This window comes from Haemophilus haemolyticus, assembly GCF_001008205.1.
In the GTDB taxonomy this organism is placed as follows: domain Bacteria; phylum Pseudomonadota; class Gammaproteobacteria; order Enterobacterales; family Pasteurellaceae; genus Haemophilus; species Haemophilus haemolyticus_Q.
In genome coordinates, this window is record NZ_LCTK01000017.1 from 1 (window position 1) to 57499 (window position 57499).

At 38.2% G+C, this 57499-nt stretch carries 47 protein-coding genes, 1 tRNA gene and 1 pseudogene; 28 read left to right on the top strand and 21 right to left on the bottom strand.

Annotated elements, in window-relative coordinates; all coding sequences use genetic code 11:
* Positions 1-291, bottom strand: a pseudogene (locus AAX18_RS03915) (TonB-dependent receptor); the annotation flags it as partial.
* A gap of 296 nt (positions 292-587) precedes the next feature.
* On the opposite strand from AAX18_RS03915, the gene cmk reads away from it, so the two are divergent.
* The 7 genes from cmk to yciH all read left to right on the top strand — a co-directional run bounded on the left by cmk (position 588) and on the right by yciH (position 6020).
* Positions 588-1265: a (d)CMP kinase gene (cmk, locus tag AAX18_RS03920; RefSeq protein WP_046953028.1), complete on the top strand. Its 678-nt coding sequence runs from the start codon at positions 588-590 to the stop codon at positions 1263-1265.
* Between the two features lie 96 nt (positions 1266-1361).
* Entirely contained in the window at positions 1362-3011 is a 1650-nt protein-coding gene (gene rpsA / locus AAX18_RS03925; RefSeq protein ID WP_005630739.1) for a 30S ribosomal protein S1, read from the top strand.
* 121 nt (positions 3012-3132) lie between these two features.
* A complete protein-coding gene (locus tag AAX18_RS03930) occupies positions 3133-3414 on the top strand; it encodes an integration host factor subunit beta (protein ID WP_005629286.1) in 282 nt (93 codons plus the stop codon).
* Between the two features lie 80 nt (positions 3415-3494).
* Complete coding sequence (locus tag AAX18_RS03935; RefSeq protein WP_005628856.1) at positions 3495-3788, top strand: LapA family protein; 294 nt, start codon at positions 3495-3497, stop codon at positions 3786-3788.
* The gene (lapB, locus tag AAX18_RS03940) at positions 3788-4978 is read left to right on the top strand and encodes a lipopolysaccharide assembly protein LapB (RefSeq protein WP_046953029.1); all 1191 of its coding nucleotides are present in this window, start codon (positions 3788-3790) and stop codon (positions 4976-4978) included. The genes AAX18_RS03935 and lapB overlap by 1 nt, the downstream gene beginning before the upstream one ends.
* Positions 4979-5001: 23 nt before the next feature.
* Positions 5002-5694 carry an orotidine-5'-phosphate decarboxylase gene (pyrF, locus tag AAX18_RS03945; protein ID WP_046953030.1) on the top strand — a complete coding sequence of 231 codons (693 nt, stop codon included), beginning with the start codon at positions 5002-5004 and terminating at the stop codon, positions 5692-5694.
* A gap of 5 nt (positions 5695-5699) precedes the next feature.
* Positions 5700-6020 (top strand): stress response translation initiation inhibitor YciH, encoded by a 321-nt coding sequence (gene yciH / locus AAX18_RS03950; protein WP_046953031.1) that lies wholly within the window; start codon positions 5700-5702, stop codon positions 6018-6020.
* Positions 6021-6048: 28 nt separating this feature from the next.
* Here the strand turns inward: yciH and hda are convergent, their stop codons facing one another.
* From hda to aceE, 8 genes are all read right to left on the bottom strand, one after another.
* Positions 6049-6744 (bottom strand): DnaA regulatory inactivator Hda, encoded by a 696-nt coding sequence (hda, locus tag AAX18_RS03955; protein ID WP_046953032.1) that lies wholly within the window; start codon positions 6742-6744, stop codon positions 6049-6051.
* A gap of 70 nt (positions 6745-6814) precedes the next feature.
* Positions 6815-8059, bottom strand: a complete 1245-nt coding sequence (locus AAX18_RS03960; RefSeq protein ID WP_046953033.1) for a nucleobase:cation symporter-2 family protein — start codon at positions 8057-8059, stop codon at positions 6815-6817.
* A gap of 110 nt (positions 8060-8169) precedes the next feature.
* Complete coding sequence (gene upp / locus AAX18_RS03965) at positions 8170-8796, bottom strand: uracil phosphoribosyltransferase (protein WP_005634809.1); 627 nt, start codon at positions 8794-8796, stop codon at positions 8170-8172.
* Between the two features lie 123 nt (positions 8797-8919).
* Positions 8920-10986 carry a DNA polymerase III subunit gamma/tau gene (gene dnaX / locus AAX18_RS03970; RefSeq protein WP_046953034.1) on the bottom strand — a complete coding sequence of 689 codons (2067 nt, stop codon included), beginning with the start codon at positions 10984-10986 and terminating at the stop codon, positions 8920-8922.
* A gap of 11 nt (positions 10987-10997) precedes the next feature.
* Positions 10998-11540 (bottom strand): adenine phosphoribosyltransferase, encoded by a 543-nt coding sequence (gene apt, locus AAX18_RS03975; RefSeq protein ID WP_046953035.1) that lies wholly within the window; start codon positions 11538-11540, stop codon positions 10998-11000.
* 158 nt (positions 11541-11698) lie between these two features.
* A complete protein-coding gene (gene lpdA / locus AAX18_RS03980) occupies positions 11699-13123 on the bottom strand; it encodes a dihydrolipoyl dehydrogenase (RefSeq protein ID WP_046953036.1) in 1425 nt (474 codons plus the stop codon).
* Positions 13124-13223: 100 nt separating this feature from the next.
* Positions 13224-15116, bottom strand: a complete 1893-nt coding sequence (gene aceF / locus AAX18_RS03985) for a pyruvate dehydrogenase complex dihydrolipoyllysine-residue acetyltransferase (RefSeq protein WP_046953037.1) — start codon at positions 15114-15116, stop codon at positions 13224-13226.
* 63 nt (positions 15117-15179) lie between these two features.
* Positions 15180-17840 carry a pyruvate dehydrogenase (acetyl-transferring), homodimeric type gene (aceE, locus tag AAX18_RS03990; RefSeq protein WP_046953038.1) on the bottom strand — a complete coding sequence of 887 codons (2661 nt, stop codon included), beginning with the start codon at positions 17838-17840 and terminating at the stop codon, positions 15180-15182.
* 303 nt (positions 17841-18143) lie between these two features.
* On the opposite strand from aceE, the gene mgsA reads away from it, so the two are divergent.
* The 5 genes from mgsA to AAX18_RS04015 all read left to right on the top strand — a co-directional run bounded on the left by mgsA (position 18144) and on the right by AAX18_RS04015 (position 22214).
* A complete protein-coding gene (gene mgsA / locus AAX18_RS03995; protein ID WP_046953039.1) occupies positions 18144-18602 on the top strand; it encodes a methylglyoxal synthase in 459 nt (152 codons plus the stop codon).
* 280 nt (positions 18603-18882) lie between these two features.
* The gene (locus tag AAX18_RS04000) at positions 18883-19680 is read left to right on the top strand and encodes a hypothetical protein (RefSeq protein WP_046953040.1); all 798 of its coding nucleotides are present in this window, start codon (positions 18883-18885) and stop codon (positions 19678-19680) included.
* A gap of 19 nt (positions 19681-19699) precedes the next feature.
* Positions 19700-20149 carry a hypothetical protein gene (locus AAX18_RS04005; protein WP_046953041.1) on the top strand — a complete coding sequence of 150 codons (450 nt, stop codon included), beginning with the start codon at positions 19700-19702 and terminating at the stop codon, positions 20147-20149.
* 60 nt (positions 20150-20209) lie between these two features.
* Positions 20210-20629 (top strand): hypothetical protein, encoded by a 420-nt coding sequence (locus tag AAX18_RS04010; protein ID WP_046953042.1) that lies wholly within the window; start codon positions 20210-20212, stop codon positions 20627-20629.
* A 109-nt stretch (positions 20630-20738) separates the two neighbouring features.
* A complete protein-coding gene (locus AAX18_RS04015) occupies positions 20739-22214 on the top strand; it encodes a surface lipoprotein assembly modifier (protein WP_046953043.1) in 1476 nt (491 codons plus the stop codon).
* Positions 22215-22255: 41 nt separating this feature from the next.
* On the opposite strand, the gene AAX18_RS04020 is transcribed toward AAX18_RS04015, so the two are convergent.
* Positions 22256-23698 carry a YdgA family protein gene (locus tag AAX18_RS04020; RefSeq protein WP_046953044.1) on the bottom strand — a complete coding sequence of 481 codons (1443 nt, stop codon included), beginning with the start codon at positions 23696-23698 and terminating at the stop codon, positions 22256-22258.
* A 317-nt stretch (positions 23699-24015) separates the two neighbouring features.
* Between AAX18_RS04020 and dnaK the strand changes: the two genes are divergently transcribed.
* The 3 genes from dnaK to dnaJ all read left to right on the top strand — a co-directional run bounded on the left by dnaK (position 24016) and on the right by dnaJ (position 27691).
* The gene (dnaK, locus tag AAX18_RS04025; RefSeq protein WP_046953045.1) at positions 24016-25923 is read left to right on the top strand and encodes a molecular chaperone DnaK; all 1908 of its coding nucleotides are present in this window, start codon (positions 24016-24018) and stop codon (positions 25921-25923) included.
* A gap of 72 nt (positions 25924-25995) precedes the next feature.
* Entirely contained in the window at positions 25996-26445 is a 450-nt protein-coding gene (locus tag AAX18_RS04030) for a hypothetical protein (protein ID WP_052748875.1), read from the top strand.
* A gap of 97 nt (positions 26446-26542) precedes the next feature.
* Entirely contained in the window at positions 26543-27691 is a 1149-nt protein-coding gene (gene dnaJ, locus AAX18_RS04035) for a molecular chaperone DnaJ (protein ID WP_046953047.1), read from the top strand.
* A gap of 78 nt (positions 27692-27769) precedes the next feature.
* Here dnaJ and proA read toward each other — a convergent pair whose 3' ends face one another.
* Together proA and AAX18_RS04045 are read right to left on the bottom strand one after the other, a co-directional pair.
* Positions 27770-29023 (bottom strand): glutamate-5-semialdehyde dehydrogenase, encoded by a 1254-nt coding sequence (gene proA / locus AAX18_RS04040; RefSeq protein WP_046953048.1) that lies wholly within the window; start codon positions 29021-29023, stop codon positions 27770-27772.
* Between the two features lie 20 nt (positions 29024-29043).
* Entirely contained in the window at positions 29044-29706 is a 663-nt protein-coding gene (locus AAX18_RS04045; protein WP_005646565.1) for a trimeric intracellular cation channel family protein, read from the bottom strand.
* Positions 29707-29803: 97 nt separating this feature from the next.
* On the opposite strand from AAX18_RS04045, the gene AAX18_RS04050 reads away from it, so the two are divergent.
* The gene (locus AAX18_RS04050; protein ID WP_046953049.1) at positions 29804-30604 is read left to right on the top strand and encodes a hypothetical protein; all 801 of its coding nucleotides are present in this window, start codon (positions 29804-29806) and stop codon (positions 30602-30604) included.
* 32 nt (positions 30605-30636) lie between these two features.
* Here AAX18_RS04050 and AAX18_RS04055 read toward each other — a convergent pair whose 3' ends face one another.
* From AAX18_RS04055 to AAX18_RS04065, 3 genes are all read right to left on the bottom strand, one after another.
* On the bottom strand, positions 30637-31833 hold the full coding sequence (locus AAX18_RS04055) for a Bcr/CflA family multidrug efflux MFS transporter (RefSeq protein WP_046953050.1): 1197 nt from the start codon (positions 31831-31833) through the stop codon (positions 30637-30639).
* A gap of 1 nt (position 31834) precedes the next feature.
* Entirely contained in the window at positions 31835-32533 is a 699-nt protein-coding gene (gene rsuA, locus AAX18_RS04060; protein ID WP_046953051.1) for a 16S rRNA pseudouridine(516) synthase RsuA, read from the bottom strand.
* Between the two features lie 90 nt (positions 32534-32623).
* Entirely contained in the window at positions 32624-33244 is a 621-nt protein-coding gene (locus AAX18_RS04065; RefSeq protein WP_046953052.1) for a DUF1919 domain-containing protein, read from the bottom strand.
* Between the two features lie 196 nt (positions 33245-33440).
* On the opposite strand from AAX18_RS04065, the gene AAX18_RS04070 reads away from it, so the two are divergent.
* Both AAX18_RS04070 and AAX18_RS04075 read left to right on the top strand, forming a co-directional pair.
* On the top strand, positions 33441-35711 hold the full coding sequence (locus tag AAX18_RS04070) for an NADP-dependent malic enzyme (protein WP_046953053.1): 2271 nt from the start codon (positions 33441-33443) through the stop codon (positions 35709-35711).
* A gap of 282 nt (positions 35712-35993) precedes the next feature.
* Positions 35994-37919 (top strand): LTA synthase family protein, encoded by a 1926-nt coding sequence (locus tag AAX18_RS04075; RefSeq protein ID WP_046953054.1) that lies wholly within the window; start codon positions 35994-35996, stop codon positions 37917-37919.
* A 29-nt stretch (positions 37920-37948) separates the two neighbouring features.
* On the opposite strand, the gene uvrB is transcribed toward AAX18_RS04075, so the two are convergent.
* Positions 37949-39988, bottom strand: a complete 2040-nt coding sequence (uvrB, locus tag AAX18_RS04080) for an excinuclease ABC subunit UvrB (protein WP_046953055.1) — start codon at positions 39986-39988, stop codon at positions 37949-37951.
* A 428-nt stretch (positions 39989-40416) separates the two neighbouring features.
* Positions 40417-42498 carry a YadA-like family protein gene (locus tag AAX18_RS04085; RefSeq protein ID WP_080948105.1) on the bottom strand — a complete coding sequence of 694 codons (2082 nt, stop codon included), beginning with the start codon at positions 42496-42498 and terminating at the stop codon, positions 40417-40419.
* A 228-nt stretch (positions 42499-42726) separates the two neighbouring features.
* Between AAX18_RS04085 and AAX18_RS04090 the strand changes: the two genes are divergently transcribed.
* Positions 42727-42802: transfer RNA gene (locus tag AAX18_RS04090), tRNA-Asn, on the top strand.
* 102 nt (positions 42803-42904) lie between these two features.
* Here AAX18_RS04090 and zevB read toward each other — a convergent pair.
* Both zevB and zevA read right to left on the bottom strand, forming a co-directional pair.
* Positions 42905-43873, bottom strand: a complete 969-nt coding sequence (gene zevB / locus AAX18_RS04095) for a zinc transporter permease subunit ZevB (RefSeq protein ID WP_046953057.1) — start codon at positions 43871-43873, stop codon at positions 42905-42907.
* Positions 43874-43875: 2 nt separating this feature from the next.
* The gene (gene zevA / locus AAX18_RS04100) at positions 43876-44496 is read right to left on the bottom strand and encodes a zinc transporter binding subunit ZevA (RefSeq protein WP_046953058.1); all 621 of its coding nucleotides are present in this window, start codon (positions 44494-44496) and stop codon (positions 43876-43878) included.
* 350 nt (positions 44497-44846) lie between these two features.
* Between zevA and AAX18_RS04105 the strand changes: the two genes are divergently transcribed.
* The 7 genes from AAX18_RS04105 (at position 44847) to mfd (ending at position 53111) form a co-directional block, all read left to right on the top strand.
* Positions 44847-45122 carry a type II toxin-antitoxin system RelB/DinJ family antitoxin gene (locus AAX18_RS04105; protein ID WP_005634755.1) on the top strand — a complete coding sequence of 92 codons (276 nt, stop codon included), beginning with the start codon at positions 44847-44849 and terminating at the stop codon, positions 45120-45122.
* Positions 45119-45382, top strand: a complete 264-nt coding sequence (locus AAX18_RS04110; protein ID WP_005634750.1) for a type II toxin-antitoxin system YafQ family toxin — start codon at positions 45119-45121, stop codon at positions 45380-45382. The genes AAX18_RS04105 and AAX18_RS04110 overlap by 4 nt, the downstream gene beginning before the upstream one ends.
* A gap of 94 nt (positions 45383-45476) precedes the next feature.
* Positions 45477-47147, top strand: coding sequence for an energy-dependent translational throttle protein EttA (gene ettA, locus AAX18_RS04115; RefSeq protein WP_046953059.1), 1671 nt, complete (start codon positions 45477-45479; stop codon positions 47145-47147).
* Between the two features lie 61 nt (positions 47148-47208).
* Positions 47209-47550 (top strand): SirB2 family protein, encoded by a 342-nt coding sequence (locus AAX18_RS04120; protein ID WP_046953060.1) that lies wholly within the window; start codon positions 47209-47211, stop codon positions 47548-47550.
* Positions 47551-47554: 4 nt separating this feature from the next.
* On the top strand, positions 47555-49399 hold the full coding sequence (locus AAX18_RS04125; protein WP_046953061.1) for a tRNA(Met) cytidine acetyltransferase TmcA: 1845 nt from the start codon (positions 47555-47557) through the stop codon (positions 49397-49399).
* Positions 49396-49569, top strand: coding sequence for a DUF5363 family protein (locus AAX18_RS08930; protein WP_162790460.1), 174 nt, complete (start codon positions 49396-49398; stop codon positions 49567-49569). Before AAX18_RS04125 ends, AAX18_RS08930 begins: the two co-directional genes overlap by 4 nt.
* A 101-nt stretch (positions 49570-49670) precedes the next feature.
* A complete protein-coding gene (gene mfd, locus AAX18_RS04130; RefSeq protein WP_046953062.1) occupies positions 49671-53111 on the top strand; it encodes a transcription-repair coupling factor in 3441 nt (1146 codons plus the stop codon).
* Between the two features lie 53 nt (positions 53112-53164).
* Here mfd and AAX18_RS04135 read toward each other — a convergent pair whose 3' ends face one another.
* Complete coding sequence (locus tag AAX18_RS04135) at positions 53165-54556, bottom strand: DegQ family serine endoprotease (RefSeq protein ID WP_046953063.1); 1392 nt, start codon at positions 54554-54556, stop codon at positions 53165-53167.
* A 202-nt stretch (positions 54557-54758) separates the two neighbouring features.
* Between AAX18_RS04135 and accD the strand changes: the two genes are divergently transcribed.
* The gene (accD, locus tag AAX18_RS04140; protein ID WP_005628114.1) at positions 54759-55649 is read left to right on the top strand and encodes an acetyl-CoA carboxylase, carboxyltransferase subunit beta; all 891 of its coding nucleotides are present in this window, start codon (positions 54759-54761) and stop codon (positions 55647-55649) included.
* 1 nt (position 55650) lies between these two features.
* The gene (gene folC / locus AAX18_RS04145) at positions 55651-56955 is read left to right on the top strand and encodes a bifunctional tetrahydrofolate synthase/dihydrofolate synthase (RefSeq protein ID WP_046953064.1); all 1305 of its coding nucleotides are present in this window, start codon (positions 55651-55653) and stop codon (positions 56953-56955) included.
* A gap of 80 nt (positions 56956-57035) precedes the next feature.
* Here folC and AAX18_RS04150 read toward each other — a convergent pair.
* Positions 57036-57499, bottom strand: a 464-nt coding sequence (locus tag AAX18_RS04150) for a YadA C-terminal domain-containing protein (RefSeq protein WP_046953065.1), incomplete at its 5' end; no start/stop codon positions are given.

Consider the following 57499-nt stretch of genomic DNA (forward strand, 5'->3'; position numbering starts at 1 on the left):
CCCATTTTCGCCACGAATATTAACAGAAACTACGCCAGAGCCTTTATCTTGTTGAGTAAAGGCTCCCGGAATGCTACGAATCACTTGATCGATAGTTTGTGTATCTTTAAATATATGTTCTCTTGTACTTTTAGCTTTTGCTTCTATAAAAGGTTTTTTATCGTTAGCGACATTTTTTTCTACTACATCAATTTGATCTAATGTTTCTTCAGCTTTTGCATCAACGATAGAAATACTTAGGGTATTGATTAAGCAGAGTGTGATTAAATTTAATTTAATAACTTTCTTCATTACATATCCTTATTGTTTTTTTTGAAAAAGATTCGCATTATCTTATTATGTTTTGTCAAACTCAATGGTTTTTTATTAAAATTAATATAAAACCGCGAAAAAAATGAAAAAAATTAATTTTAAAAGATAGGGGATAAGTGGGTTAGCTCCTTAACTAAAAAAGCTTATAGGTGCGCGTTTGTTATTTTTTTACTCTTTGTTAATGGATCTTGAGTTAAGTTTGAAAGGTGGCAATAGCGAAATAGAGTGTTTATCTTTATAATACGTCAACTTTTGATAAGTAAAGGATAAGTTATATGGGAACGATTATTACTGTTGATGGCCCTAGTGGTGCTGGGAAAGGTACGCTTTGTTACGCTTTGGCAGAAAAGCTAGGTTATGCGTTGTTGGATAGTGGAGCAATTTATCGCGTTACAGCATTAGCTGCATTACAACGTAAAACTGATTTAACAAATGAATCGGTGCTAGCAGAGTTAGCTCGTCATTTAGATATTCAATTTATTCCTCAAAATGGCGAGGTGAATATTTTGCTTGCTGGCATGAGTGTAAGCGATCTAATTCGCACTCAAGAAGTCGCTGATGCCGCATCTAAAGTAGCTGTGTTTCCAGAAGTGCGGTCAGCTTTACTACAACTTCAGCAAGATTTTGCGAAAAATGATGGATTAATTGCTGATGGTAGAGATATGGGGACTGTGGTATTCCCAAATGCTCAAGTGAAGTTATTTTTAGATGCGAGTGCTGAAGAGCGTGCAAAAAGACGCTATAAACAGTTGCAAAATAAAGGAATAAATGGTAACTTTGAGCAGATTTTAGCCGAGATAAAAGAGCGTGATTTTCGTGATAGAAATCGAGAGGTTGCGCCTCTAAAACCGGCTGATGATGCTTTATTATTGGATAGCACAACGTTGAGTATTGATGAAGTTATTGATCAGGCGTTAGCTTATATTCAAGAAAAGGTGTCAGTTTCTATTTAACTGTTTGTTCAAGGAAGAATAAGCATTTATCCTCAACCCCGCATTTTATGGATTTTAATGTGGATGTTATTAACTTAAATTAAGAAGATTATTTATATGTCAGAATCTTTTGCTCAACTTTTTGAAGAATCATTAAAAGGCCTTGAAACTCGTCAAGGTTCAATCGTTAGCGGTACTGTAGTAGCTATCCAAAAAGGCTTTGTGCTTGTTGATGCAGGTTTAAAATCTGAGTCTGCAATCCCAGTTGCTGAATTCTTAAATGCACAAGGCGAACTTGAAATCCAAGTTGGCGATACTGTAAATGTTGCATTAGATGCAGTTGAAGATGGTTTCGGTGAAACTAAACTTTCTCGTGAGAAAGCTGTTCGTCACGAATCTTGGATTGAATTAGAAAAAGCTTACGAAGAAAAAGCAACTGTTATCGGTTTAATCAACGGCAAAGTGAAAGGCGGCTTCACAGTTGAGTTAAACGGTGTTCGTGCATTCTTACCAGGTTCTTTAGTTGATACTCGTCCAGCGCGTGAAGCAGATCACTTACTTGGTAAAGAATTAGAATTCAAAGTAATCAAATTAGATCAAAAACGTAATAACGTTGTTGTTTCTCGTCGTGCAGTGATTGAATCTGAAAACAGCCAAGAACGTGAACAAGTATTAGAAAATCTTGTTGAAGGTTCAGAAGTTAAAGGTATCGTTAAAAACTTAACTGAGTACGGTGCATTCGTTGATCTTGGTGGTGTTGACGGTTTATTACATATCACCGATATGGCTTGGAAACGTGTTAAACATCCAAGCGAAATCGTGAATGTTGGCGATGAAGTTACTGTTAAAGTATTAAAATTTGATAAAGATCGTACTCGTGTATCTTTAGGCTTAAAACAATTAGGCCAAGACCCATGGGCTGCAATTGCTGAAAATCACCCTGTAAACAGCAAATTAACTGGTAAAGTAACTAACTTAACAGACTATGGTTGTTTCGTTGAGATCTTAGATGGCGTTGAAGGTTTAGTTCACGTTTCAGAAATGGATTGGACTAACAAAAATATCCACCCATCTAAAGTTGTTAGCTTAGGCGATACTGTAGAAGTAATGGTATTAGAAATTGATGAAGAACGTCGTCGTATTTCTTTAGGTTTAAAACAATGTAAAGCTAACCCATGGACTCAATTTGCTGAAACTCATAATAAAGGCGATAAAGTAACTGGTAAAATCAAGTCTATCACTGATTTCGGTATCTTCATCGGTCTTGAAGGTGGCATCGATGGTTTAGTTCACTTATCTGATATTTCTTGGAATGTATCAGGTGAAGAAGCAGTTCGTAACTACAAAAAAGGTGACGAAGTTTCTGCAGTAGTATTAGCTGTTGATGCAGTGAAAGAGCGTATCTCTTTAGGTATCAAACAACTTGAAGAAGATCCATTCAATAACTTCGTAGCAATCAATAAAAAAGGCGCTGTAGTATCTGCAACAGTAGTTGAAGCAGATGCAAAAGGTGCTAAAGTTGAATTAGCGGGCGGCGTTGAAGGTTATATCCGCGCAGCTGATTTAACAAATGAAGTTGCTGCAGGTGATGTAGTTGAAGCTAAATACACTGGTGTAGATCGTAAATCTCGTATCGTTCACTTATCAGTGAAAGCAAAAGATCAAGCTGAAGAAGCTGCTGCAGTTGCAAATGTGAATAACAAACAAGAAGAAGTAGCTATTCCAAACGCAATGGCTGAAGCATTTAAAGCAGCTAAAGGTGAATAATTAATTCACGTCATAAGGCTGGGCTCATGTCCAGCCTTATTTTTAGGGCTTATTGCTAATATATTGAAATAATGTATTAGCAATAAATCTTAATTTGAATAATATTAAGGGAGAGAAGACGATGACTAAGTCAGAACTTATAGAAAAATTATTAGCGAAACATCCGACTTTACCCGTAAAAGAAATCGAAAATATGGTAAAAGATATTTTGGAGTTTATTTCTCAATCTCTTGAAAATGGCGATCGTGTTGAGTTGAGAGGATTTGGAAGTTTTTCACTGCATTATCGTAATCCTCGTTTAGGGCGTAATCCAAAAACGGGTGATTCTGTTAAATTAGAAGCTAAATCTGTACCGCACTTTAAAGCTGGTAAAGAATTAAAAGAGCGTGTAGATATTTATTAATAAAATTAAAATGCTCGAATATGCCTTTCAAACTACAACGTTTGCCATTATTTAGAAAAGACATATTTTAAGGAAATGTTATGATTAAATATATTTTAGGTATTGTGATTTTTATTGCTATCGTGTTAGTTGCAATTACCATTGGAGCAAATAACGATCAAGTTATTACATTTAATTATATTGTGGCGGAAAGCCAGCTCCAACTATCAACTCTTGTTGCTATTTTATTTGGATTAGGTTTAATTCTTGGCTGGTTAATCACCGCTTTTTTCTATCTTAAGTTAAAACTTAAAAATATGGCATTAGCTCGTCAAGTTAAGCGCCAAACTTTACAAATCAACGAGTTGACTACTGTGCGCGATAAGGTCGCCTGATGCTAGAATTACTCTTTCTACTATTGCCTATCGCTGCAGCCTATGGTTGGTACATGGGGCAGCGTAGTGCAAAGAAAGATCAAGATGACATTAGTAATAAACTATCCCGAGATTATGTTACGGGGGTAAACTTCTTACTTTCCAATCAAACCGATAAAGCTGTAGATTTGTTCTTGGACATGCTCCAGAAGCAAGAAACCGAAAATGAAATCGAAAGCCACTCCCAATTTGAAGCTGAGCTTACACTTGGCAATCTATTCCGCTCTAGAGGCGAAGTTGATCGTGCATTGCGTATTCACCAAGCTTTAGACCTTAGTTCTAATTATACATTTGAGCAAAGATTACTCGCAAAGCAACAGCTTGCTAGAGATTTTATGGTGGTTGGTTTTTTTGACCGAGCTGAAAATCTTTATATTTTACTAGTGGATGAACCTGAATTTGCAGAAAATGCTTTACAGCAACTTTTAGTAATTTATCAAAAAACTAAAGAATGGAAAAAAGCAGTTAATATTGCTGAAAAACTCGCTAAAATAAAACCACAAGAGAATAATATTGAACTTGCGCAATGTTATTGTGAATATTCACAAAGTTTAGAGCCTGAAAGTGCGGTTGAAAAACGCAGTGTTTTACAAAAAGCTTTGGCGGTTTCTCCTACTTGTGTTCGCGCTTCTTTATTACTCGCAAATTTAGAAATGCTTGAAGAACAATATCAACAAGCTGCAAAAATACTAGAAAATGTTTTGGAGCAAAATCCAGATTATACAGGTGAAATTCTGTCACCTCTAAAACATTGTTATGAAGAATTAAATCAGTTAGATAACTTTGAGTTATTCTTAATTCGTGCTGGCCAAATTATTAATAATGATGAAGTAGAGCTAGCTTTGGTTAAATTAATTGAAGAAAAAGATGGAAAGTCTGCTGCTCAAGCTAAGCTTTATCAGCAACTCACGAAAAAGCCAAGTACTTTAATTTTCCATCGTTTTATGCAGTATCAAATTGATGATGCAGAAGAAGGGCGGGGAAAAGAAAGCCTAATTTTATTACATAAAATGGTTGGTGAAAGAATTAAGCAAACATCGGCTTATCGTTGTACAAATTGTGGTTATCAAATCCATAAGCTATTATGGAATTGCCCATCTTGCCGTCAATGGGAAAGTATTAAACCAGTTTCAAGTCAAGAACATAATTAATTGATACTCAGCGAGGTAACATTATGACAAGCAAAATTATTGTGGCATTGGATTATGAGAAAGAAGCAGAGGCTCTTGCTTTAGTTGATCAAATTGATCCGAGTTTGTGTCGATTAAAAGTGGGTAAAGAAATGTTTACTACACTTGGTATTAATTTTGTAAAACAATTACATCAACGTAATTTCGATGTTTTCTTAGATCTTAAATATCATGATATTCCAAATACTGTAGCAAGAGCGGTCCGTTCTGCAGCTGATTTGGGTGTATGGATGGTAGATTTGCACGCAAGCGGTGGGCTACGAATGATGGAAGAAGCTAAGAGAATTCTTGAACCCTATGGGAAAGATGCGCCATTGCTTATTGCTGTGACGGTATTAACCAGTATGGAAGATTTGGATTTATTACAAATTGGGATTAATGCATCGCCAATGGAACAAGTTTTACGCTTAGCTCATTTAACTCAACGTGCAGGTTTGGATGGTGTGGTTTGCTCTCCGCAAGAGGTTGAAATTTTACGTAACGCTTGTGGAGAAGACTTTAAATTAGTGACTCCAGGGATTCGTCCAATTGGAGCTGATTTTGGTGATCAAAGACGTGTGATGACGCCTACTGCTGCGATTCGTGCTGGTTCTGATTATTTAGTGATAGGGCGTCCTATTACTAAAGCTGATAATCCAGCAGAGGTTCTTCGTTCTATTAATGCATCTATTGGGTAATTATAATGTCAGATTCTGTTTTAGTGTATTCAACAGATGTGGGGCGAATTAAAGGGGAAAAGGTTTCTGTAGTTCGCCCAAAAGGAGACGGTGTTGTACGTATCCAAAAACAAACGAGTGGTAGAAAAGGTGCAGGCGTATCGGTTATAACTGGTTTAGATTTATCTGATGAGGAATTGAAAAAATTAGCGGCTGAATTAAAAAAACGTTGTGGATGTGGTGGTTCAGTTAAAAATGGAATAATTGAGATTCAAGGTGAAAAGCGTGATTTGCTCAAGCAATTGTTAGAGCAAAAAGGGTTTACCGTTAAATTATCAGGTGGATGATTAAAAAGGCGCATTAGCGCCTTTTTTGTTAGAGATTCAAAATTTCTTTGACGAAAGGAATCGTAAGATTTCGTTGTGCTTGTAATGAGGCTTTATCTAGTAGATCAAGTGCTTCAAATAATGTATGCATGTCTCGAGCTAGTCGTGTAAGTAAAAAATTAGCCGTCTCATCGGGTAATTGAATTCCTCGTTGATAAGCATTATGCTGCAGTACACTAATTTTTTGCTCGTCAGTTAGGGAATTTAATTGATAAATTTCACCCCAAGTCAAGCGAGAGTTCAAATCAGGCAATTTTACAGAAAGTGCGGAAGGCGATTTATCTGAACTAATAAGCAAAAGCGTTTTTCCGCTCGCTTTAATTCGATTGAATAGATCAAAAATAGCTAATTCCCATTCATCATTGCCGATCACGGTTTGTATATCATCTAGACACACTAATTCTTGCAGTTCTAGATTTTCAAGAACTGCGGTAGAAAAATATTGAGATTTGCTGAGCGGTACATAAATAGCAGTACGTTGATGGATTAAATATTCGTTACTGAATGCTCTAAGCAGATGAGTTTTTCCAGAACCTTTATTTCCCCAAATATAGAAAAACTGTTGTTTTAATTCAGATGAATTTTTGCGTAAAGAATCGAGCAATAAAAGATTATTATCGCCGTAAAAGTTTTCTAATGTGGCATCATCAATTTGATGAATAGGTAAGGGAAGCTGCTTATTCAAATATTTATGTATTACAGATTATAAGTAAGAAAAAGGGCTAAATTAGTATTTAACCCTTTTAAAAGGAATCTTATTCTACTTCATTTTTTGCTTTCGGTAAAACAAGGTTTAAGATGATAGCAACAATCGCGCACAAGCTGATACCTTTTAGTGATACGTTACCCACATCTACAAACATATTGCCGATACCAAATGTCATGACGACAGAAATAATACACAGATTACGTGCTTCGGTAACATCAACTTTGCCACGAATTAAGGTGCTCATGCCCACGACTGCGATTGAACCGAAAACAAGCATCATAATCCCACCCATTACAATAGTTGGAATCGTTGATAGGAATGCGCCTACTTTTCCACAGAATGAAATGGCAATAGCCCAAACTGCAGCCCAAGTCATAATATTAGGGTTGAAATTTCGGGTTAACATTACGGCACCAGTTACTTCCGCATAGGTTGTATTTGGTGGTCCACCCACTAAAGATGCAGCTGCTGTTGCTAAGCCATCACCTAATAAAGTGCGGTGTAATCCTGGTTTTTTTAAAAAGTCTTTACCTGTCACAGAGCTGATTGCCATGATGCCTCCCACGTGTTCTACTGCAGGTGCAATGGCAATGGGTAACATATAAAGAATAGCTTCTAGGTTAAATTCAGGCGCAGTTAATTTTGGTAAGCTGAACCAAGGCGCATCGATCACTGGTTGGAAATTAATTAAACCTAGGAATAAACATAAAATATAGCCCGCAGTAATACCAAACATAATCGGGATGAGTTTCATCAATCCTTTGGCAAATACAGCTACAGACAAAGTAGTAAGAAGAGTTACCATTGAAACTAATACCGCGTCGTTATAAGCATAAGCACTATTTTTGCCTAGTGACATATCAACTGCCACAGGAGCAAGTCCCATACCAATAATAATAATTACTGGACCAACGACAATCGGTGGGAAAATGCGTTGTAATGCTTTTGTTCCACGTAATTTTACTAACATGCTTAGTGCTAGATATACAAGACCAGCAGATGCTAAACCACCCATAGTGGTCGCAATGCCCCAAGTTTGAACACCATATTGAATTGGCGCGATAAAGGCAAAAGATGAGGCTAAGAAAATAGGAACTTGTTTGCCTGTGCAAAGTTGGAAGAGTAGGGTGCCAACGCCGGCAGTTAATAATGCGGTATTGGAATCAAGTCCTGTAATTAATGGTACAAGAACGAGCGCACCAAATGCGACGAAGAGCATCTGTAGTCCAACGAATGATTGTTTTAATGTACTTTGTTTTTCCGAAGGGAACGAAGAAGTTTGATTTGTCATTTAGTTTCAACTCTCTGTTTGAATTAACTTAAAGTGCGGTCAGTTTTTCTTGTGTTTCACGCACACAAAAAGACGGCAAGAAAATGCCGTCTATCTTTTATTTTTTGGGATTATTTGGTCCCAAAAATTTTATCACCCGCGTCACCTAGACCCGGAATAATGTAACCATGTTCATTTAGATGGCTATCAATAGAAGCGCAGTAAAGTTCAATGTCAGGATGTGCAGCTTCAAGCGCCTTAATACCTTCTGGCGCAGCGACCAACACTAATACTTTGATGTGTTTACAACCTTTTGCTTTTAAAAGATCAAGGGTTGCAATCATAGAACCGCCTGTTGCAAGCATCGGATCGACCACAATTGCGAGACGCTCTTCTAAATCGCTAGCTAATTTTTGGAAGTAAGGGACTGGTTCAAGGGTTTCTTCATTACGGTAGATTCCCACTACGCTGATACGTGCGCTTGGTACATGTTCAAGTACACCATCCATCATACCTAAACCTGCACGTAAAATTGGAACAACCGTTACTTTTTTACCTTTAATTCGATCGATTTCTACTGGGCCATTCCAACCGTTGATCGTTACTTTTTCAGTTTCTAAATCAGACGTTGCTTCATAGGTTAATAGGCTACCGATTTCTGTTGCCAGTTCACGGAATTTTTTTGTATCAATCTCAGCTTCACGCATCACACCTAGTTTGTGTTTTACAAGTGGGTGTTTTACTTCAACCAGTTTCATTTTCACTCTCCTTTTGACTCTTAAAAAACAAATTGACGAATTTTAGATTAAAAAAATACAAAATGGTAGAGGTTTATAAAAATATTCTGACTTGAAACGGGAGTTTTCAATATAATATTGTCTTTAAACTGGTCGAATACTCTCTATATCTAATTTTGCGTCAAACTCATTAAGTAGAATTTGTAATTTACTATCTTTTTGCAACTCATTTTGAGCTTTTTCCCGCAATGCTTGATAAATATTGCGGCGATATTCAATTGGAGTCGTGACATTGCTATCATCAATATTAATTGTTAATCGAATATCTTTACTTTGCAATTTGCTTAAAGCTTCAACCAAATTTTTTATGCTTCTGTCTTGGCGTAAATGAGATTTTTCTGAATGTAGTCCAAGATTGATTTCATCATCAGTTTTGCTTTGTAAGAAACAATTTAACGCTAATTCTTTGCTAAATCCTGTTACACCAGAACGCTCAACTATATCTGCCCATTCATCTTGTTGTTGAGTTTGGGTAATGATTTTTAAGCGTAGTTCAGGCGTAATATCTTTCAAAATCGCCTGTTTTATATCGGAAGGACGAACGCCTGTATCGGCTTTAGCAAGTTCTGGATTGCTCCATTCCCAACGATAGGTGTCAGCACTCAAGATTTCTTGCTCATCTTGGGCAATTTCTACATTATCATCACTTGAATTTTCTTCAGTGCTATTTTCTTGTGGAGTCTGTGCGGCATTTGATGGTGATGTAGGCTTTTCTATGTGCTTGGGCTTCGGCTCAGTCATTTCTCGCACAGGAAGTGCGGTCATTTTTTTATGGGATTTTTCTTCGTCCAGCTCTTGGATGTGATGTAAAGTTTCACTTACCGCAGCTAATGATTCAGCTTTGTGTTCTTGACGTTCTTGGTTTTCCAGTTGTGTTAAATGTTCAAGCGCATCTAGAGCCGAAAGACTTGCCAAATTTGGAATGCTCGTTTTATTTGGTTTTGCTTGAGAATAAGCTGATTTTATACTTTGCGACAGTACCGGCACATCTACATAATTACCTGTATTTTCAACCGCACTTGGAGTTGATGGCGGTCGAGTAATACTGGTGTTAGCCTTTGGTACTGCCGTAAGGAACTTTGGGTGGAATGCCAATGCCCTCAATAATGTCATTTCTGTGCCAATACGACGGTTTGGCGCATTTGATAAGTCTTTTCTACCAGAAACAATGACCTGATAAAAAAACTGAACATCTTCTGGAGAGATATGTTTGGCTAAAAATGAAAAATGTTCGTTGTCATCTGAAGATTTTTGTGGAAGAAGTTGCATGAGTGCAATTTGATGTAATTTTTCTGCACATTCGCCAAGTAATTTGTCCCAATCGCCTGCCGCATCTGCAACTCTTTGCAGTGTTCGCATTAAGAGTTCACCATTACCTTGGTGTAAGGCGTATAAAATATCAACAGAATAGTTATCATCAAGCAACCCTAACATATTACTTACAACACTATTTGTAATTTGTCGGTCTCCCATTGCAATGGCTTGATCCGTTAAACTTAAGCTATCACGAATACTTCCTTGCGCCGCTTTTGCAAGTTTAACTAATGCAGGATCTTCAAAATGAATATTTTCTTGCGTCAAAATATGGGCAAGATGCTGGGAGATTTGGGTTTCATCTAATGCTTTGAGATGAAATTGTAAACAGCGAGAAAGAATGGTTACAGGTAATTTTTGTGGATCAGTTGTCGCAAGTAAGAATTTTACATATTCGGGTGGTTCTTCCAAAGTCTTGAGCAACGCATTAAATGAATGACGGGATAGCATGTGGACTTCATCAATTAAATAAACCTTAAATCTGCCCACAACAGGTTTATATTGCACGTTATCCAATAATTCACGCGTGTCTTCAACTTTTGTGCGGGATGCCGCATCAATTTCAATTAAATCAATGAAATTACCTTGTTCAATAGCTTTACAATTTTCACATTCACCACAAGGTGTAGCTGTTACACCATGTACACAATTTAATCCTTTTGCAAATAATCTGGCAATAGAGGTTTTCCCTACTCCACGCGTGCCTGAAAAGAGGTAAGCGTGATGTAGTCTATTATCTTTTAATCCATTTGCTAATGCCGTGATAATGTGTTCTTGCCCAACGACATCAGCAAATGTTTTTGGTCGCCACTTTCTGGCTAAGACTTGATAGCTCATCGAATCCTTAATTAATGACCTTCAAAATTGACGAGTGTATAGCAATCAATGCCCAAATTATTTAAGCGTTTTTCGCCACCCAATTCAGGTAAATTAATGACAAATGCAGCGTGTTTTACCACTCCACCTAAACGTTGCACTAATTTTACTGTAGCTTCAACTGTGCCACCTGTTGCTAATAAATCATCAATGATTAAAACATTGTCACCTTCTGAAATTGCATCAACGTGCATTTCCAAAGTATCTTGACCATATTCTAGTTGATAAGATTGAGAAATGGTTTCGCGTGGTAATTTTTTAGGTTTACGTACTAATTCGAAAGGTAAACCTAGTGCTAAGGCAACAGGTGCTCCAAAAATAAAACCACGAGATTCAGTTCCAAGTACTTTGGTAATTTCTTTATCATGATATTGTTCCACAATAAGATCTACTGTTGCTTTAAAAGCTGCTGGAACTTCTAAAAGGGTAGTAATGTCGCGGAAGATAATGCCTTCTTTTGGATAGTTAGGAATTGATTTGATAGAAGATTTAATTAAATCAAGTTGTGTAGTCATAAATAATGCTCAAAAGTGCGGTAAAAAAGAAACGTTTTTAGGACGGTATCTTATCAATAAAAAAGTAAAAAGATAGGAAAATAAAAATCCCCTATTGGGGATTTTTATTTAGGTTTAAATTTATAATTTTAGCTGAATTAAAACTTCTTAAATAGAAATTATTTTTTCTTCGATTTTGCATTTGGAAGGTCAGTGATTGAGCCTTCAAATACTTCCGCGGCTAAACCAACAGACTCGTGTAAAGTTGGGTGGGCGTGGATAGTTAATGCGATATCTTCTGCGTCGCAACCCATCTCAATGGCTAGACCGATTTCACCTAATAATTCACCACCGTTAGAACCTACGATTGCACCTCCAAGTACCCGATGAGTGTCTTTATCAAAGATTAACTTTGTCATACCTTCTGAACATTCAGATGCAATCGCGCGGCCTGATGCTGCCCAAGGGAATTTAGCGACTTCGTAGTTTAAACCTTCTTGTTTACATTCTTTCTCAGTTTTACCTACCCAAGCCACTTCTGGTTCGGTATAAGCGATGGATGGAATAACTTTAGGATCGAAGTAGTGTTTTTGTCCCGCAATGACTTCTGCAGCAACGTGGCCTTCATGAACACCTTTGTGTGCTAACATTGGTTGGCCAACAATATCGCCGATTGCAAAGATATGTGGCACATTGGTGCGCATTTGTTTATCAACATGAATGAAACCACGATCATCCACTTCAACGCCTGCTTTACCTGCATCAATCAATTTGCCATTTGGTACACGACCGATAGCGACAAGCACTGCATCATAACGTTTGGTGTCATTGCATGCTTTGCCTTCCATTGAAACGTAGATACCATCATCTTTTGCTTTAACAGCAGTCACTTTGGTTTCAAGCATTAATTTGAATTTTTTCTCGATTTGTTTGGTGTAAATTGCAACAACATCTTTATCCGCTGCAGGGATAACTTGGTCGAACATTTCCACAACTTCAATTTCTGAACCTAATGCGTGGTAAACCGTACCCATTTCTAAACCGATGATACCGCCACCCATAATGAGAAGTTTTTTAGGTACTTCTTTTAATTTTAGCGCATCAGTTGAGTTCCAAATACGTGGATCTTCATGTGGAATAAATGGTAATTCAATTGGGCGAGAGCCTGCTGCAATAATAGCATTATCAAATTTGATTGTAGTTGGATGCCCATCACGGTCACGCGCGACTAAAGTATTAGGATCAGTGAATGCTGCTAAGCCTTCAACAACAGTGACTTTACGCGCTTTTGCCATACCCGCTAAACCACCAGTTAATTTAGCGACAACTGCTTCTTTACCTGCACGAACTTCATCTAAATCAATTTTTGGCTCACCAAAGTAAACACCATTTTTACTTGCGTGTTTTGCCTCTTCAATCACTTTTGCTACATGCAACAATGCTTTAGACGGGATACAACCTACATTTAAACAAACCCCTCCAAGAGTTGAATAACGTTCAACTAATACAGTTTCTAAGCCTAAATCCGCACAACGGAACGCAGCTGAATAACCCGCTGGGCCTGCACCAAGCACGACGACTTGGGTTTTAATTTCTTTACTCATTTTTACCTCGTAAAAACGTTCAAAATATTGACCGCACTTTTGGCGATCGTAATGGATTTGCTAAAACGCCCTTTCTTCTAATTAGAAGAAAGGGGCGTTATTACATAATCAAACGGCGTAAATCTGCTAATACAGCACCGATATAGCTGATGAATCGAGCACCATCCGCACCATCAATAACACGGTGGTCGAATGATAACGACATCGGAAGAATTAAGCGCGGCGCAAATTCTTTACCATTCCATACTGGTTCCATTGATGATTTAGATACACCAAGGATGGCAACTTCTGGCGCGTTTACGATAGGTGCAAAGTGAGTTGTACCAATTCCACCAAGACTTGAAATAGTGAAACAGCCACCTTGCATATCAGATGCAGTCAATTTGCCTTCACGTGCTTTTTTCGATACTTCCATTAATTCACGCGAAAGTTCGATAATGCCTTTTTTGTTCACGTTCTTGAATACAGGCACGACTAAGCCATTTGGCGTATCTACTGCGACACCGATGTTAATATATTTTTTCAGGATTAAGCGTTGTGCATCTTCAGTAATTGAGCTATTGAAACGTGGATACGCTTCTAATGCTTTTGCCACAGCTTTCATAATGAACACAACTGGCGTGATTTTTACGCCGAGTTTTTGTTTTTCTGCTAACGCATTTTGTTCTTTACGGAATGCTTCTAAATCCGTGATATCTGCTTTATCGAAGTGAGTAACGTGTGGAATCATTACCCAGTTACGATGTAAGTTTGCACCTGAAATTTTGTTGATACGACTTAATTCAACTTCTTCAATTTCTCCAAATTTACTGAAATCAACTTTTGGCCATGGTAATAAGCCTAAGCCAGCGCCATTTGCTACACCATTGCCAGCAGCTTGTGCTGTTGCACCGCTTTCATAAGCTTTAACGGCGGTCTTCACATAAGCTTCGATATCTTCTTTAACGATACGCCCTTTACGGCCTGTACCTTTTACTTTATCTAAGTTTACGCCAAATTCACGTGCTAAACGACGAATAACTGGAGTAGCATGCGCATAGCCAGCGCTTGCCACCACTTGTTCTTGGCTTAAGCCAGATACATTGCCAGATTGAGCAGAAGGTTGTGCAGCCGGCGCAGGCGATGCAACTTGTGGTGCTGGAGCAGATGTTGCCACAGCTGGCGCCGCACCCGCTACTTCAAAGCGCATAATTAGTGAACCAGTCGATACTTTATCACCTGATTTCACGAGAATTTCTTTTACTACACCGCCGAATGGAGCTGGAACTTCCATTGACGCTTTATCACCTTCAACGGTAATTAATGATTGATCTTCTGAAACAGTATCACCAACAGCAACCATAATTTCAGTCACATTGACTTCATCGCCACCAATATCTGGCACATTCACATCTTTAATTGCAGATGTTGTGGCAGCTACAGGCGCAGTTGTTTGAGCTGGTGCAGCCGCAGCAACTGGAGCAGATGATGCAGTTTCAAATTTCATGATGAGTTTACCGGTTGAAACTTTATCACCGACATTAATTAAAATTTCTTTTACTACACCTGCGATTGGTGCCGGTACTTCCATTGAAGCTTTATCACCTTCAACATTGATGATTGATTGATCAACTTCAACACTATCACCCACTTTAACCATAATTTCAGTAACGTTTACTTCATCAGAACCGATGTCTGGTACGTTTACTTCAATAACAGCTGACGCAGTTGGCGCAGTAGCGGCTACTGGTGCAGCAGGGGCCTCAGCCGCTGGCGCAGCGCCTGCAGCTTCTAAAACGAGCATTGGGGTGCCCGTTGTGACTTTATCCCCGACTTTGACTAAAACTTCTTTTACAACACCCGCTTCTGGTGCTGGTACTTCCATTGAAGCTTTATCGCCTTCAACGTTAATGATAGATTGATCAACAGAAATGGTATCGCCTACGTTTACCATGACTTCTGTTACTGTAACTTCATCACTACCAATATCAGGAATTTGAATTTGTTTTGACATTTTTTTGTTCCTTTTAAAGTGCGGTCATAAAACACGATATTTTTTGACCGCAGTTTTCATCAATTACGCGTAAAGCGGATTGATACGATCTACATTCAAACCGAATTTTGCAATCGCATCTGCAACAACTTGATTAGATACTGTACCTTCTTTCGCTAATTGAGAAAGTGCAGCAACCACAACATAACGTGCATCAACTTCGAAGTGTTCACGTAAATTTGCACGGCTATCTGAACGACCGAAACCATCTGTACCTAACACATGATAATGACGACTTGGTACGAATGCACGGATTTGATCTGCGTATGCTTTAACATAGTCAGTTGAAGCAACGGTTGGTAAATCAGCTAATACTTGAGCAACGTATGGTACGCGTTGTGTCTCTGTTGGGTGTAATAAATTCCAACGTGCCGCATCTTGACCTTCACGGGCTAATTCATTGAATGATGGTGCAGAGAATACATCTGAGGTGACACCATAATCTTTTGCAAGAATTTGCGCCGCTTCACGAACATGACGCATGATGGCACCAGAACCTAACAATTGAACGTGGCCTTTGCCTTTTTTACCTTCCACTGTTTCAAATTTGTATAAACCTTTGCGGATGCCTTCTTCTGCACCAGCAGGCATTGCAGGTTGATCCATGACTTCATTTAATGTTGTCATGTAATAGAATACATCTTCTTGTTTTTCGCCGTACATACGGTTAATACCGTCTTGCATAATTACAGCAACTTCAAATGCAAATGATGGATCGTAAGTGATACAGTTAGGAATGATACCCGCTTGAATATGGCTATGACCATCTTCGTGTTGTAAGCCTTCACCGTTTAGGGTTGTACGACCTGAAGTACCCCCCACCATGAAACCACGAGCTAATTGGTCACCAGCAGCCCACATCATATCGCCCACACGTTGGAAACCAAACATTGAGTAATAGATGAAGAATGGAATCATTGGTTGATTATTAACGGAGTATGAATTCGCTGCGGCCAACCAAGATGCGGTTGCACCTAATTCATTGATACCTTCTTGTAGAACTTGACCATCTTTTGCTTCGCGGTAGTAAGCAACTAAGTCACGATCTGAAGGTACATAGTTTTGACCATGTGGGTTATAAATACCAACTTGACGGAATAAACCTTCCATACCAAAAGTACGTGCTTCATCAGCAATCATTGGAACGATGGTTTTACCAATGTTTTTATCTTTTAATAAGATGTTTAATGCACGAGTAAACGCCATTGTAGTTGAAATACCACGTGGTTGTTCTTCTAATAATGCTTTAAACTCTTCTAATGCAGGGACTTTATATTCAACATCAAATTTAGTACGACGAGCAGGAACATAACCGTTTAATGCTTTACGGTGGCCATGTAAATATTCGTATTCAGGGGTACCTTCAGAAAATTTAATGTATTCTAATTTTTCTACTTGCTCATCAGTCAATGGTAAATCGAAGTAGTCACGGAAACCTTTAAGGCTTTCGTAAGACATTTTTTTAGATTGGTGAGCGGTGTTTTTACTTTCCGCTTCAGGAATTTTATAACCTTTAACTTGATGCGCTAAAATCACAACTGGTTTCGTTGCATTTTGTGCTTTTGCATAGGCTGCATATAATTTTTCGCTATCGTGTGCACCACGGCGTAATGCCCAAATTTCATCATCCGTCATATCAGCAACTAATGCGGCGGTTTCTGGATAACGACCGAAGAAGTGTTCACGCACATAAGCACCATCTTTAGATTTAAAGGTTAAATAATCCCCATCAACCACTTCCATCATTAACTGAGTTAATTTACCAGAAGTATCTTTCGCGAATAATTTATCCCAATCGCTGCCCCATAAAACTTTAATGACTTCCCAGCCCGCACCAGTAAATAGGCCTTCTAATTCTTGAACGATTTTACCGTTACCATTAACCGGACCGTCTAAACGTTGTAAGTTACAGCTGATAGTGAAGATTAAGTTATCTAATTTTTCACGAGCCGCAAAAGTTAATGCACCTTTAGACTCAATTTCATCCATTTCACCATCGCCTAAGAATGCATAGACTTTTTGATCTTTGGTATCTTTTAAGCCACGGTTATCTAAGTATTTTAAGAAACGCGCTTGGTAGATGGCATTAACAGGGCCTAAACCCATAGAAACGGTTGAGAATTGCCAGAATTCAGGCATTAATTTAGGGTGTGGATATGAAGATAAACCATCGTTAAAGGCTTCTTGACGGAAGTTATCCATTTGTTCTTCAGTTAAACGACCTTCTAAGAATGCACGCGCATACATACCTGGAGCAGCATGGCCTTGGAAGAAAATTAAGTCACCACCGTTTTTCTCGGTTGCTGCTTTGAAGAAGTGGTTATAGCAAACTTCATACATGGTTGCAGCAGATTGGAAAGTTGAGATATGGCCACCTAAGTCAAGATCTTTCTTCTGACTACGCAATACCATAGCAATAGCATTCCAACGCACAGCAGAACGAATACGACGCTCAATAGCATGATCACCTGGGTAAGCAGGTTGTTCAGAAGCAGGGATAGTATTGACATAATCGGTCGTTACACCTGTCGGTAATGAAACACCGTTGGTGCGTGCTTGGCCGATAACTTGCTCAATAATATATTGTGCACGCTCTACGCCTTCTTCACGAATCAAAGAATCTAATGATTGTAACCAATCTTGAGTTTCGATTGGATCAACGTCATTTTTTAAAATCTCAGACATAGGTTTTCCTTATCTGTTAATTAAGTGAACATTAGTTTAGTCAGAACTAAACACGAATATCAGAAATGCTTGCCTTTTTACAAACATTTAACAAATCTTGCAAATTTTAGAAGATTTTTTGAGATAAAGATAGTAAATTTTCATCAAATATCCCTGTTGAGTACTGTGTTAATCAGTAATCTTTTGAAAGTGCGGTAATTTTTTCTCGCCTTTTGTAAAGCCTATTAAAATCATAAGTAAAACATTGCATTCTGTAGGGCTTTGCTTTAAAGTTTTCAAACTTATTTCAAAAAGGAATCAATCATGCATATAACGACGCGAACGCTCACTCAACACAAACGTATTGCACTTGTGGCTCATGACAGCTGCAAAAAAAATTTACTGAATTGGACGCAAAAACACAAAGAGGCACTTAAGCCTCATATACTTTATGCAACAGGTACGACAGGGCATATTTTAGAACGAGAAACAGGTTTAAGCATTCAATCTTTATTAAGTGGTCCGATGGGCGGCGACCAACAACTTGGCGGATTAATCGCAGAAAAGAAAATCGACATGATGATCTTCTTTTGGGATCCAATGAATGCCGCACCACATGATCCAGATGTGAAAGCCCTCATGCGTATTGCAACAGTGTGGAATATTCCTGTTGCCATTAATCAAAGCTCCGCAGATTTCATGTTAACTTCAATTTTATTTGAACAAGATGTGGAAATTGAAGTACCAGATTATGAAGGGTATTTAGAAGAGCGGTTAAAATAACATTCATATTTTTTCCCCTGATAAACGTACTTTCTAGTGTTCAGGGGGATTTTTCTCTCCTTATTTTTCTTTTTCTCCTATCTATTTTGTCAATCCGCCTAAATTATCAGAAAGAAATAAAAATTTTTTATTTTTTTAATCATTTTAGCTTGCGTTTTTTTTTTTAGAATAAGAAAGTTTTTATTGGTGTTTTTTATAAATGCATTTTTTCATCTATAAAATCTCTTGTTTTCAATAAGAACATTCCTCTATTTTTTTATAATTCCAAAAGGAAAAAATTATGAAACCAACCTTTAAAACAACCGCACTTGCGATTTTAGTTTCATTGGGGGCAGTGGCTTGTTCTTCTACTTCCTCCGGAGATCATCCCTTATCCAAGCAAAGTATCCAAGATAACAATAAATCTGAAGCAGAACAAAAACGTTTAGAAGAAGAAGCAAAGATCAAAGCTGAAGAAGCCCGAAAGGCAAAAGATTTGGAAGAAGAGGCGAAGATCAAAGCTGAAGAAGCCCAAAAAGCAAAAGATTTGGAAGAAAAAGCCTGCTTAGAACGTGAAGCCAAAGAAAGAGCGGAAGAAGCAAAACGCCTGGAAGAAGCGCGTATTCAAGCAGAGCTGAATAAAATACCAAAAACAACGGGGAATATGCTAAATAATCACTTGTTTGTGACGGATGCCCGTTGGGAAGATCCATTATGGAATAGAGATTATGGAAATGGAATAGATGTAATACCAAAAGAGGCTGAGAAAGGTACAGATATAGATATAAAAGAAGCGATAAAAGATGATATTCAAAAAGGAGGGAAATATTCTGGGCTACATAAAGGATCTTATAAAAGTACGACAGGCTTAGATTACCCTAAAGTTATTGAGCTTGATGATAAGTCTTTTGAGCATGGCAGTGATAAGTTAATTATTAAGAAAGCCGATTATAACAACAAGGATGTAAATTATCTCTTTATTAATAATCCTTACTCTAGTTATGGTGCATTATTTATTGATCGACACAGTTCAAACGTATTTACCGAATCCTTTACTGATCAGGATTCTAATTTTAAAGCTGGTTACTATATATATTAAAGATGGTGTTGAGTACAATATGGAATCATTACAAGGAAAAACATTTGCATATAAAGGAAATATTATTGCTGTAGCAAAAAGGGCCATTCCAAATACAGCTGTAACAGTGAATGATGAGCCAGCAGTGGATGGTGATATTGCATTTAAAATTAAATTTAAAGAAAAAGCGGATTCTAATGAATTATCTGATCTTGTTATTAACAGTAAACTTCTCGGAAATGACATAAAGTTAAAATGGTTAAAATCTTGTTCTGAACCTTCTGATTATTGTGGTGTTTATTCTCCGAATAACCTTATTGATAATTCTATAGTCTTAGATCTAAATATTGTAGATAAAGATGCCAATGATGTTGTAGGATTTATTTATACTAGCTTTTATAGAGAGAAGAAGAATGGCCTCTATTCTGACAAATTACCTGAAAATGGTTTGTTGGAATATCAAGGTGTATTTGGTGCAACTAAGCAATAATAGTTGCGTTTGATTCAAATTGCCTATCGTGTGATGGGTATTTTATGGAAATAAAATTTTATGCAAAAAATTATTAAATTATTAAAAGATACTGATTTTTTGGCGGTCTGTCTTATGACTTTTGTTATAATTTGTGCTTGCATCTTCTTATATTTTAAATTTGATTCACTTGCAGAAGAAATAATAGTTCAATTAATATGGATTTTATCTGTAATATCAATAGCTATAATAACAATATGGATTGCTATAATACTTAATAAAAAAGGTAAAAGTTTTAATGTACCGAATTCATCACTTGTAATAAGATTATGTATGTTGTCATCAATTTGTTTTTTAATTGATATTTCCGATGAACTTGTTGAGCTAGCCAGATCAATTGATTCACAATATATCTATTATATAATTTTTGTTAAAAACTTAATGGTTGTATTATCAGTCTTTATATCATTAAGAGGTGGTGAAATATTCAAAATAAAATAGATAATAATGTATTTGATTATATATTAATGTAAAGTGGGCTTTAATAAGCCCACTTTATCTAAAACATTATATGAAGCAATATCTATGTGAACTCCCAAAAGTTATCATTATGAAAAAACTACTCCTTATTCTACTTTTTCCTATTTCTTCTTTAGCCCAAACACCTACAGCAAATATCACACCGAATATTAACGAACCTCAGTTCAAAACCGAACTTGAACCACAAATTAATGTCGCCAAACTTGAAAAACGCGAACAAAATTTACCGCACTTGGGCACAGAACAAGCTGAACAAATTCAAATTACTCTTGAGCAACTTAAACAAAATCCCGCTTTAACCCACGAATTATTAACTCGTGCCATTTATGCCCGCAATCCAGAAATGATTAAAAAATTGCTGGAAATTTACCGTACTTTTCCAAATCGTGACCCAATTATGGAGCGTTTTGCGGAAGGAAAATTGGCTGCACTAACAGAAAACTATACTTTAGCTATTGAGCATTACCGTGAAATATTGGCAAAAAATCCCAATTTAAACCCTGTGAGAATTGAACTGGCTATCGCTTTATTTAATCAAAAACAAGATGGGGCTGCTAAAGACCAATTTGAAAAAGCGCAAACCGCAGAGGATTTACCGCCTCAAGTTAAGCGTTTAATGGATGCTTATTTAGAGGCTTTAAAAGAACGTGACAGCTGGAATGTGGATTTTTCTTTTAATTATGTGCGTGATACCAATGTCAATAATGTCGGCGAGGGTAAAACGGTCGTATTAAATAATGGTGGCACCTTAACGCGTTCCGAATCGATGATGCCACAAACAGCCCACGGCTTGGCGTATTCACTTGATATTTCCAGAGATTTTAATTTATGGGGTTCTCATTATCTCACGGTGGGCAATGAGTTCGGTGGCAAGAGCTACTGGGATAATCATGAATTTGATGATATTTCCAACCGCACTTTTATTGGCTATGCACATAAAACCGCAAAGCAAAACTTTCGTATCAAACCTTTTTATGAAAAACGTTGGTATGGCAGCGAAAGTTACCGTTGGTCTAACGGGGCAAGAGTGGAATTTTCTCGCTGGTTAAGCCCTAACTGGCAACTTTCGACTGCAGGAGAGTTTTCAAAACAACGTTATTTAGACAGTTCATCACAAAACGGCAATAACAAACTGATTTCAGCAACCTTACTGTGGGCAAGAACACCAAAACAGTTTTTCTACCTCGGTTCTGATTTCATGGCAGAAAGAACGAAGGTTCGTCAATATGGTTCAGACAGTAAAAGCCTACGTTTAGGTTGGGGACAAGAGTGGAATTGGGGCATCTCTTCACGTCTTGGCTTATCATTAATGAAACGTGAATTTAAAGATATTGTCAAACTTGGTAATCTCAATTTGTTTTCTTTTGGAAAACGTCGAGAAGATAAAATTTACGGCATAAATTTATCCCTATGGAAACGCGATTGGCATATTTGGGGAATTACACCAAAACTCCAACTAAGCTGGCGTAAACAAGATAGCAATATTCCAGAAATGTATTCTTACACACAGAAGTATGTGAATATGTTGTTTGAAAAAACGTTTTAATTAAATACAAAACAGGGCGATAATTTATCGCCCTGTTTTAGTTATCTCCCAATTCCCCCCATTGCAAGCATGAAGAGTACCATTTTCAACTGTTCTTCTGGGATTGCTTTGCCGTTTAGTTTTAATTCATTATTTTCTAAAGCAAGCGTTAATGTGACGGTTTTATCAGAGTTTACGATAATGCCATTCACTTCACCTTCGGTAACTAATTCATTCAATCGGTGAACTAAATCTTGCTTTTGGTTTTCTGGTGTAAATTTAGATAATAATGAAATTGCAGTTTCTTTGTTCACATCAAAATTGATCGAAAAATCTTTGAATTGTTTGTATAAGCCGCTGCGCATTAAATCGAATTTAGGATTTGGCACTAAAGCAATATTCAGATTCAATGCAACTTTGCCTTTTTCATCAGAAATAGAAAGAGGGGCTAATTTAATTTGAGGCTGATTATTTGCAATGACCATGCCTGCTTGTTGTAATTTTTGCACCAATGGTTTAGGTAACGGCATATCTGAATCAGCCTTGCCTATTGCTACTAAAATGTTTAAAAGTTCTTGTAATGCGTTGCCATCAATATGGTTGAGTTCTACATTGTTGGTCACTTTACCTAAGCTATTGCCATTAATATGTAATTCATCCAGATTTGTTTTATTGATGATATTTACTGTATCGCCCTCAACTTGTGTAGCTAAATATGCTTGGCTGTTTTTCTGAATCAGAGAGAGCTTTTCTCCAGTCTCTGCAGATTCGGTATTTTGCTCAAAATAGCCTATTTTACTATTGATGTTCCCATTATAAATAAATGGCCATTTTGTGCTTTGCAACGAGCCTTGTACGACAAGATCTTTTATTTTAATTGATGAAGTAGTTGAAACTGCATGATTTGGGTCATTTGAATTAAATGCATCTACAGATAGCGTATAATTGCTTGGTTCATTTTTGTCTAAATCAACATTTAATACGACATTTGACCAATCAAAATCAGCCCTAGATTGCTCATTGTGATATTGCCCCGATGCAAGTTTTAATTCCGCATTACCGCTTAATGAATAATTCATTGCAAAATTCAGTTGTAACGGTTTTTCTGATTTTGTGATGTCAAAGAGAGCCTGAGTTGTTGCATTTTTTCCTACCAAGGTTTGGCTTGAAAAAATGGCTGGAACGAAATTTAGTTTCGCCACACGATCAAGCGGCAAAGGCCCGTGATAAAGTGTTGATGATAAAGGAATAAGGATCGTTTCATTTGCCTTGTGGATTTCTATTTGATCTTGAATATGAGATGCAAATAATCCTCTATCAAATTTTATATTTTTATAAAAAATTTTACTTTCTTCTAATGCATCTGTTTTGGCAAATAGTTGATTTAACTGTTTTAGTTGATGTAAATATTCTTCTTCCGCTTTTTCCCCTGTAAACCATGCGCCTGTACACCAAACGGCAGCAAGAGCAACGACTACGCCTGCAGCAATTTTTGATTTTTTCATTTATTTCTTTCTTTCCTATTTTAAAGTAAAAATTTTCGCCAAATTTATCATAAATCCCTTTTTCTTGCATGAAAATTTTTGTTTTCCCCTTGAAGTTCATCATTTGAGACTTATCTTGAAAACAAGAACGGAAATCACTGCACTTGAAGAAATAAAAAATTTTTAAAATTTTCTCTTGAAATGCGAAAGAATATCCACATCTTACAATTCGTAACAAATAGGGCTTGTAGATGTTTCAAAAATATTTGTGATAGAGGCTATTTTGAGACGTTTATAAGTTCAACCCCGAATTTTAAAATTTTTACTAGGAGTACAAAATGGGAAAAATTATTGGTATTGACTTAGGTACAACAAACTCTTGTGTAGCTGTAATGGACGGCGACAAAGCGCGCGTAATTGAAAATGCAGAAGGTGCACGTACAACCCCTTCAATTATTGCTTATACAGATAATGAAACCTTAGTGGGTCAGCCAGCAAAACGTCAAGCAATCACTAACCCGAAAAATACATTGTTTGCGATTAAACGTTTAATTGGTCGTCGTTTTGAAAGTGAAGAAGTTCAACGCGATATTAAAATTATGCCTTTCGAAATTACTCGTGCTGACAATGGTGATGCTTGGGTAAATGTAAAAGGTGATAAATTAGCACCGCCACAAATTTCTGCTGAAGTATTGAAAAAAATGAAAAAAACGGCAGAAGATTTTTTAGGTGAATCTGTAACAGAAGCAGTAATTACTGTTCCTGCATATTTTAACGATGCACAACGTCAAGCAACTATTGATGCAGGTAAAATCGCAGGTTTAGATGTTAAACGTATCATCAATGAACCAACAGCTGCAGCATTAGCATTCGGTTTAGGTTCAAGCAAAGAGAACCAAGTGATCGCAGTTTACGACTTAGGTGGTGGTACATTCGATATTTCAATCATCGAAATTGATAACTTTGATGGCGAACAAACTTTCGAAGTGTTAGCAACCGGTGGTAACACTCACTTAGGTGGTGAAGACTTTGATAACCGTGTGATTGATTACATTATTGATGAGTTCAAAAAAGAACAAAACATTGATTTACGTAATGACCCAATGGCATTACAACGTGTAAAAGAAGCAGCAGAGAAAGCAAAAATTGAACTTTCATCAGCTCAATCTACTGAAGTGAACCTTCCGTACATCACTGCAGATGCGACAGGCCCTAAACATTTAGCATTAAATATCACTCGTGCAAAATTAGAAGCATTAGTAGAAGATTTAGTGGCAAGCTCAATTGAGTCTTTGAAAGCTGTATTAAAAGATGCAGGTAAGAGTGTAAACGAAATCCACGATATCATTCTCGTGGGTGGTCAAACTCGTATGCCATTAGTACAACAAAAAGTGGCTGAGTTCTTCGGTAAAGAAGCTCGTAAAGACGTAAACCCAGATGAAGCGGTGGCAATTGGTGCGGCAGTTCAAGGTGGCGTATTAAAAGGTGATGTGAAAGACGTTCTATTATTAGACGTAACTCCATTATCACTTGGTATCGAAACCATGGGTGGTGTGATGACCACTTTAATTGAGAAAAATACCACGATTCCAACCAAAAAATCGCAAGTGTTCTCAACTGCAGAAGATAACCAAAGTGCGGTAACCATTCACGTTCTTCAAGGCGAACGTAAACGTGCAGCAGACAATAAATCTTTAGGTCAATTCAACCTAGAAGGTATTAATCCTGCACCGCGTGGTATGCCACAAATCGAAGTAACATTTGATATCGATGCAAACGGCGTAATTAACGTATCTGCGAAAGATAAAAATACGGGTAAAGAACAACAAATTCGTATTCAAGCATCATCTGGTTTATCTGATGAAGAAATTCAACAAATGGTGCGTGATGCAGAAGCGAACGCAGATGCAGACCGTAAATTTGAAGAAGTTGTTCAAGCGCGTAATCAAGCGGATGGCATTGCTCACGCAACACGTAAACAAATTGCAGAAGCTGGCGACGCATTGAGTGCTGCAGATAAAGAGAAAATTGAAGCTGCAATCGCTGAGCTTGAAACAGCAGCAAAAGGTGAAGATAAAGCAGAAATTGAAGCGAAAATTGAAGCTGTAATTAAAGCCTCTGAACCGTTAATGCAAGCAGCGCAAGCAAAAGCTCAACAAGCTGGTGGCGAGCAACCACAACAATCATCAGCAAAAGATGATGGTGTGGTAGATGCTGAATTTGAAGAAGTGAAAGATAATAAATAATTCACCGCTCTTCTTAGCATAAACAAAGGGCGTGGAAACACGCCCTTTTGGTGTATATATATTTGGGTAAATATGGATAAGTTTGAAAAAGAGGCTAGAAAAATTATTTCAGAAATTTCAGAAGTGTTAGGAAAAGAAATACTAAGTACAAGTTACAGATTTGAATTTCTTGGTATTCCACATAGTGCTCCAAAATCTTTAGATAATGGAAAAATGGCTATTTATATTTTTAAATATAAAGATACCTATTTAAAAATAGGTAAAGTTGGGGCTAAAAGCAAAGCTAGATATACTTCTCAACATTATTCACCAAAGTCTTCTATCAGTAATTTAGCTAAGTCAATTTTAAAAGATGAAGTATTTTCTATCTCTCATTCAATTACTAAAGAGAATGTTGGTCAGTGGATTAAAGATAACTGCCAAAGAATAAATATCTTAATTGATGAAGAATTAGGTCGCTTGGCATTATCGTTAATTGAAGCTGCATTACATTATAAATACAATCCTAAATATGAAGGTTAGAGCAAGGGAGATTTCGCTTTACATATATAAAATCATTGTGTGTGAAATCTTATTACCACTAGTTAAATTTTAGAATTGTTAATGAATTGGAATTATTATGGCAAAAAAAGATTACTACGAAGTCCTTGGCTTACAAAAAGGGGCTAGTGAGAACGACATTAAACGTGCGTATAAACGTTTAGCGTCTAAACATCACCCGGATAAAAACCAAGGCAGTAAAGAAGCAGAAGAAAAATTCAAAGAAATTAATGAAGCTTATGAAGTATTAGGCGACGATCAAAAACGCGCAGCTTATGATCAATATGGCCACGCAGCCTTTGAACAAGGTGGTGGCGCTGGTGGTTTCGGTGGCGGCTTTGGCGGCGCTGATTTTGGTGATATGTTCGGCGATATCTTTGGAGATATTTTTGGTGGCGGTGGACGTGGTCGCCAGCGTGTTGTTCGTGGCGAAGACTTACGCTATGACTTAGAAATCACTTTAGAAGAAGCTGTAAAAGGTACAACCAAAGATATTCAAATCAATACTCTTGTGCATTGTGATAGCTGTGGTGGCTCTGGGGCTGAAAAAGGTTCTAAAGTGGAAACTTGTCCGCATTGTCACGGTTCTGGTCGAATTCGTCGTCAACAAGGTTTCTTCGTATCTGAAAGTATCTGTCCAACTTGTCATGGTAGCGGTAAGAAAATTGAAAAACCTTGTCGCAGCTGTCATGGAGAAGGACGTGTTCATAAGAAAGAAAATCTTTCAGTAAAAATTCCTGCTGGCGTAGATACGGGCAACCAACTTCGCTTAGCTGGCAAAGGCGCAGCGGGCGAAAATGGCGCGCCAGCTGGAGATTTATATGTTGTGATTCACGTGAGAGAACATAATATTTTTGAACGTGACGGTAACAACTTATATTGCGAAGTACCGATTAGCTTTGCTACTGCAGCCCTTGGCGGTGAAATTGAAGTGCCAACCTTAGATGGCAGAGTGAAGCTTAAAATCCCAGCTGAAACGCAAACAGGAAAATTATTCCGCATGCGAGGCAAAGGTGTTGCCTCTACACGTAGCGGCTATGCGGGCGATTTGATTTGCCGTATTGTGGTCGAAACACCCGTTAATTTAACCAGCGAGCAAAAAGAATTACTTCAAAAACTTGAGGAAAGTTTACAAGGTAAAGATTTAAGTAAACACGCACCAAAATCTTCAGGATTTTTAGACGGTGTGAAAAAATTCTTTGATAATTTGGGTAAATCTGACAAATAAATATAATGAAAAAGTCCGCATTTCGCGGACTTTTTTATATGCAAATAATCTCTTCTCAAAATTACCGCACTTTGGGTTTTATTTGCGAACGGTATATTCGCCTTCACAAACCCATTTATAGCTCGTTAATGCTTCTAATCCCATTGGACCACGAGCGTGAAGTTTTTGGGTACTAACGGCAACTTCTGCGCCTAATCCAAATTGTCCGCCATCAGTAAAGCGTGTGCTTGCATTCACGTAAACGGCAGCTGCATCGACTTGATTAATAAATTGACGGGCTAGGTTTTGTGAGGACGTTAAAATACTTTCAGAATGTTGCGTACCATATTGGCGAATATGCTCAATAGCGGCATGAATATCTTTCACAACAACGACATTCAAATCCAATGATCCCCATTCTTCGCGTAATTCTTTTTCTGTTGCTTCGCAGACATTCGCACCCGCTTGTTTCAATATATTAAGTGCGGTGGATTTTGCATGATATTTTACGTTTTTGGCAGAGAGGTGAGAGACAAGTTTAGGTAAAAATTCTTCAGCAATAGAATGTTGAACTAACAATGTCTCCAATGTGTTACAGGTGCTTGGACGTTGGGTTTTGGCGTTATCAATAACAAAAATCGCTTTATTTTGATCCGCACTTTCTTCAACGAAAGTATGGCAAACACCCACACCACCCACAATAACTGGAATAGTAGAATGTTGTTTACACAATTCATGTAAACCCGCACCTCCTCGAGGAATAATCATATCCACATAGCGATCTAGTTTTAATAATTGCATAACGAGTTCACGGTTTGGATCAGTAATAGCTTGCACTGCAAATTTTGGTAAGCCGGCTTGCTCTAAAGCATTTTGCACAACTTCGATTAAAATTTTGTTAGAAAACTGTGTTTCTTTACCGCCGCGTAAAATCACTGCATTACCCGTTTTGAGGCAAAGACTTGCTACATCAATGGTCACGTTTGGGCGAGCTTCATAAATTGTTCCAATAACACCGATCGGAATGCGTACGCGTTCGATTTTAAGTCCGCTATCCAATGTACCGCCGTCTATGATTTTCCCCACAGGATCTGCAAGTGAAATAACGTGGCGTACATCATTAGCAATGCCTTGCAAACGTTCTTGCGTGAGCAGTAGGCGATCAATCAAGGCATCAGACAATCTATTTTGTTTGGCAAGTTCAATATCTTTTGCGTTTTCGGCTAAGATAAGCGGTGCTTGTTGTTCGAGTTGTTCTGCAATAATGGATAATGCACGATTTTTTTCAGCAGTGGTGAGTTGAGCCAAGATAAATGCCGCATCTTTGGCTTGTTTACCCATTTGTTCTAACATAATTATTTCCTTTATTGTATTTATTTCTTTTTATTTGGCAGCTTATCTTGTTCTTCCGATGTGAGTTCTTGGTAATTAAACACTGGCAACCCCCATTCGAAATGAATAGCTAAAAGACGTAAAGTAAAGCTGCTAATAAGTGTGAGTAACACGGCAAGAGTATGTTCTACTTGAAGTGTGCTTAATGCGTAATAAGTCAGAGTAGCAAATAGCGCAATGCTGGCGTAGAGTTCTTTTTGGAATACGAGAGGAATTCGATTGCATAGCATATCGCGTAGAACCCCGCCAAAGGCACCTGTAATACAGCCTGCAATGCTTACAATGGTGAGACCGTGTCCCATATCCATCGCAATTTGTGCGCCAATAATGGAATACACCACTAAACCCATCGCATCGAGTACCAAGAAAATAGTGCGAAAGTAGCGCATAAAATGATTGATGAACGGTGCAACATACACGGTAATTACCGCTGCACTTGCCACCATTAAAAAATATTCTGGATGCTTAACCCAGCCGAGAGGGTAATGTCCGAGTAGTACATCACGCACAGAGCCGCCTCCAATGGCAGTGACGGATGCGATAATTATCACGCCAAAAATATCCATTTTTTCACGACCAGCCGCAAGTGCACCTGTCATTCCTTCAGCGGTGATACCGATGATATATAAAATACTAAGTAACATTTATGTACCTAAGTGCGGTTATAATTGGTTTCATTCTACTTTAAAATTTAATGAATTTTTAGCATAATGGCGCATTATTTTTTCAGACGTCAAAATTATGTCAGAACAATCTTCTAAATATATCGCGGCATTGCTTGCGATATTATCGATCTCAATGGTGCTTGGCATCGATCTATTTATTTTTTCTTTGCAATCTGAAAAGCAAACAATGCCCCATTTAGGTGTAGGCGTGTTGGTTGCACAGCTAATTTCTTTGTTGGTGTTTTATCGCGGCGAAATTTGCCCAGGACAACGTGGTCGTTTAATCAAAGTTAATTTGACTTTTGCTATTTATTGGGCGGTGTGGTTGCTGATAAGCCTATTACAGAATAATCACACGCTTACTAACGTGATGAGCGTATGTGGCCTTTCTGTTGTGTATTTTATTTGGAAACAACCAAAAACTGAAAAAATCCGTAACAGTTTTTTATTGATGGCTGCATTAATTGCGGGTTTAGGTTGCTTGAGTTATTTAATGATTTTTGCCGTGCTTCCTGCAAGTGATTTTGCTGAGTATAACCCGTTTGCACCGATTTTATCTGGCGTGATTTTGGCAAATCTTGCGCTTGTTATTGCACGAAATCGTTTACAAGGTTTTATTGCATTGTTGCCCTTAGCCATGATTATATTGCTGGCCTTAAATGCTTTGGCAATATTTTTATTTTTACTTTTAAATGGCATGGAAAGTGCGGTTAATTCTGACAGTATTTTTGCTTACATCATTTATTTTGTTTGCCATTTTGTTATTGCGGCTATTCTGATTTTGCATAGTTTCCAAAAGTGGAAATTATCTGCCAATAGTTTATTTATCCTATTATTTATTGCTGTTTGTTTGCCGTTATGGATGGTCTTCGCTTAATAAAGGAAACAATCATTGAGCCGTGGGGATATTTACCTACGGCTTTTTAAATTTCGGCTGGTTAGAAAGTAATACGCCAATACGGAAATCGCGACACATGCCCCCATAGTAAAGAGCATTGGTGCGGCAGTATCCATTTTCATTGACGCAACTAAACTTCCCATAATTGCACCCACTGCAAAACGTACGCTACCAATCAAAGAATTTGCTGTGCCCGCCATTTGAGGACATCTTTCTAAAGCTGATGCCATTGAATTTGATGAAATCACTGGGTTTGGACCGACGAAAAAGGCGACGCCAATTGCCATTGGCCAAAAACCGAGATCTAAAAGTGCGGTCAAAATTAGCCACATTCCAGAAAGGAATTGAATTGTGAGGGCTATCCGTAACATTGTTTCTGCGCCCACTTTAGTGACAAATCGGCTATTTAAAAAAGAGGCAAAGATCATTGTAACGATATTCATCATAAAGAAATAACCGAACTGATCAACGGGAACGCCATAAATGCCGATATAGACAATTGATCCTGCAGTCACAAAAGCAAACAACCCACCAAAGCCAAAAGAGGCGGCAAACATATAGCCGAGCACGTCTTTTTGCTTCCAAAGCAGAAGGAAATTGCGAGCAATAATATTTAAGCGCAGCGGAATGCGATTTTCTTTTTTATGGGTTTCTGGAATGATGAAAAAGACCAATGTCGCGGCTAATAATCCCACGAGCGAAATAACGTAAAAAATCGCGTGCCAGTGGAAAAATTTAACGATGTAACCACCAATAATTGGTGCAACTAAAGGTGCAAGCATAAATACTAAGGTGATGGTGGACATTACTTTAGATAGCTGATCTTTACTAAATAAATCACGCAATAATGCGCCAGAAAGCACAACAGGGGCAGCACCAAAGAAACCTTGCACAAAACGAAGTGCGGTGAAATTTCCGACCGAATTTATTTCGGTGAGCACCAAAGCGGTTAGCGCGCCCACAATGACACCGAGTAAAATGATCGGTTTTCGTCCGAAACTATCACCAAAAGGCCCCCAGAAAAGCTGACCAAACGCCATGCCATAAGCAAAAGAAGTGAGCGTGTGTTGTACTTGTTCTGGACTCACGCCGAGATCTTTCGCAATTTCTAAAAAAGACGGCAAATACATATCCACGCCAAAAGGCGGTAGCATGGAGAGAATACCGAGCGTAAGAATAAAGATAAAAGTAGATTTTTGTTGACTCATCTTATTTCACCAAACTTTCGATTTCATTTTGAGTCAATGGGCGGTATTCGCCTTCTTCTAAGGATTCATCTAGTACAACATCCCCAATTTTCCAGCGATGTAATCCAACAACTTTATTCCCAAGTGCGGCAAACATACGTTTTACTTGATGATAGCGACCTTCAGAAATCGTCAAATTCACATTGTAATCATCTAAGATTTCTAATTTTGCTGGTTTAGTGGGTTCTTTTTCTCCGCGTAATAAAATGCCTTCCGCACAAGCAGCCGCATAATTTTCTTCTACGGGATCAGCTAATGTCACCAAATAGGTTTTTTCACAATGATGTTTTGGAGACGTGATGCGATGTGACCATTGTCCATCATCGGTAAGCAAGACGAGACCTGTTGTATCAACATCTAAGCGACCTGCGCTATGTAATTTCCCCGCTAAAGGGTAATCAAAAAATTGATAAATAGTTGGATAGTCGCCGTCATCATTAGAACAAACACAGCCTTGTGGCTTATTCAACATAAAATACTGGCCTTCTTCCACCCAAGTTAATAATTCATCTTCAAAATAAATTTCGTCTTCTTGTGAAATTTGTACCGAGCCACTTTTGACAATTTCACCATTAATTTTTACCGCACTTTGGCGGATCGCTTTTGTTGCTTGAGAACGCGTTAATCCCGTATTTTCAGCAATAAATTTATCTAATCTCATTATGTTTTCTCTTGTTAAAATTCGCTGGGCATTGTACAGGTTTTTGCTTTTAGAACGAAACAAAAAAGGCTGCAATGCAGCCTTTATCTATTAAGCTTGGTTAAACCACTTCACGTAATCGAATTGATCGTAATATTTTTTCCCATTCCAGCCAGAAAATTCAAAAATATCGCCCACCTGATTTTGCTTCTCGAAGCCTTTTATATAACAAGCCGATTTAAAAGTAGGGTAGGGCTTGTGAGTAAAAATTACTTTATTTTTGAAAGGGAGTTGATCAAAAAGTTGAATGTCTTTTTCGGTTACACCATCTCGATCTGTCATCATAATAAAAAGATTGTCTAAATTCATTCGTGACGTGCGAAGTTGCCATTTTTCATTGGCTTCTTGCTCACTGTGATAGTGCATAAAATGAATTTCAAGATCGGCAAGTTTTCCCACTGGATAACTTTTTTCTGTTTGTACGAATGTGAGAGGTTGAGTGCGGTAGAAATCTATATTTTGTAAATAACGCAAAAAATCCTGTGGCGAGAGATAGAGATTCACAAAAGGGGAATTAAACGGCTGGTGCAAATCATGTAAGATAAAAGCCCCCACGCAATTGGCTGAAATGACAGTCATGCCTTGGTTAGTCAATTTACGTTGTAATGAACGATTGATAAAAAATCGTTGGCATTTATTCACCGCACTTTTAAGTTTTTGAAATGGATTCATTTTATTATCCTCTATGATTCTCTTGTGAAAATCCTACCTTTTTTGCTAAAAAATGAAAAGTCTAGCTAATGCCTCGCATCAAAAAATTTTGTAATGATTTTGTGAAAATTTGCAGTCTGTCACAATTTTTTGAATAAAAAACCGCTATAATCGACGTAATATTTCAATCCTGTTTCAAGAAAATGGAGCATTTATTATGACCGAACAATTACGTCAAGCAGCCTTAGATTTCCACGAATTTCCAATTCCTGGAAAAATTGAAGTTACCCCAACAAAATCATTAGCAACCCAACGCGATCTGGCTTTAGCTTATTCACCGGGTGTGGCAGAGCCTTGTTTAGAAATTGAAAAAGATCCTGCTGCCTCTTACAAATATACAGCACGTGGCAATTTAGTGGCGGTGATTTCCAATGGTACAGCGGTGCTTGGACTTGGCAATATTGGCGCGCTAGCGGGCAAACCTGTAATGGAAGGAAAGGGCGTATTGTTCAAAAAATTCGCGGGCATTAACGTATTTGATATTGAAGTGAATGAACATGATCCCGATAAACTTGTTGATATTATCGCCTCGTTAGAGCCAACTTTCGGTGGGGTAAACTTAGAAGATATTAAAGCACCAGAATGTTTCTACATTGAACAAAAATTGCGTGAGCGAATGAATATTCCTGTCTTCCATGATGACCAACATGGAACAGCGATCATCAGTGCTGCCGCGATCATCAATTCTCTTCGTATTGTAGGTAAAAAAATTGAAGATGTTCGACTTGTGGCGTCTGGTGCGGGGGCAGCATCTATTGCGTGCTTGAACTTATTGCTTTCTTTAGGTATGAAACGTGAAAATATCACGGTTTGCGATTCGAAAGGCGTGGTATATAAAGGCCGTGATGACAAAATGGATCAAACCAAAAAAGATTATGCAATTGAAGATAATGGCTGGCGTAAACTTGGTGATGCGATGCCAAATGCTGATATTTTCTTAGGTTGTTCTGCGGCTGGTGCGCTTACACAAGATATGGTGAAAACCATGGCTGCGCATCCAATTATTCTTGCTTTAGCGAATCCAAATCCTGAAATTACTCCGCCAGAAGCGAAAGCGGTTCGTCCTGATGCAATTGTATGTACAGGCCGTTCTGATTATCCAAACCAAGTAAATAATGTGCTTTGTTTCCCATTTATTTTCCGTGGCGCATTAGATGTGGGCGCAACCACTATTAATGAAGAAATGAAACGTGCGGCAGTTTATGCCATTGCTGACCTTGCATTAGAAGAGCAAAACGAAGTGGTAACTTCAGCTTACGGTGGTGAAGGCGCGACATTTGGTGCCGATTATGTGATTCCTCGCCCATTTGATCCTCGCTTAATTGTGCGTATCGCACCAGCGGTAGCAAAAGCAGCAATGGAATCTGGTGTGGCAACTCGTCCAATTCAAAATTGGGATACTTATGTTGAAAAACTAACTCAGTTTGTTTACAAAACGAGCTTGTTTATGCGCCCTATTTTCAACCAAGCAAAAGCGGCAAAACAACGCATTATTTTAGCGGAAGGGGAAGAAAATAAAGCATTGCATGCTACTCAAGAAGTGATTTCAATGGGCTTGGCAAATCCAATCTTAATCGGTCGCCGCAGTGTGATTGAAGAAAAAATTAAAAAACTTGGTTTACGTTTAACCGCCGGTGTCGATTTTGAAATCGTGGATAACGAAGATAATCCTCGCTATGAAGAATGTTGGAAACATTACTACGAGCTTACCAAACGTAAAGGCATTACACCAGCGATTGCAAAACGCGTGGTGCGTTCTAATACAACCGTATTAGCTTCTACGTTACTTAGCTTAGGTTATGCAGACGCTTTAGTATGCGGCTTATTTGGTTCATACGGAAAACACCTTGCATCTATTCGCGATATCATTGGCTTAAAAGATGGTGTGAAAACTGCCGCAGCTTTAAATAGCCTTGTATTACCGACGGGTAACGTATTCTTAACGGATACCCATGTAAACAGTAATCCAACAACGGAAGAATTAGCCGAAATCACCTTAATGGCCGCAGAAGAAATCCATCGTTTTGGTATTGAACCTGCAGTTGCCTTGCTTTCCCATTCTAATTTTGGTTCATCTAATTCATTAGGCGCACCAAAAATGCGAGAAGTATTACAGATCGTTAAAGAGCGTAATCCGCACTTAATGATCGATGGTGAAATGCGTGGCGATTTAGCGATGAATGAAGCTCATAGAAAAGAAGTTATGCCTGATAGTCCATTGAAAGGAAGTGCAAATTTATTAGTGTTCCCTGATTTGAGCTCATCACGTATTAGTTATAGCTTATTACGCGGCACCACTACGGCAATTACCGTTGGCCCGATCTTAATGGGGATGAACAAGTCTGCGCATATTCTTAATCCGGGTGCGTCTGTTCGCCGTATTATTAATATGATTGCCTATGCTGCGGTGAAAGCACAACAAGAGTAATCAAAAAAGTGCGGTGAATTTTTATTAAATTTCCGTTGTTTACTTAACAAAGCCTCGATTTTTCTCGAGGCTTTATTTTTACATTCTAGTTAATGTGATTAGCTAAAATTGCGCTACACAGAATTCGGCATATTGTTTACATTTGAGATTAAGTAAAACTATGCGAAAATTGACCGCACTTTAAGACTTTTGTCATGTCGAAAAGGAACCAACCGATAGACAGTTGCCTATCTTTCTTTAATTTAATACGGCTTGGATGCCGTTGCATTAGTGGTTTTTAAAATGAAAAAAGCGCATTCCCCTTTATTCCCCATCTTCACCTTCGTGTTGATTAATCTCATCATCCTTTCCTTGTCCCGTTTGGGACTTGCAGTATGGCAATCAGAGCGTGTATCTGCCGTAGATGGCTGGTTGCAATTATTTTTGCAAGGCGTACGAATGGATGTGGTGGCACTCTGTTATTTATTTGGCGTACCTGCATTGCTCACAACATTGTTCCATAGCAACAAAGTTTGGGTAAAAATTTTACGCCTTTGGTTAACGCTTGGTAGCGTGTTTATTATCTTTATGGAAATTGCCACACCTGCCTTTATTGAAACCTACGATTACCGCCCAAATCGTTTATTTATCGAATACTTGATTTATCCGAAAGAAGTCTTTTCAATGCTTGCTGAAGGGCATTTAAGTGCGGTAATTTTTAGCCTTGTTTTCACGATTTTAGCAGCCGTGATTTATTGGAAAATTTCTGGTTGGGCAGTCAAAAATTTACGTTCAATGAGTTGGAAACTCCGCCCTGTAATTGCTTTTCTTGTTATTGTCGTGAGCTTCCTTGGCGCGCGTTCAAGTTTTCAACACCGTGGTATAAATCCCGCCATGGTGGCATTTTCTTCTGATGCGTTAGTGAATTCTTTGGTGCTTAATTCTGGCTATTCCGTCATTTATGCCGCTCAGCAATTTAAAGATGAAGAAAAATCTTCAGAAATGTACGGAAAAATGGATGCAGACGAAATGTTTCGTATTGTTAAAGCCAGCCGTGGCCGTCCAGAAAGTGATTACATTTCAGATAAATACCCAACTTTAACGAAAAATGTCGCGACTTATCAGGGTAAACCTAAAAATATCGTGATTTTGTTACAAGAAAGTCTCGGTGCTCAGTTTATTGGTACACTTGGTGGCAAACCACTTTCTCCAAATGTGGATCAGCTCGCAAAAGAAGGGTGGTTATTTGAAAATCTTTATGCAACAGGCACTCGTTCAGTACGCGGTATTGAAGCAACAACCGCAGGTTTTACGCCAACGCCAGCTCGTGCAGTGGTGAAACTTAATAATGCCCAAAGTGGTTTCTTTACTATTGCGGATTTATTACATAAACAAGGCTATAACACTTCCTTTATTTATGGCGGTGAAAAGCATTTCGACAATATGGCGAGCTTTTTCTATGGCAATGGCTTTAAAGATATTTGGGATCAACAAGATTATCAAAATCCAACATTTACTGGCACTTGGGGCGTGAGTGATGAGGATTTATTTGATAAAGCCAATGAAACTTTCACGAAATTACAAAATGAAGGTAAACCGTTTTTTAGTTTAGTGTTTAGTTCTAGCAATCACGATCCATTTGAATATCCAGATGGCAAAATTGAGCTTTATGAGAAACCAAAAGCCACTCGTAATAATGCGGCAAAATATGCGGATTATGCGTTAGGTCATTTCTTTAAAATGGCAAAACAGTCTAATTATTGGAAAGATACGATTTTCTTAATTGTTGCGGATCACGATTCTCGTGTAGGCGGAGCAAGTCTTGTGCCAATTAAGCATTTCCATATTCCAGCCTTGATTCTTGGTGATGGGATTACGCCACGTCGTGACAGCCGTCTTGTGAGCCAAATTGATATGCCAACCACATTACTTTCTTTAGCAGGAGTAAGTGGCAATTATCCAATGATTGGTTTTGATTTAACGCAAGATGTAAACCCAGATCGTGCCTTTATGCAATACGATCAAACTCAAGCAATGATGAAAGGCAATAATGATGTGGTGATTCAAATGCCAAATAAAGCGGCACAAGGTTATCATTATGATAAAGCTTCAGAAACTTTAACGCCAAAAGACGTGCCTGATGCAATGAAAAAAGAGGCATTGGCTCACGCTTTATTAGGTAGTTATTTATATAAGAATCGCTTGTATTCTTCAGGTGAAAATAAATAAACAGAACGCCAGCTTAAGCTGGCGTTTTTTTAGTTTTCAAAAACAAACTGTTCACGTAATTGATGTAATTGATCGCGAATTGCCGCGGCTTTTTCAAATTCCAAATCTTGCGCAAATTTATACATTTGTTGTTCCAATTTTTTGATTTGTTGTTGATATTCTTTGACATTTTTCGGTGCATTATAAAGTGCGGTTGGTTCTGCCGCCATTTTTCCACGTTGTTTATTGGCTTTCGCTTTTTGGTTTGCACCTTGCCCAATATCTAACAATTCACCGACTTTCTTATTTAATGCTTGTGGCACAATGCTGTGCTCTTCATTGTATTTTGCTTGTTTTTCACGACGACGATTGGTTTCAGTAATGGCTTTTTCCATCGATTTTGTGATGTTATCCGCATATAAAATCGCTTTACCATTTAAGTTTCGCGCAGCTCGGCCGATGGTTTGGATTAAAGAACGTTCGGAACGTAAAAATCCTTCTTTGTCAGCATCTAAAATCGCCACAAGAGACACTTCCGGAATATCTAAACCTTCGCGCAATAAGTTAATCCCAACCAATACATCAAATTCGCCCAAACGCAAATCACGGATAATTTCGACGCGCTCCACAGTATCAATATCAGAATGTAGATAACGCACACGAATCCCGTGTTCATCTAAATAATCCGTTAAATCTTCCGCCATTTTCTTGGTGAGTGTTGTCACTAAAACTCGCTCATTTTTATCCGCTCTTTGGCGAGCTTCGGAAAGTAAATCATCCACTTGAATAGACACTGGACGAATTTCAATGAGAGGATCAAGCAAACCAGTCGGGCGCACCACTTGATCGATGATTTCACTGCCTGATTTTTCTAATTCATAAGGTCCTGGAGTTGCGGAAACATAGATGGTTTGTGGGGCTAAGCGTTCAAATTCCTCAAAGCGTAACGGACGATTATCCAAGGCGGACGGTAAACGGAAACCATATTCGACTAAGGTTTCTTTACGTGAACGGTCGCCACGATACATTCCACCAATTTGAGGCACTGTTACATGAGATTCATCAATAATTAAAATAGCATCAGAGGGCATATAATCAAATAATGTTGGTGGTGGTTCGCCCTCATTTCTGCCCGATAAATAGCGAGAGTAGTTTTCAATACCCGAGCAATAACCCAATTCATTCATCATTTCAATATCAAATTGGGTTCGTTGACTAATACGTTGTTCTTCTAAAAGTTTATGTTCTTTAATGAAGTATTCACGGCGTGATACCAGTTCTTTTTTGATGTTTTCTATCGCATCTAAAATACGTTCTCTTGGTGTCACATAGTGAGTTTTAGGATAGATCGTAAAACGTGGTACTGCACCAAAACTACTGCCAGTGAGCGGATCAAATAAACTTAATCGTTCAATTTCATCATCAAATAATTCAATACGCACCGCACGATCATCGGATTCCGCGGGGAAAATATCAATAATTTCTCCGCGAACACGGAAAGTTCCACGCTGAAATGCTTGATCATTGCGGGTATATTGTAATTCCGCTAACTTCGCTAAAATTTGGCGCTGATCGATAATGGCACCTTGTTGTAAATGCAACATCATTTGTAAATAGCTATCAGGATCACCCAAACCATAAATTGCAGAAACGGATGCTACCACGATGGTGTCTCGACGTTCTAAAAAAGATTTCGTCGCAGAAAGACGCATTTGTTCGATTTGATCATTAATAGACGCATCTTTTTCAATAAAGGTATCACTGCTGGGCACATAGGCTTCTGGCTGATAATAATCATAGTAAGACACAAAATATTCCACCGCATTTTCTGGAAAAAAGGCTTTCATTTCTGCATAAAGCTGGGCAGCAAGGGTTTTATTTGGCGCAAGTAACATTGCAGGGCGATTTAATTGAGCGATTACATTCGCGATAGTAAACGTCTTCCCCGAGCCTGTTACACCAAGCAAAGTTTGATGTGCCAATCCATCTGTTAAATTTTCAGCCAATTTTTCGATAGCTTGTGGCTGATCGCCAGAGGGACGAAAATCGGAATGCAGAATGAATGGTTTTGTGTTGATTTTCTCAGACATAAAGTGCGGTCGGTTTTTTCATAGTTTTGAATAATGTCTATTTTAGCATATTTAATGTGTAAAATTGATCAGGCAAAAATCTAAGTTTTACACAGACTTAGTGATGTCAAGAGGAAGATGTCACAAATTCAATAAAAAAAACTTTAATTTTTTACTAGACAAAACTTAACTTATTGATTTTAAAATAAAATTCAATTTTAGGCTAATCTGTAATCAAGATCGAACAATCCTTGTAAGAACAAGGGATCCGCAAAATTTTAAAAAGTTAATCCACAAAGTTATCCACAGGCTCTGTGGATAGAAAAAGAAGTCGAAAATTCATAAAAATGAATGATGAAAAAAGATTATTAGCATGAACTATTATCCATTGCTTATAAAAAAACTCTCTCGAGATGTCGAGAGAGTTTTTATTATCGTTTAGTAATGAACTACCATTGATAGCCCATACCAGCACCTACAGCATAATCTCCAGAGGTGGTTGCAGAGCCACTCATTTTGAAATGTGTTCGATTGGTGTCACTTGCACGGTTGATACCTACAGCAACAGCACTTCGGCCTTTAAAGTTACCAACCCCTACACCAACCATAGTTCCGCCAGCTCGGTTTGCTGTTGGTATATTCGCCATTGCTACAGCGCCTGCGATACCGCCTCTCAGTTTTTTATCTGTTTGTTGTAATTCTCTACGAACAGAATTTACAGAATTATCAACATAGCTCTTATTCGGTGCGTTAGCAATAGATTGTCTAAATTCATTACGAACAGAATTTATAGAATTATCAACATAGCTTTTATTTGGTGCGTCAGCAATAGATTGTTTTAATTCATCACGAACAGAGTTTACAGAGTTATCAACATAGGTCTTATTCGCTGCATTATCAATAGATTGTTTCAATTTATCTTTTAATTTATAGGCTATATTACCATTGTTATATGAAACCTCTAATCCCTCATCTGCGTTGAAATTAAGCGTGTTATTAGTATTATTTTTTGCTGATTGACTATTATTCGTCATAGTTTTAGCGTCTTTGCCATTTACTTTGAATTTATATTCCGTTTTGGCAATTTCATCAGTTGCTGTACGAACCGCATTTACAGAATTATCAACATAGCTCTTATTCGGCAGGTCAGCAATAGATTGTTTTAATTCATCACGAACAGAATTTACAGCAGTATCAACATCGCTCTTCTTGGCTGCATTCTCAATAGATTGTTTCAATTCATCCTTTAATTTATAGGTTATAGTATCACTTTCATATGCAACCTCTAATCCCTCACCCGCTGCGAAATTAAGCGTGTTACTAGCATTATTTGTTGCTGAATCACTCTTATTCCCCATAGTTTTACCATTGCCATTTACTAGGAATTTATATTCCGTGTTGGCAATTCCATTAGTTGCTTTGATTACATTGTGAAGCTGTGCACCATTAATTGCATCTGTTGAGGTTTCAGAAATTGATCCAGCTGCCACATTTTGAATCTGACGTTTAATATTATCCTTACCAAAACTGACAGTACCATTATTGTTACTTTGTTTAACAGAATTACCTAAACTATAGGTTTTATCACCAATTTGGATATCGCTTACAGTATTTGCATCTGAGGACTCGGAGTTATAACCAATGGCAATATCACCAGCCTTCTTCGATTTTGCATTTTGACCTAATGCAAGTCCATTCACTGCTTCTACGTTAGATCCTGTACCAATACTGATGCCTTGTTCAGCCAATGCTTTTGCATTATATCCAATCGCAATAGCTCGCTTATTATTTAGACTAGAGTCTCGAACTTTGATTTTTTCCTTTTTCTCGTTGGTCTTTTCTGTATATTTAACACCAACCGTAGCGCCAGTACCTATAGCGATGGAATTCTCTGAATAGCCACCAATATCTGCGCCGCCTCCAATAGCGGTAGCGCCAATAGAACCATTTTGAATGTTTTTACCAATAGAAATAGCATTTAAATTAGCTGCACTTGCTTTATCACCAATAGCAATAGCGCTATCTCGAATAGCCTCTGCCTCAGCTCCAATTGCAATCGTTCTATTTGAAGTACCTGTTGAGCCGTCGTTTTTACCAGCAGTGGCTTTATAACCTATTGCTAATGATTCTGTTGCCTTATTCGTTATTTTTGATTCTGTACCAATAGCGATAGAGTCCTTAGTTACTGCATTTGCCTTTACACCAACAGTAATTGCGTTAGCCCCTGTTGCGCCAGCTTTCTCTGTAAATTTACCAAAGTTCTCGGCACTACTATCCGAAGTAGCTGATGCATTAACATGCACAAAGCCTTTATCATTCGCAACGATTTCATTAGAATTACTAGCTGCATAAGCTATGTTACTGGCAAGAATAGATGTAATCACTGTAGCCAGAATCGATACACAATGTGTTTTGGCTATTTTGTTTGTACGAGATGTTGAGCTAGATTTAGCTGCGCCTCTTGCCAATTCTGAAACGACTTCTTGTCTTTGCATACTTTTGTTCCAAATAACTTTAAATATAGTGTTCATTGATAATCCTCAATAGGTTAAATTCTAGGTATTAAACATTTCTAGAAGGTATAGCTAAGCCATCTAAAAATATCAGCGCATTCTGTCATATAAATGATGATAAAACCATCGTTTTTTTTGTAAAGATTTGTAAAGAAAATGATCGTTAAATTGTTATATCTTCCTGCTTGACAAGATATTCTCTTATCATTAAAATCTGCGCCCTATTCCTTGTGATACAAAGTTTATTCCTCCTTAGTTCAGTCGGTAGAACGGTGGACTGTTAATCCATATGTCGCTGGTTCAAGTCCAGCAGGAGGAGCCAATTTTTCTTTTGGTTTAGAGTTTGTTTGTCTCCTTTTACAGATTCTAAATTAGTAACCAAAAGATTTTGAGCCCATCATGTTGATGGGCTTTATTTTTAATTTCAAAATAGGATTTTGCTTCCGCCAGTTGAGATGGTTGTGCCGTATAACAAACTCAAGGCAAAAAATAGCATTATTCCACCTGCTATTAATTTCACGATACTTTCGCTTTTTCCCTTTGTATGTTTTGAACTATACCAACTCCCTAAGTGAATTGCAGTATTTCGTGCATAACGTACAATTCCCGCGAAGGCTGACAGCATAAGTCCTGTGCCGAAAGACATAGCTAATACAGCTAAAATTCCCCAGCCATAAAGATCAAGCATATAAGCTAAAAATAAAACGAAAATTGCACCGCTACATGGTCGCATACCAATTGTTAGAATCACGAGAAATTGTGATTTTAGATTGGTTGCTTGTGCAGTTTGCGTGGGGCTTGGCAAATGTTGGTGTCCACAGCTACAAGTGTTTGGCTGAAAAGTGCGGTTATTTTTCACCGCACTTTTTTCGTATAGAGAGAGGGGATTTAGGGATTTAATGGTTAATTTAGCTTTTTTACGATAGGCACGTAAGCCTTGCCAAATCCAATAACAGCCGAGAAATACTAATAATAGCAAGGCAGATCGTTCTAACCAAAGCTGACTTAATTTGAAATAACGTGATGATAGATTAAGTACCACAACGAGCAATGTTGTTGCTGTAATTGCGACAATGCCTTGCATTAAGGAAGAAAGTAAACTCAAAATGGTGCTTTGTTTTAATTGGCTTTCATGAGTGGAAAGATAGCTGGCGATAATAAATTTGCCATGTCCAGGCCCGAGGGCATGAAGTACGCCGTAAACAAAGCTAGCGAAAATAAGCGTAATGCCTGCCTTGATGCTATTATTTTGAATTTGATGTAAATTTTCCGAAATAAGTTGATTAAAATCTTTTTGCCATGCAGCAATATGTAAGAAAAACCAAGGGGAAAAATAGCCAAGTAAGGCGAGTGCAATCACTAATAACACGAGCCCTGTTTTATATTTTTTCATTTCTACTCACATTGAATTATTATTTTTTGCGCGAACATTACGCCTAAGGAATCATCTTCGTTCTTTTGGGATTTATCAAGTGAAGAGGCGTAAGCTTGGATTTTTTCATCCACATTAGGTTCAATTAATTTTCCTTGGCAATTTTTCGGGAGTGCGGAAAAATCTACCGCACTTTTTGAGGCGTAAGTCATCGCCACATAATAAGTAGGATCGTAAGTTTGTAAGCTAAATGTGTTTTTTTCTAAATTTTGAGAATGGGCGAGTGGTACATCAAAATAATATTGCAGTTGTAATCCTTGGATTTTTACGCCGTAATTTTTCGGGTGAGGAGAATATTTGATTTTGTTATTTTGAGCATCATATAGATAGCTAAAATAATGTTCACTCACAATATTTCCCATGACATCATCGATGAGTTTTTGCTGATCATTTTTTGTTTTAGCCTGTTTCATATCATAAATAACTGCGGACGAACTTGGTTCATCCAGCGTCCATTTCATTGATAAGCCGGTGAGTTGATTATTTTCTATGATAGGCGTGGTTTGCATATCTATAAATGCATGGGGGTGAGCTAAAACACTACAACTAATGAATAGACCGAGTAATAATGAATACGTTTTCACAAAAAATCCTAATTATTTTGAACGTTAGCATTAGAAGTTGTTTATTCTACACTCAAAAACGAATTTTTCTGTCAAAAATGTTGATGTAAATCAAAAAAACTCTCAATAGCATTTCCCTTGCCTTTCAATATTCAGTAACATAGCTCCGTCAAGTGATTGCTTGATATTCATAAAGTTCCTAAATAAAATAATCATAAATATAGCTAAACTACTTTCCTGCCACCCGTTTCGGGTGGTTTTTTTTATCTAAAATTTATTAGGATAGGATGTTTGTATATCTTTTGTGTTTTAATTGTATTTCATTGTATGTTATTGTGTATGTTAAGCATAATTGATAAGGAGAAAATAATATGGCTGCAGTTAGCTTTCGAGTACCTGATGAAACTAAAAATATAGCGTTTGAAGTGATTAAAAGTTATGGTCTTTCCCCAACTCAAGCACTTAATATGTTTTTAGCTCAAATAGCTAAAACGAAAGCGATTCCAGTATCATTAGATTATCAAACTGAACAGATCCCTAACTCAAAAACGATAATGGCTATGGCAGAGTTAGATAATCATCATGGGCATGAATACAAAACATTGGAGGAATTCCATCAAGCAATGCTAGCGGAGATGAAATCATGATTTCAGTGAGTGGGGAATATAAAAGAGAATTTAAAAAACATATTCCTACTATCATAAATAGTCCAGAATATATTGAAGTTATGTATTGTCTTTTGAATAGCTTACCATTGCCAGAAAAATATAAAGATCATGCTTTAACTGGAAATTGGAAAGGTTGGAGAGATTGCCATATAAAGAATGATCTTGTGCTTATTTATAAAGTGGTGGGAGATGAAATAAGGCTGGCTCGCCTTAATACTCATTCAGAAATTTTTGGTTAATTGTGAGGATTGGACTGAATCTTGCTATTGCTATCCTATATTTTCGCCCTATTTTCCAGTAGAATAGGGCGTCATTTTTAATGAGGAATAATTAATGTCAACGCAATTTGTATATACGATGCACCGTGTCGGTAAAGTGGTGCCACCGAAGCGTCATATTTTGAAAGATATTTCTTTAAGCTTTTTCCCTGGCGCTAAGATCGGGGTTTTAGGTTTAAATGGTGCGGGTAAATCAACCCTTTTACGCATCATGGCGGGCGTAGATAAAGAATTTGAAGGGGAAGCTCGTCCACAGCCAGGAATTAAAATCGGTTATCTTCCGCAAGAACCAAAATTAGAACCGCAACAAACCGTGCGTGAAGCTGTGGAAGAGGCTGTTTTTGAAGTGAAAAATGCACTGACTCGTTTAGATGAAGTGTATGCACTTTATGCGGATCCTGATGCGGATTTTGATAAATTAGCGGCAGAACAAGCCAATCTTGAAGCCATTATTCAAGCGCATGATGGTCATAATTTAGATAACCAATTAGAACGTGCGGCAGATGCATTACGTTTACCAGATTGGGATGCCAAAATTGAACATTTATCTGGGGGCGAACGCCGCCGTGTGGCACTTTGTCGCTTATTACTTGAAAAACCAGACATGCTCTTATTAGATGAACCAACTAACCACTTAGATGCGGAATCTGTAGCATGGTTAGAACGTTTCTTACATGACTACGAGGGCACTGTTGTCGCAATTACCCACGACCGTTATTTCTTAGATAACGTAGCGGGTTGGATCTTAGAGCTTGACCGTGGTGAAGGTATTCCTTGGGAAGGCAACTATTCTTCTTGGTTAGAGCAAAAAGAGAAACGCTTAGAGCAAGAACAAGCGGCTGAAAATGCGCGTCAAAAATCCATTGCGAAAGAGTTAGAATGGGTTCGTCAAAATCCGAAAGGCCGCCAAGCGAAAAGCAAGGCACGTATGGCGCGCTTTGATGAATTGAACTCTGGCGAATATCAAAAACGAAACGAGACGAACGAACTCTTTATTCCACCTGGTCCACGCTTAGGTGATAAAGTGATTGAAGTGCAAAACTTAACCAAGTCTTATGGCGACCGTACTTTAATTGATGATTTATCATTCAGTATTCCAAAAGGTGCAATTGTTGGGATTATCGGGGCAAATGGTGCGGGTAAATCGACCCTATTCCGTATGCTTTCAGGTCAAGAACAACCAGATAGCGGCTCAATTACAATGGGCGAAACTGTTGTACTTGCTTCGGTGGATCAGTTCCGTGACTCAATGGATGATAAGAAAACAGTATGGGAAGAAGTGTCTAATGGACAAGATATTCTCACGATTGGTAACTTTGAAATTCCAAGCCGTGCATATGTGGGACGCTTCAACTTCAAAGGCGTAGATCAACAGAAACGTGTGGGCGAATTATCGGGTGGTGAACGTGGTCGTTTACACTTAGCTAAACTTCTACAACGTGGTGGTAACGTACTGTTATTGGACGAACCAACCAATGACTTAGACGTTGAAACTTTGCGAGCCTTAGAAAATGCGATTTTAGAATTCCCGGGCTGTGCAATGGTGATTTCCCATGACCGTTGGTTCTTAGACCGTATCGCAACGCATATTTTAGATTACGGTGATGAAGGTAAAGTCACGTTCTATGAAGGTAACTTCTCAGACTACGAAGAGTGGAAAAAGAAAACCTTAGGCGATGCAGCGACTCAGCCACATCGTATTAAATATAAACGTATTGCGAAGTAATTTATATTGAGAAAGTGCGGTTGATGTTGACCGCACTTTTCTTACTTTTTTTGGAGTGATTATGCTAGTTTATTTACATATTTTTTTCGCCTTTTTAAGTTTTGCCTTGTTGGTGATTCGTGGCGCAATGCAACTTACTGGCAAAAACTGGCGTTCGATAAAATTATTAAAAATTTTACCGCACTTATCAGATACCTTGCTGATTGTTTCTGGTGTCGTCATTTTATATCTCTTTGCTTTTGATATTGAATGGTGGTTGGTAGCTAAATTCGTATTACTGATTTTGTATATCGTGTTTGCTGCAAAATTTTTCAGTAAAAAAGTTTCTCAACCCAAAAGCATTTTCTTTTGGCTTGCTTGCGTAAGTTTTATTGGCTCGATGTTAATTGCCTATTTAAAATAACACGATGCCATCTCGCCAACTTCAAATTTTAATCTGTAAAACTTTGCCGCTTGTGCCTGATAACGTATTAATTATCGGCGAAAGTGGCATTGCTTTTTCTAAAGCAACGAATTTGCTCGGACAAGAATTTGAACATATTTTATTTGATGGACGAAATGGCATTCATCTTGAAGCGCTAGCTATTGCCGCTGGAACACTGAAAATGGGCGGTACGCTTTGTTTAGTGTTATCCGATTGGGAAAATTTATCTCAGCAACCTGATCAAGATAGTTTACGTTGGAATGGAAATCAGTCAGTAATCGCCACACCTAATTTTATTTATCATTTCAAACAGTGCATTGAACGCTATCATTTCCCTGTTTTAAGAGAGGAAAGCGCGCTTGAATTTCCTGCATTTTTTTATTCTAACGAGCATCATAAAAATGCCACGTTAGCGCAACAACAAATTATCGAGAATATTTTACAAGCCGAGCAGGATATTTATTTTCTAACCGCCAAGCGGGGAAGAGGAAAATCCGCATTATTGGGGATGCTTGCTAACCAAATTCAGGCACCAGTTTATCTCACTGCACCAAATAAAAGTGCGGTACATTCGGTTATCGAATTTTCAGAAGGGGGAATTGAATTTATTGCTCCTGATGAATTGGCTATTCGGTTACAACATGAACCAGACTTCAGTCAATCTGCTTGGTTGCTTGTAGATGAAGCAGCGATGATCCCATTGCCGTTATTGCAAGAATATTCTCAATATTTTCAACATATTGTCTTCAGTACTACAATTCATAGCTACGAAGGAACAGGGCGTGGTTTCGAATTAAAATTTAAACGGAAAATTCACCGCACTTTTCAGCATTTTGAGCTTAAACAGCCCCTACGTTGGCAAGAAAATGATCCGTTAGAACATTTTATTGATGATCTTTTGTTACTAAATGCCGAAGATGAGTTTCAGCAATTTCCTTTTCAGCCCCATCTCCCTTATCAAATTCGAGAAGTGCAAAAACCACAGCATATTGTAGATTTTTATGGCTTAATGACATTGGCGCATTATCGAACCTCGCCACTTGATCTTCGCCGTTTACTTGATGGGGAAAATCAACTTTTTTATTTTGCCGAATATCAACAGAATTTGCTCGGTGCAATTTGGGCATTAGAAGAAGGAAATATGGCTGATGATGAATTGATTATTCAAATTCAACAAGGTAAACGCCGCCCTAAAGGGAATCTTGTGCCGCAGGCATTATGTTTCCATGAAAATTTATCCCACGCCTGTAAATTACGATCTTTACGCATTTCTCGTATAGCGGTTCAGCCAAATTGGCAAAAACAGGGTATTGGTCAAAATCTAATGAAATATATGGAAAATTCAGAAGTGGATTTTCTTTCGGTGAGTTTTGGCTACACTGACGAACTCGCAAAATTTTGGCAAAAGTGCGGTTTTGTTTTGGTGCATTTAGGTGAGCACCAAGAAGCGAGTAGTGGTTGTTATTCAGCGATTGCCCTTAAAGGTCTTTCCAAAGAAGGCTTGGCTTTGGTTGAGACTGCGTACAAACAATTTCAGCGTAATATCCCTTTATCTTTTCATCCGTTCGCCATAAATCTTGAGCAAAATCAGCTTGATTGGCAGCTTGATGAGTTCGATTGGCTGAGCTTAAAAAACTTCGCTAATTTTCACCGCACTTTATTTTCTAGCCTTCCTGCGATGAGGCGTTTATTAAAATTAGCGGGCAAAGAAAATTTCCCATTAATTTCTGCTTATTTAACAAAAAAACAACTTCCCATTAACAAGAAAAAAGGCGTAGAATGTTTACGTTTAGAAATTAAACAATATTTGGAACGAGGAACTTTATGACAGAACAAACTGAGAAAGCAAAATGTTGGTTTAAGCGTGCACTTGAAAAATATGATAATTTCATTAAAGAGTGGGGGTTAGATCAACCTAATTGTAGCTGCGTGCCTATGTCAGCAACAGAAGATGAAAATGGTAATTTGAAGAAAGAAGAATCTCCTTTAAAGAAATAAATATTAACTGTTTTTTTAAACAGTAAATTTATTGAAAAATAAGTCAAATTTTAGTACACTATGCGTCAATTTTATACAAGATTGGCGCATTATTTATATTTATGAAAACGGCTTTTTTCCAACCTGATATTCCTACCCAACCCAATGATCATAAAATTTTAGGCAATGTATTACCCGGTGCCGATGCTCTGGCGATTAGTGAAATTGCAGAGCAAAATCAAAATTTAACCGTAGTAGTGACACCAGATACGCGAAGTGCGGTGCGTTTATCACGTGTTTTATCGGAATTAAGCAGCCAAAATGTATGCCTTTTTCCTGATTGGGAAACCTTACCTTACGATACCTTTTCTCCCCATCAAGAAATTATTTCCTCTCGTTTAAGTGCGCTTTTCCATTTACAAAATGCGAAAAAAGGCATTTTCTTATTGCCGATTTCGACATTAATGCAACGCCTTTGCCCGCCGCAATATTTACAACACAATGTGCTTCTGATTAAAAAAGGCGCTCGCTTGGTCATTGATAAAATGCGCTTACAATTAGAAGCTGCAGGCTATCGTGCTGTGGAGCAAGTATTAGAACATGGTGAATATGCGGTTCGTGGAGCCTTGTTGGATCTTTTCCCGATGGGAAGTGCGGTGCCTTTTCGTCTTGATTTTTTTGATGATGAAATTGATTCCATTCGCACTTTTGATGTGGATACGCAACGTACTCTTGATGAAATTAACTCAATTAATCTTTTGCCTGCTCACGAATTTCCAACGGATGACAAAGGGATTGAATTTTTCCGTGCGCAATTTCGTGAAACCTTTGGTGAAATTCGCCGAGATCCCGAACATATTTATCAGCAAATCAGTAAAGGTACCTTGATTTCTGGCATTGAATATTGGCAGCCTCTTTTCTTTTCTGAAATGGCAACGTTGTTTGATTATTTGCCGGCAGAAACGCTGTTTGTTGATATGGAAAACAATCAAATGCAAGGTGAGCGTTTTTATCAAGATGCCAAACAGCGTTATGAACAACGTAAAGTGGATCCGATGCGTCCGCTTTTATCGCCTGAAAAATTATGGCTCAATGTTGATGAAGTCAATCGCCGATTGAAATCTTATCCACGCATTACATTTAAAGCGGAAAAAGTGCGGTCATCGGTACGCCAGAAAAATTTACCTGTTGTCGCTTTACCAGAAGTGACCATTCAATCCCAGCAAAAAGAACCATTGGGACAACTCCGCCAATTTATTGAGCATTTTAAAGGAAATGTACTGTTTTCGGTGGAGACGGAAGGTCGCCGAGAGACGTTGCTTGATTTGCTTTCACCGTTAAAACTCAAACCAAAACAAATTCAATCATTGGATCAGGCTGAAAATGAAAAATTTAGCTTGTTAGTCAGTTCTCTTGAACAAGGTTTTATTATTGAACAATCGCTTCCTATTGCGATTATTGGTGAAGCTAATTTACTTGGCGAGCGGGTTCAACAACGTTCTAGAGATAAACGTAAAACAATTAATCCTGACACGCTTGTGCGCAATCTTGCCGAGTTGAAAATAGGGCAGCCCGTTGTGCATCTTGATCACGGTGTAGGGCGTTATGGCGGTTTAGTCACCTTAGATACAGGCGGTATTAAAGCAGAATATTTGCTGTTAAATTATGCAAATGAATCAAAACTTTATGTGCCAGTGACTTCATTACATCTCATTAGCCGTTATGTTGGTGGTTCTGATGAAAGTGCGCCATTACATAAATTGGGTAACGAGGCTTGGGCGAAATCACGCCAAAAAGCAGCGGAGAAAATTCGTGATGTGGCGGCCGAGTTATTAGATGTTTATGCACAACGTGAAGCGAAGAAAGGCTTTGCCTTTAAATATGATCGTGAAGAATTTCAACAATTTGCCGCAACTTTTCCTTTTGAAGAAACTTATGATCAGGAAATGGCAATTAATGCAGTGATTTCGGATATGTGTCAGCCAAAAGCAATGGATCGCCTTGTTTGCGGTGATGTAGGTTTTGGTAAAACTGAAGTGGCAATGCGCGCTGCCTTTTTGGCGGTGATGAATCATAAACAAGTGGCAGTGCTAGTGCCAACCACACTGTTAGCCCAACAGCATTATGAGAATTTTAAAGATCGTTTTGCGAATTTGCCTGTGAACGTAGAAGTGTTATCGCGTTTTAAAACCGCAAAAGAACAAAAACAAATTCTGGAAAACCTTGCAGAAGGTAAAGTCGATATACTGATTGGTACCCATAAATTAATTCAATCAGATGTAAAATTTAGCGATCTTGGTTTGTTGATTATTGATGAAGAACATCGTTTCGGTGTGGGGCAAAAAGAGAAAATCAAACAGCTTCGTGCGAATATAGATATTCTTACCTTAACGGCAACGCCAATTCCGCGTACGCTTAATATGGCAATGAATGGCATTCGTGATCTTTCTATTATTTCTACGCCTCCTGCGCGCCGATTAAGTATTAAAACTTTTGTTCGCCAGAATGACGATCTTGTTGTACGAGAAGCGATTTTGCGTGAAATCTTACGTGGCGGACAGGTTTATTATCTCCATAATGATGTCGCAAGCATTGAAAATACAGCAGAAAAATTGACCGCACTTGTGCCTGAAGCACGAGTGATTGTGGGGCACGGACAAATGCGAGAACGTGAGTTAGAACGTGTGATGAGTGATTTTTATCATCAGCGTTATAACGTCTTAGTTTGTTCAACCATTATCGAAACGGGTATTGATGTGCCAACGGCCAATACCATTATTATTGAACGAGCAGATCATTTTGGTTTGGCTCAGTTGCATCAATTACGCGGACGCGTCGGGCGTTCACATCATCAGGCTTATGCTTATTTGCTTACGCCCCCACCTAAAATGATGACAAAAGATGCTGAACGACGCCTAGATGCGTTAGAAAATCTTGATAATCTTGGGGCTGGTTTTATTTTAGCAACTCATGATTTAGAGATTCGTGGCGCTGGCGAATTACTCGGAAATGAACAAAGCGGACAAATCGAAAGCATTGGTTTTTCGCTTTACATGGAATTATTGGATGCGGCGGTTAAAGCGTTAAAAGAAGGGCGTGAACCATCATTAGAAGAATTGACTCAACAACAAGCGGATATTGAATTGCGCGTACCCGCTTTATTGCCAGATGATTATTTAGGCGATGTGAATATGCGTTTATCCTTTTATAAACGTATTGCTGCAGCAGAGAGTAAATCAGAGTTGGACGAGTTAAAAGTTGAGTTAATAGATCGATTCGGATTATTGCCTGATGCGACAAAAAATCTACTGCAAATTGCAGAATTGCGTTTGCTGGTTGAGCCGTTGAAAGTTGTGCGAATTGATGCAGGAACACAAGGAGGTTTCATTGAGTTTTCACCAAAAGCACAAGTGAATCCAGATAAATTTATTCAATTAATTCAAAAAGAACCTATTGTGTATCGATTTGATGGTCCATTGAAATTTAAGTTTATGAAAGACCTATCTGATAACAAAGTGCGGTTAGAATTTGTGGTAGATTTGTTGAAAGCAATTGCTTCATAAAAAAAGTCCGATCATCATGATCGGACTTTTTGTTTATACCTTTGGTGGAAGAATTATTGTACTAATAAGTAAAAATTGTTGTCTCCACGTAAAATATTTAAGGCCACAGCCGATGGTTCATCATCAAGCGCTTTACTTAATTCAGCCGTGTTTTCAACCAGTTGACGGTTTATACCAATAATAATATCGCCAGCTTTTAAACCTCGTTGCGCAGCAAGCGAGTTCGGTTGAACTTTGGTGATTTCAATCCCTTTGATGCCTTTTGCATCATAGTTTTTCAATGTAGCGCCATCTAACGCAGGTAATTCTGTTTTAGAGGAAAGTTGGTTTCCATCATCCGCTTGTAATTTCACTTTAACATCGTGAGATTTCCCATCGCGTAAGTAAGTTAAACTAATCTCTTTTCCTGCACCAGATGTAGCGATTTTTGCACGCATTTCTGCGAAACTTGAGATTTTTTGGCCGTTCATCGCCGTGATAATATCTCCTGCTTTAATGCCCGCTTTTTCAGCAGCAGATTTCGGTAAAACTTCACTTACAAATGCGCCTTGTTGCGCGCTCACATTAAAGGCTTTAGCTAAATCAGCATTGAGTTCGCCACCTTTAATACCAAGCAATCCTCGGCGAACTTCACCAAATTCCAGAATTTGTTGTACTAAATTATTTGCTTGATTACTTGGAATCGCAAAGGCAATACCTGCGTTGCCACCGCTTGGCGAAATAATCGCGGTGTTGATACCAATGAGTTCACCATTTAGGTTGACTAATGCACCACCTGAATTACCGCGGTTTACTGCAGCATCGGTTTGAATATAGTTTTCATAAGCACCGCTATCAGAGCCAGTTGAGCGCCCTAATGCAGAAACAATGCCTGATGTAACAGTTTGACCTAAACCAAATGGATTACCAATTGCAACAGTAAAATCGCCTACGCGTAATTTATCGGAATCAGCAAATTTGATTTCTGTTAAATTACTTGGTTTTTCAAGTTGAACTAATGCAATATCTGATTGCTCATCTTTACCCACTAATTTCGCTTTAAACTCACGGCCATCTTGTAATTGCACGGTAATTTTATCAGCCCAGTCAATAACATGATTATTTGTTAAAACATAACCTTTGCTTGCATTGATAATGACGCCAGAACCTAGACCACGGAAGTTACGTTTTGATTCACCGCGTCCACCAAATTGTTCAGCAAAACGATCACCGAAGAAGAATTTAAATTCTTCTGGAATATCGTCCTGAAAAGGAGAACGTGAATCAACTTTTGCTTTTCCTTCAACAGAAAGCGTCACCACAGCAGGTTGAACTTTTTCTAACATAGGTGCCAAACTATTTTGCTGTGAAATGAAGCTTGGTAAATCAGCTTGAGCAACAAATGGTGTGCTCAAAACGCTTAATCCGAGAGCAATACTGCTTAATACAAAACGTGTTTTTTTCATAAAATACTCCAAAATAGATTTCAGATAACGTGCTCTATGAGACAAAGAAATAAAAAAAATGTTCAATCATGGATTTATTTCTCATATTTATTGAACGTTTCTAAAGGAAATCGGAGCAGTACAAAAACGCCTTACAAGTAGCAAATTCTGCAAATTTATGGTCTAATATGCAGAATTTTCTAGTCAATAAAAAGGTCGAAAAATGAGCTGGATTAACCGAATTTTTAGTAAAGGTCCGTCTTCTTCTACTCGAAAAGCAAATGTGCCGGAAGGAGTGTGGACAAAATGTACTTCTTGTGAACAAGTACTTTATAGTGAAGAGCTTAAACGTAATCTTTATGTTTGCCCTAAATGCGGTCATCATATGCGTATTGACGCACGTGAGCGTTTATTAAAATTATTGGACGAAGGTTCAAGCCAAGAAATTGCGGCAGATTTAGAACCAAAAGATATTTTAAAATTTAAAGATTTAAAGAAATATAAAGATCGTATCAGTGCGGCGCAAAAAGAAACGGGTGAAAAAGATGCGTTAATTACTATGACAGGTACGCTTTATAATATGCCAATTGTTGTGGCTGCATCGAACTTTGCTTTTATGGGCGGTTCAATGGGTTCTGTAGTGGGTGCAAAATTTGTTAAAGCGGCGGAAAAAGCAATAGAAATGAATTGTCCGTTTGTGTGTTTCTCTGCAAGTGGTGGTGCACGTATGCAAGAAGCATTGTTCTCTTTGATGCAAATGGCAAAAACCAGTGCGATTCTTGCCCAGATGCGTGAAAAAGGCGTACCATTTATTTCAGTATTAACAGATCCAACTTTAGGCGGCGTATCAGCAAGTTTTGCGATGTTGGGTGATTTAAATATTGCCGAGCCAAAAGCTTTAATTGGGTTTGCGGGGCCGCGAGTTATTGAACAAACAGTACGTGAAAAACTTCCAGAGGGTTTCCAACGTAGTGAGTTTTTACTTGAGAAAGGGGCAATTGATATGATCGTGAAACGTTCAGAAATGCGTAAAACTTTGGCAAGTGTACTGAGTAAATTAACGAATCAACCTTCTCCTTTTGTAGAACCTGAACTCATTTCAGAAGATGAATAATATGCAACTTAAAGCCACTTTGCCACTCGCTGAGTGGCTTTCTTATTTGGAACAAAGCCATTTTAAACCTATTGATCTTGGTTTAGATCGTATTCAATCCGTGGCAGAAAAATTGGATTTACTTCATCCCGCCCCTTATGTGATAACTGTGGGGGGGACGAATGGTAAAGGCACGACTTGCCGTTTATTAGAAACGATTCTGCTTAATCACGGATTACGTGTAGGCGTGTATTCTTCGCCTCATTTACTACGTTATAACGAGCGAGTACGCATTCAAAATCAAGATTTACCCGATGAAGCACACACTGCCTCTTTTGCTTTTATTAATGAAAACAAAACAGAATCACTCACTTATTTTGAATTTAGCACCCTTTCTGCCTTGCATTTATTTAAGCAAGCAAAATTAGATGTGGTTATTTTAGAAGTGGGGTTGGGTGGACGTTTAGATGCGACCAATATTGTGGATAGCCATCTTGCTGTGATTACTAGTATCGATATTGATCACACCGATTTTCTTGGGGATACCAGAGGGGCTATCGCTTTTGAAAAAGCAGGCATTTTCCGTGAAAATTGCCCTGTCGTGATTGGCGAACCTAATGTGCCGCAAACAATGCTCGAGCAGGCTGAAAAATTAGATTGCCAAGTTGCTCGACGTGATGTGGATTGGTCGTTTGAGCAAAATGCTGAAAATTGGCAATGGCAAAATAAAAAAGTGCGGTTAGAAAATTTGCCGTTTTGTCAGATTCCATTGGCGAATGCCGCAACGGCTCTTGCTGCTGTTCAATGTTTACCTTTTGATATTTCAGAACAGACTTTGCGAAAATCTTTGCAAGAGGTTGAACTGGTTGGTCGTTTTCAAGCAATAAAAGTAGATAAACGTGAAAAATTAGCGGATTACCTTGGCGTACCAGTTGAAACCTTGCCAACAATTATCGTTGATGTGGGGCATAATCCTCATGCTGCTAAATATTTATCTGAAAAATTGACCGCACTTAAATGCAACATTGAGGGCAAAATTATTGCCGTATGTGGGATGCTCAAAGACAAAGATGCAAATGGGGTATTTGCGCATTTAACGCCTATTATTGATGAATGGCATTGTGTCACCTTAGGCGGTTATCGCGGGCAGTCAGGCGATGAATTAGCTGATAAATTGAAAAGTCATTTCCCAAATATTCAAGCTACATCAGATAATTCTGTTATGGATGGTGTGCGTACAGCACTCAAAAGTGCGGTAAAAAATGATGTTGTTTTAGTCTTTGGATCTTTCCACACCGTAGCCGAATTTTGGGGCGTAGTGGAATAAAATTCATTATTAAAAAAGGGCTGATATTTAAAATCAGCCCTTTGTCTTTTTAAAAGGGGATTATCTCCCCAGATTAATTATTACCAATGATAGCCAACGCCAACACCAGCTGAATAATCCTTACTGGTATTTGCTGTACCGACAAATTTTACAACGGTTTTCGCATTATCAGACATTCTTGAATAGCTAACAGCTACAGCTGAAGAGCCCGCAGAAATACCACTACCCGCAGCAAACATTGATTTACCTGGAATAGTTGATTGTGGTAATGCAGCCGCAGCAGCGATTGTTGCACTTAATCCATTTACGCGCTTATCAAGCTTATTAACACGATTTTCAATATGATGAATGCGTTGGTCCATAATACGGATTTCTTGTGGTTTCATTCCTGTTGGACCCTGAGGACCAATAGGGCCCGTATCTCCTTTATCACCCTTATCACCTTTGGTGCCTTTATCGCCTTGGATACCTTGAATCCCTTGTTCTCCTTTATCGCCTTTGTCGCCTTTAGGACCAGTAGCTCCAGCTTCGCCCTTAGAACCAG

Excerpts from the sequence above, each read along its gene's own strand:
- uvrB (WP_046953055.1), bottom strand. The coding sequence starts at position 39,988 with ATGTCTGAGAAAATCAACACAAAACCATTCATTCTGCATTCCGATTTT.
- AAX18_RS04010 (WP_046953042.1), top strand. The coding sequence starts at position 20,210 with ATGCAAAAAATTATTAAATTATTAAAAGATACTGATTTTTTGGCGGTC.
- AAX18_RS04105 (WP_005634755.1), top strand. The coding sequence starts at position 44,847 with ATGGCTGCAGTTAGCTTTCGAGTACCTGATGAAACTAAAAATATAGCG.
- AAX18_RS04135 (WP_046953063.1), bottom strand. The coding sequence starts at position 54,556 with ATGAAAAAAACACGTTTTGTATTAAGCAGTATTGCTCTCGGATTAAGC.
- aceE (WP_046953038.1), bottom strand. The coding sequence starts at position 17,840 with ATGTCTGAGATTTTAAAAAATGACGTTGATCCAATCGAAACTCAAGAT.
- upp (WP_005634809.1), bottom strand. The coding sequence starts at position 8,796 with ATGAAACTGGTTGAAGTAAAACACCCACTTGTAAAACACAAACTAGGT.
- AAX18_RS04005 (WP_046953041.1), top strand. The coding sequence starts at position 19,700 with ATGGAATCATTACAAGGAAAAACATTTGCATATAAAGGAAATATTATT.
- AAX18_RS04020 (WP_046953044.1), bottom strand. The coding sequence starts at position 23,698 with ATGAAAAAATCAAAAATTGCTGCAGGCGTAGTCGTTGCTCTTGCTGCC.
- AAX18_RS04030 (WP_052748875.1), top strand. The coding sequence starts at position 25,996 with ATGGATAAGTTTGAAAAAGAGGCTAGAAAAATTATTTCAGAAATTTCA.
- accD (WP_005628114.1), top strand. The coding sequence starts at position 54,759 with ATGAGCTGGATTAACCGAATTTTTAGTAAAGGTCCGTCTTCTTCTACT.
- AAX18_RS03935 (WP_005628856.1), top strand. The coding sequence starts at position 3,495 with ATGATTAAATATATTTTAGGTATTGTGATTTTTATTGCTATCGTGTTA.
- AAX18_RS04120 (WP_046953060.1), top strand. The coding sequence starts at position 47,209 with ATGCTAGTTTATTTACATATTTTTTTCGCCTTTTTAAGTTTTGCCTTG.
- AAX18_RS04055 (WP_046953050.1), bottom strand. The coding sequence starts at position 31,833 with ATGAGTCAACAAAAATCTACTTTTATCTTTATTCTTACGCTCGGTATT.
- proA (WP_046953048.1), bottom strand. The coding sequence starts at position 29,023 with ATGTTAGAACAAATGGGTAAACAAGCCAAAGATGCGGCATTTATCTTG.
- AAX18_RS04050 (WP_046953049.1), top strand. The coding sequence starts at position 29,804 with ATGTCAGAACAATCTTCTAAATATATCGCGGCATTGCTTGCGATATTA.
- lapB (WP_046953029.1), top strand. The coding sequence starts at position 3,788 with ATGCTAGAATTACTCTTTCTACTATTGCCTATCGCTGCAGCCTATGGT.
- ettA (WP_046953059.1), top strand. The coding sequence starts at position 45,477 with ATGTCAACGCAATTTGTATATACGATGCACCGTGTCGGTAAAGTGGTG.
- AAX18_RS03960 (WP_046953033.1), bottom strand. The coding sequence starts at position 8,059 with ATGACAAATCAAACTTCTTCGTTCCCTTCGGAAAAACAAAGTACATTA.
- AAX18_RS04045 (WP_005646565.1), bottom strand. The coding sequence starts at position 29,706 with ATGTTACTTAGTATTTTATATATCATCGGTATCACCGCTGAAGGAATG.
- dnaX (WP_046953034.1), bottom strand. The coding sequence starts at position 10,986 with ATGAGCTATCAAGTCTTAGCCAGAAAGTGGCGACCAAAAACATTTGCT.
- AAX18_RS04110 (WP_005634750.1), top strand. The coding sequence starts at position 45,119 with ATGATTTCAGTGAGTGGGGAATATAAAAGAGAATTTAAAAAACATATT.
- dnaJ (WP_046953047.1), top strand. The coding sequence starts at position 26,543 with ATGGCAAAAAAAGATTACTACGAAGTCCTTGGCTTACAAAAAGGGGCT.
- rsuA (WP_046953051.1), bottom strand. The coding sequence starts at position 32,533 with ATGAGATTAGATAAATTTATTGCTGAAAATACGGGATTAACGCGTTCT.
- zevB (WP_046953057.1), bottom strand. The coding sequence starts at position 43,873 with ATGAAAAAATATAAAACAGGGCTCGTGTTATTAGTGATTGCACTCGCC.
- mfd (WP_046953062.1), top strand. The coding sequence starts at position 49,671 with ATGAAAACGGCTTTTTTCCAACCTGATATTCCTACCCAACCCAATGAT.
- AAX18_RS04065 (WP_046953052.1), bottom strand. The coding sequence starts at position 33,244 with ATGAATCCATTTCAAAAACTTAAAAGTGCGGTGAATAAATGCCAACGA.
- dnaK (WP_046953045.1), top strand. The coding sequence starts at position 24,016 with ATGGGAAAAATTATTGGTATTGACTTAGGTACAACAAACTCTTGTGTA.
- AAX18_RS04070 (WP_046953053.1), top strand. The coding sequence starts at position 33,441 with ATGACCGAACAATTACGTCAAGCAGCCTTAGATTTCCACGAATTTCCA.
- cmk (WP_046953028.1), top strand. The coding sequence starts at position 588 with ATGGGAACGATTATTACTGTTGATGGCCCTAGTGGTGCTGGGAAAGGT.
- AAX18_RS04015 (WP_046953043.1), top strand. The coding sequence starts at position 20,739 with ATGAAAAAACTACTCCTTATTCTACTTTTTCCTATTTCTTCTTTAGCC.
- yciH (WP_046953031.1), top strand. The coding sequence starts at position 5,700 with ATGTCAGATTCTGTTTTAGTGTATTCAACAGATGTGGGGCGAATTAAA.
- AAX18_RS08930 (WP_162790460.1), top strand. The coding sequence starts at position 49,396 with ATGACAGAACAAACTGAGAAAGCAAAATGTTGGTTTAAGCGTGCACTT.
- folC (WP_046953064.1), top strand. The coding sequence starts at position 55,651 with ATGCAACTTAAAGCCACTTTGCCACTCGCTGAGTGGCTTTCTTATTTG.
- AAX18_RS04125 (WP_046953061.1), top strand. The coding sequence starts at position 47,555 with ATGCCATCTCGCCAACTTCAAATTTTAATCTGTAAAACTTTGCCGCTT.
- aceF (WP_046953037.1), bottom strand. The coding sequence starts at position 15,116 with ATGTCAAAACAAATTCAAATTCCTGATATTGGTAGTGATGAAGTTACA.
- rpsA (WP_005630739.1), top strand. The coding sequence starts at position 1,362 with ATGTCAGAATCTTTTGCTCAACTTTTTGAAGAATCATTAAAAGGCCTT.
- AAX18_RS03930 (WP_005629286.1), top strand. The coding sequence starts at position 3,133 with ATGACTAAGTCAGAACTTATAGAAAAATTATTAGCGAAACATCCGACT.
- lpdA (WP_046953036.1), bottom strand. The coding sequence starts at position 13,123 with ATGAGTAAAGAAATTAAAACCCAAGTCGTCGTGCTTGGTGCAGGCCCA.
- AAX18_RS04000 (WP_046953040.1), top strand. The coding sequence starts at position 18,883 with ATGAAACCAACCTTTAAAACAACCGCACTTGCGATTTTAGTTTCATTG.
- mgsA (WP_046953039.1), top strand. The coding sequence starts at position 18,144 with ATGCATATAACGACGCGAACGCTCACTCAACACAAACGTATTGCACTT.
- AAX18_RS04075 (WP_046953054.1), top strand. The coding sequence starts at position 35,994 with ATGAAAAAAGCGCATTCCCCTTTATTCCCCATCTTCACCTTCGTGTTG.
- AAX18_RS04085 (WP_080948105.1), bottom strand. The coding sequence starts at position 42,498 with ATGAACACTATATTTAAAGTTATTTGGAACAAAAGTATGCAAAGACAA.
- apt (WP_046953035.1), bottom strand. The coding sequence starts at position 11,540 with ATGACTACACAACTTGATTTAATTAAATCTTCTATCAAATCAATTCCT.
- pyrF (WP_046953030.1), top strand. The coding sequence starts at position 5,002 with ATGACAAGCAAAATTATTGTGGCATTGGATTATGAGAAAGAAGCAGAG.